Source organism: Streptomyces sp. NPDC051310 (genome assembly GCF_044455245.1).
In the GTDB taxonomy this organism is placed as follows: Bacteria; Actinomycetota; Actinomycetes; order Streptomycetales; family Streptomycetaceae; genus Streptomyces.
In genome coordinates this window covers 1-54935 of the sequence record NZ_JBITEO010000011.1, presented here as the reverse complement: position 1 = coordinate 54935, position 54935 = coordinate 1, and the positions used below count along the sequence as shown (strand labels likewise).

Sequence of the window (54935 nt, the reverse complement as noted above, 5' to 3'; positions counted from 1 at the left end):
CGGCCGATCGTCGTCGGCGTCGAGGACGGGCCCGGACAGGAGGAGCTCGTACGGTTCGCCGCGCGGCAGGCACTGCTGCACGGCAATCCCCTGCACATCGCCCACGTCCTGCGGGAGTCCCCGGGGGAGGAGGAGCGGGGCGACGCCGCGGTCAAGGAAGCGGCGCTGCTCGTGCAGCGGTACGAGGAGATCGTGCGGTCCGAATACCCCGAGGTCATCGTGTCCGGTGAACTGCCCGTCGGCAGCCCGGCGGCCGCACTGGTGGAGCGCTCCGCGGACGCCGCGACCGTGGTGATCGGCCACCGCGGCAGCGGCGGCTTCCCGCGGCTGCCCCTGGGGTCGGTCAGCTGGCAGGTCGCCACGCACGCCGCGTGCCCGGTGATCGTCGTACGCCCGGGGGAGAGCGAGGAACCGCGCGACAACCGCGTCGTCGTCGGCGTCGCCGCGGACGAGGCGTCGCTCGCCGCGCTGGACGTGGCCTACCGCGAGGCGCAGTTGCGCGGGGCCGCGCTGGAGGTCGTCCACGGCGCCTTCCACCCCGGCATGCTGCCGTCCGGTCCGGTCGGCATGGTGCCGCCCGACTTCACGCTCATGGAGGACGGGGCCCGCGAGTACCTGAAGCAGCAGACCGGTCTGCGCCGCGACCGGTACCCCGACGTGCCGGTGGAGGTGCGCATCGAGCACACCCGGCCCGCCACGCTGCTGGTCGAGGCCGCGCTCGACGCCTCGCTGCTCGTCGTCGGCTCCCGCGGCCGCACCGGGCTGCGCCGGCTGTTCCTCGGCTCGGTCAGCGCCGAGGTCCTGCACGAGGCGCAGTGCCCGGTCCTGGTGGTGCCGGTCGTCGAGGAGGACGCCGCCGCCTGACGCGGCGGGCCGCCGGGACCGGCCCGGGGCGATACCGCTCAGCGCCGCCCGGAGCCGCCGCCCGTGCCGCCCGGCCCGCGCCGCAGCCGCCGCACCAGGCGCGGCAGACCGCGCAGCAGCCGGCGCAGCCGGCGGCGGATCCCGCCCAGCGGACGCACGGCGGACGCGGCGGGCGGCCGTCCCCCGGTCCCGAGGGGCACCAGCGGCATCAGGTAGCGGGCTCCGCCGCGCACCAGCACGCACAGCGGGACCTCGTCCACGTCCTCCACGAGCAGCGTGACCGGCTCCGGCGGGTCCCCCGGCAGCTCCGCCGCCAGCTCCGTGACGCCCCGGCCGTGGGTGTGCCGGGCGGCGACGACCTTGCCGTCGACCAGTACCTCCACGTCGTGCGCCGTGCGCCCGAGGAGCACGGTGACGGAGTGGCCGTCCTGGTCCAGGTGGAAGCGGTGGCGGTGGGGCGCGCTCATCGTCCCGAAGCTACGCGGCGCGGACCCGCCGGCCCGCCACCGGCGAGGCGTGCCCGGCCGGTTCAGCCGTGTGGCGCATCGCGGCCGGGAGGGTGAGTCCCGTGGAGCCGCTCACCACGGCGGGGACGGCGCTCCGGCCGCGGTGAGCAGCGCCACGACGTCCGGGTACGGTCCGGCGGCCGCCCACTCCAGTGCGGTGCGTCCGGTGCCGTGGTCCTCCCGCAGCTCCGGGCGGGCGCCGTGCTCCAGGAGCGCCCGCACGGTCTCGGTGTGGCCCCAGCACGCGGCGGCGCACAGGGGTGTGCCCTCGGAGCCGTACCCGCTCTCGGCGTCGGGCGGGGCTCCCGCGGCGAGCAGCACACGGGCGACGTTCGCCTCTCCCTGCACCGCGGCGGCGTAGAGGGGAGTGGTCCCGTCCGCGTCCGCCCGGCCGGGATCGGCCCCGGCGCGCAGCAGCGCCCGTACGCGCGGCAGTTCGCCGAAGGCCGCGGCGGCCACCAGCCGCCGGGTGAGCTTCTTGCTCCGTCGCAGGTTCACCCGGCGACCCTACGCGGGGAGCCGTGGCTACCTCAGGGGGCGGGAGCGCCGGGACCAGCGCACGGCGAAGACCACGATGTCGACGACCAGCACGATGATGCCGATGACCAGCAGGAACAGCAGACCTTCGGCGACCACGCCGATCAGTCCGAGGATGATGGCCACGAGGACCAGGAGCAGGAACAGCGCCATGGCGGGGACCTCCAGCGGGGCAGCGGGGGAACGGCCGGTCAGCGGCGTGCGAGCTGCCGCTCGCCCTGGGCACCGGGCCGGTAGGGCAGGCCGTAGTGCTGGAAGACCGCCTCTTCGCCGTCGGCCGGGAGGACGTCGTCCGGGCCCATGGACGGGGCCTTGCGGACGCGGCCCTTGTCGTACGGGACCTTGAGGTAGTCCGGCCCGACCGTCGCCTCGTCGAGGGGGACGAACACCAGGCGCTGCCGGGTCGGCAGCCCGGTGCGCACCGTGGCCATGGCGGGCTCGTCGGTCCTGGTGTCCACGTAGACCGCCTCCAGCACGCCGATCTTGTGGCCCTTGGTGTCGACCACGTCGTGGTTGCGCCACTCACGGATGTCTGCTGACCGAATCATGCGCGCTGCCCTCTGAGCGGGTCCGGTGTCCGGTGGACTCTTCGAGTCCAGCGTGCCCCGGTGCGCCGGGGGGTGCCACACGGGGCTCCGCGGCCGGGCGGCTGCCCTCCGGCGGTGGCGCCGGGCGGTGTCAGACCTCGTCCGCCCGCCGGGGGTCGTCGAACGAGGACTCGCTGGTCGCCAGCCAGGAGCGGGCCGGCTCCGCCGGCTGGGTGGTGTCCACCGTCAAGTGGAGGCGGGTGCCGCCGCCGGGGCCGGCGGGATAGCTGCGCTGTTCCGTCGCGGCGAAGCAGTGCCGCAGGACGTCGGCGACCCTGCGGGCGACCTCCGGTGTCGCCGCCACGACCCGGACCTCCGCGTGTCCGGCCGTGGGCATGTCCTCCTCGGCCTGCACAGCGTCACCTCCTCCGAACGCCACGGGGACCGGCCGGTCCCCGTGGCCAGTGTGCACCCCGGCGGCCCGTCAGACGCCCTCGCCGCGGGCCGGGCCGCCGACGCGGGAGCCTTCCCCGCGGCGCAGATCCTCGTTGTCCTGCAGGGCCACGCCGAGCCGGTCCTCCAGGGTGATGATGCGGCAGGCCGCCTCCACCGGGGTGCCCTGGTCGACCAGCTCGCGGGCGCGCGACGCGATGCGCAGCTGATGCCGGGAGTACCTGCGGTGACCGCCTCCGGACCGCAGCGGCGCGATGAGCCCGGCCTCGCCGAGGGCGCGCAGGAACGCGGGGGACGTGCCGATCATCTCCGCGGCGCGCCCCATCGTGTACGCCGGGTAGTGGTCGTCGTCGAGGTTGTCGGCGGCGGGGGTGGACCGGGTTTCGGACGCCATGCGGACCTTTCGTCCCTTCGGCAGCGGGCGTACCGGGGCGGTCGCCTCGCGCTGCGCCCGCGGACCGTGACCGGCGGGCGTGCGGAAAGTCTATTGCGGCCGTTGCAGATTCGTCATGGTGCTCCCCCGCCGCCGCGCCCGGGGCTTCGCCGGGACGCGTGCCGCCGGCCGGGGGACCCGGATGGCAAACCTGCGGTGGAGTCGATGCGGATTTCTCCTGTCGCGACGGAAGAATTCGAAGGCGCGCGCCCCCAGGATTTCTCGTCCCGATAATTGGTCGGCGTATTTCCCTGCCGTTCCCCGCGCTGCGTGCTACTGTCGATATCAGTTGCAGTTGTGGTTCCCAGACTTCAAGTGCCCCGCCCGGTCGTCCGTGGCGGAGCACTTTTGTTTTGCCGGTATTCCGGACGGGTCAATCATCGCGGCGACGCGCGAGACCCGCACAGTGCGGGCTCGGAAAACCCGCAAGGAGCAGAGACATGGCTACTGGCACCGTGAAGTGGTTCAACGCTGAAAAGGGCTTCGGCTTCATCGAGCAGGAGGGTGGCGGCGCGGACGTGTTCGCCCACTACTCGAACATCGCGACCTCCGGGTTCCGCGAGCTGCAGGAGGGCCAGAAGGTCTCCTTCGACGTGACGCAGGGCCAGAAGGGCCCGCAGGCCGAGAACATCGTTCCCGCCTGACGCGCACCGCTCTGACGGCGCCGGGGCCCGCACCTAGGGGTGCGGGCCCCGGCGCCGTTTTTCTTCGAGGCGGCTGTCCCGCTGCCCGGCCTCTCACGGACCGGCCGCCCGGTTCCGGCCCCGGCCCCGCGCGTCCGGCCCTTCCGCTCGGCGCCGCAATTCCGCTGTATCCGGCAGTGTCGAGGGCCGACGATTCCTCGATGTGTTCATCACGTCCATTTCGAGGAAGGCATCTCGTGAACCCTGTGTCCCGTTCCGGCCCGCCCGGACCCGCCGTCCCCCGCGGGCCGGCAGCGCACGGCCCCGGCACCCCGTCGCTCCCCCCGGTCGCCGCATTCTCCGACCTGGACCTCCCCGCCCCGCTCCTGGCCGCGCTCGCGGCCGAGGGCGTGACCGTGCCGTTCCCCATCCAGGCGGCGACCCTGCCGAACACGCTGGCGGGCCGGGACGTCCTGGGCCGCGGCCGTACCGGGTCCGGCAAGACCCTGGCGTTCGGGCTCGGCGTGGTCGCCCGCCTCGCGGGCCGGGTCGCCGAACCCCGGCGTCCCCTGGCGGTGGTGCTCGTGCCCACCCGTGAACTCGCCCAGCAGGTCGGGGACGCGCTCGCCCCGTACGCCCGCGCCCTGCGGCTCCGGCCCCTCACCGTGGTCGGCGGGCTGTCCCTCCGGCGCCAGGCCGCCGCGCTGCGCGACGGCGCCGACATCCTGGTGGCCACGCCGGGCCGGCTCGGTGACCTCGTCGAGCGCGGGGACTGTTGCCTCGACGCCGTCGTCGTCACCGTCCTGGACGAGGTCGACCGGATGACCGACCTGGGCTTCCTGCCCCAGATCACCGGACTGCTGGACCGGGTGCCGGCCACCGGCCAGAAGCTGCTCTTCTCCGCCACGCTCGACGGCGCCGCCGACATCCTGGTCCGGCGGTACCTGAACGATCCGGTCGTGCACGCGGTCGACGCCCCGACCGGCGCGGTGACCACGATGGAGCACCACCTCCTCCACGTCAGCGACACCGGGAAGACCGGCGCGACCACACGGATCGCGGCCCGCGACGGCCGCGTGATCATGTTCCTGGACACCCGGGACGCGGTGGACCGCCTCACCCGGCACCTGCTCGACAGCGGCATCCACGCCCGCGCCCTGCACAGCGGCAGGACCCAGGCGCAACGCACCCGTACCCTGGCCGAGTTCAAGGAGGGGCGCGTCCCCGTCCTGGTCGCGACGGACGTGGCGGCCCGCGGTCTTCACGTCGACGACCTCGACCTCGTCGTCAACGTCGATCCGCCCGCCGACCACAAGGCCTACCTGCACCGGGGCGGCCGTACGGCCCGCGCCGGCGGCCGGGGCAGGGTCGTCACCCTCGTCCTGCCGCACCAACGCCGTTCCGTGGGCGCCCTGTTGGCCCGTGCGGGCGTCACCGCGCAGGTCACCGCGGTGCGCCCCGACGGGCCGGAGCTCAGCCGGATCACGGGCGCGCGGACGCCCGCGGGGGCCCCGGTCCTCACCGCCGTGGCGGCGCAGCCCGACGGGCCGGCCGGTGACCCGACCGGCCGGCTGCACGCCGGAGCGGGCGGGGGCCGCCCGGCTCGCCCGTCCCTCCCGGCGCCCCACCACCCCGCCACGGGCGGAGCGGCCGCATGACGCCTTCCCCGGGCCTCGTACGCGACGCCATGGGGCCGACGGGCCCCCAGGTCGGCGACGACATGAACCTGGACCTCGCCCTGTCCGTCCTCGCCGCCGCCCGCTCCGGGCACCTCGTGGTGTGCGACGCCGACGGGCGGTGCACCGGGCTCGTCTCCCGGACCCAGCTCACCGACCACCCGGCCGGCACCTGGTACACGGACCTCACCAGCCTGCGGGACGTCGCCCACGACCGGGGGCCCTTCACCTCGGTCCTGACGGCCCTGCCCGTCGCCGAGCGCGCCATGCGCGGCCGTACGCAGCAGGCGTCCGTCGTGGTGGACGACGACGGGTACGCCGTGGGGATCCTCGCGGCCCCGCACGGCGACACCCCCGCGGAGGCGCCCCGCGGTGCGTGAGCGCCCGCGGGTCAGCTGTCGGTGTAGCTGAAGTCGCCCACCGTCCACGCGCTGACGTCCTCGATGGCCACGCGGTACATCCCGCCGGTCTCGGGGATGCCGAGCGTGCCCTGGAGGATCCGCGCCACGTGGAAGTGCAGGTGCGAGGGGACCGCCCGCCGCGGGGGCGTGTCCGCTTCCGTGCCGCCGAACACGCCGGAGAACGCGCCCAGCCGGTCGGAGTCCCGCAGGACCTCGGCGACGCGCTCCCGCCACACGGCCTCGGGAGCGAGCCGTCCTGTGATCACGGCTCCGTTGACCACGACGGTCAGGGACATCTGATTGGACTGCTCGGACTCGACCATGGACGCGACGTCCACGAGCAGGTCATCAGGCTTCGTCATGCGGTGACACTACAAGCCGCGCCCCTCCGAGGGGAGGCCGCCATGGTGAAGTCGGGGCCCGCGCCGCCCTCGCACCGGGGTCGCACCGGTCAGGCGGGTGCCTTGCGGGGGAAGGCGCGCCGGTAGTCCCCGGGCGTCACCCCGACCTGCTTGAGGAAGTGGTGGCGCAGGTTGTTCGCGGTGCCGAGGCCGCTGCGCTCCGCGACCTTCTCGATCGGCAGGTCCGTCGCCTCCAGCAGGCTCCGCGCCAGGCCCAGCCGCTGGTCGAGGAGCCACTGCAGCGGGGTCGTCCCGCTGGCGGCCCGCAGGCGCCGGTAGAAGGTCCGCGGGCTCATCGCGGCCCGCCGCGCCAGGTCCTCCACGGTGAGCGGCCGGTCCAGGCGGGCGCGGGCCCACTCCAGGGCCGGGGACAGGGCGTCGTCGTCGGCGGCGGGCACGGGCAGCTCGATGAACTGGGCCTGGCCGCCCGGCCGGTGGGCGGGCACCACCATCCGGCGGGCGAGCTGGTTGGCGATGTGCGCGCCGAGGTCGCGGCGCACCAGGTGCAGGCACAGGTCGAGTCCCGCGGTCAGCCCCGCGCTGGTGAGCACGTCACCGTCGTCCACGTACAGCACCGAGTCGTCCACGTCGACCTTCGGGTAGCGCGCGGCCAGTTGGGCGGTGTGGAGCCAGTGGGCCGTGGCGCGGCGGCCGTCGAGCAGCCCCGCCTCGGCGAGGGCGAAGGCGCCGGTGCACAGGGAGACCACGCGGGCGCCCGCGTCGTGGGCCGCGCGCAGGGCGGCGATCAGGTCGCGCGGCAGCGGGGCGCCGTCCTCGACGCAGGCGTCGGGGACCGAGGGGACGACGACCGTGTCGGCGCCGACAAGGTCGTCGAGCCCGTAGGGCGTCCGCAGCGACAGCCCGGCCGCGTCGCCGGGGGCCTCCCCGGCGGTGCCGCACAGCCTCAGCTCGTACCAGGGATCGGCGAGGTCGGGCTGCGGCTTGCCGAACACGGTGCAGGGGATGCTCAGTTCGTACAGGTCCCAGGACGGGACCGCGATCTCCCCGGTCACCACCACGGCGACGGATCCGGGCCCGGCGGCAGTACTCATGCCGTGCAGCCTATGGCAGGAATTTGGTGGGGGCCGTCACCGGTGCCACTGTTCCCGCGCGGCGGGCGCTGCGAGCGTGATGCGTACGTGATCGACCGCAATGTGCTTGACGCACCCAGGAGTTGAAGAACATGCGTACCGAATCCTCCGATCGTTCCGGGCGCCGGGCGGTGACCGTCCTCGGGCTGGGCTCGATGGGCACGGCGCTGGCGACGGCGCTGCTGGACCGCGGCCACCCGACGACCGTCTGGAACCGCTCGGCGGACCGGGCCCGTCCGCTGGCCGACCGGGGTGCCCGGGTGGCCGCGTCGGCCGCCGAGGCGGTCGCGGCCAGCCCGCTCGTGATCGTCTGTGTGCTCGACGAGGCGGCGGTGCACGCGGTCCTCGACCCGATCGCCGGCTCCCTCGCCGGCAAGGCCCTGGTCAACCTCACCACCGGCTCCCCGGAGCAGGCCCGTGAGACCGCCGGCTGGGCCGCGGCGCACGGCGCCGACTACCTCGACGGCGCGATCATGACCACCCCGCCGGGCGTCGGCAGCCCCGACATGATGTTCCTGTACAGCGGGTCGTCCACCGTCCTCGCGGAGCACCGCCCGGCCCTGGAGGCGCTCGGCGACCCGCTGCTCCTCGGGTCCGACCCCGGTCTGGCCTCCCTGCACGACGTCGCCCTGCTCGGCCTGATGTGGTCCACCATGACCGGCTGGCTGCACGGCGCCGCGCTGCTCGGTGCCGAGAAGACGCCGGCCGCGGACTTCACCCCCCTGGCGGTCCGCTGGCTGACCGCGGTGGCCGGCTTCCTGACCACGTACGCGCCGCAGGTGGACGCCGGGCGGTACCCGGGCGACGACGCCACCGTCGACGTGCAGATCGCGGCCATCGACCACCTCCTGCACGCCGCGGCCGCCCGGGGCGTGGACAACGCCCTGCCGGAGCTGCTGAAGGACGCCATGGAGCGGGCGGCCGCCGCGGGCCACGGGTCCGACAGCTTCGCGAGCGTGATCGAGGTCCTGAGGCCCCCGGCGGCCCACGGCTGACCACATTCCGCCCGGTGTCCGCACAATGGAGACACGGATGGGAAACCTGCGGAAGGGGGCGCCGGTGGCGCCGGACCGGTCGGGGGACGACAAGGCTCCCGGCCCGCTCTGGTCGGAGCCCGGAACCCTGCTGGAGCACGTACGCGTCGCGGTCTTCGGCATCGGCGGGGACGACCGGGTCTGCTTCTGGGGGCCCGGTGCCCAGGACCTGTTCGGCCACGACTCCGCCGCGGTGCTGGACCGGCCGGCCGGTGTGCTCTTCGCGGACCCGCCCGGCGGCGCCGCCCCTGGTGACGCGGGCGCCGCCGCCCCGCCCGTGCCGCTGGCCGAGCGCGGCCGCCGGCTCGGGTACTGGCGCGGCCGCCTGCGGGCCCGCCACCGGGACGGCACGCCCTTCGACTGCGGGTTCCGCGCCTTCCCGGTGACCGGCGCCGACGGGTCCTCGGTCGTCATGGCGCTGGCCAGCCGCAGCGACGAGCTCGACCGGGTGAAGACCAATCTGGCGTTCCTCGACTCGCTCTTCGAGACCTGCCCCATCGGGCTCGTCATGCTCGACGAGGAGCTGCGGTACGTGCATCTCAACCAGGCCCTCGCCGACATGGACGGGCTGTCCATCGAGGCACACCTCGGCCGCCGGACCGGCGACATCATGGTCACATCCGACGGGGGCGAGTACGAGCGGGTGCTGCGGCGCGTCACCGAGGAGGGACGGCCGGTCGTGGGCGCGCTGGTCGGAGTGCGGACCCCCGGGCACCCCGACCGCGACCAGGTGCGGTCGGTGAGCTTCTTCCCGCTCAGCGGGGCGGTCGGCAGCCGCCCCGGGGTGGGCGGGCTGCTCGTCGACGTGACCGACCGCGAGGAGGCGCTCATGGAGGCGAGCGCCCACCGCCGGCGGCTCGCCCTGCTGTACCGGGCGGCTGCGTCCATCGGCAGCACCCTCGACGTCGGCACCACCGCGCGGGAACTGGTCGGTGCAGCGGTGCCCGAGTTCTGCGACGCGTCCGTGGTGGAGACCGTGGAGTGGATGGACGAGCCCGAGGTGTTCGACCCCGGGCGGCCCCTGAACACCCGGCGTATCGCTTCCGGGACCACCCTCCCGCCGCCCGCCACCGAGCTGGTGAGCGGGCTGGAGAAGGTGACGTACCCGCCCGGATCCGCGATCCACCGCATGATCACGGCGGGGAGGGCCATCTCCGTTCCGGTGAACGACGAGTTCATGACCCGGACCGTCATCCACCGGCAGCGGGCCCAGCTGCTCAGGGAGAGCGGTCTGACCTGCCTCCTCATCGCCCCGCTGATCGCGCGCGGCACGGTGCAGGGGCTCATCATGTTCGGCCGGTCCGCGGCCCGGCTCCCCTTCACCGAGCAGGACCTCGACCTGGCCGGTGAGCTGGCCTCCCGCGCCGCGCTCTGCCTGGACAACGCGCGCCTCTACAGCCGGGTGCAGGACATCGCGGTCACCCTCCAGCGCGCCCTGCTGCCGAGCGCGCTGGCGTCCGGCCCGTACGTGGAGTTCGCCCACCGCTACGTGCCCGGCAGCCACGCCACCGAAGTCGGCGGCGACTGGTACGACGTGATCGAGCTGTCCGGCGGCCGGGTCGCCCTGGTCGTCGGCGACGTCATGGGACACGGCGTGCCGGCCGCAGCGGCCATGGGGCGGCTCCGCATCACCGCCAAGGCGCTCGCCCGGCACAACCAGGAGCCCGCCGCGCTCCTCACCGAACTGGACCTCTGCGCCCAGGAGGCGGGGATCGAGCTGGCGACCTGCCTGTACCTCCTGTACGACCCCGCCACCGGACGCGCCCGCATCGCCAACGCCGGGCACCCCCCGCCCGTGGTGCGCCGGCCGGACGGCTCGGTCGACGTGATCGGTGACGTCCTGGGCGTGCCGCTCGGGGTGGGCGGCCACCGCTTCGGGACGACCGGCGTCGACCTCCCCGACGGCGCGGTCCTCGCCCTGTACACCGACGGCCTCGTCGAGGCGCGCGGCCGGGACATCGAGGACGGCGTACGAGCGGTGTGCGGCGAACTGCGCCGGGCGGGCGAGGAGCTGGAGGTGGCGGCGGACCGCATCCTCGGCCGTCTGCTGCCCGGCACGCCGCACGACGACACGGTGCTCGTCCTCGCGCGCGTCCGCCGCCGCCCCCCGCACGGCGCCTGACCTCACCGCGGCCCCGGTGCTCCCGCCCGGTGGTGTTCCGCGGCCGCCGGGGCCCGACGCCGTCCGAGGACGCTGCCCGCCCAGCCCAGCAGGAACGCCGCGGGCAGCGAGACGAGGACGACCGTCTGGAGCGGGAACCAGTCGACGTGGCGGTCGGGGAAGAGCGCCGCGGGCGAGCCGGAGAACACCGGGCCGGAGAGCTGGAGCCCGACGGCGCAGAACAGGCCGCCGTACAGGGTCCAGAGCAGCCCGGAGCGGGTGAGGCCGCGCCAGAAGAAGGAGTACACCAGCGCCGGGAGCAGGCTGGAGGCCGCCACCGCCAGGGAGAGGACCGACAGGAACTGCACGTTCCACCCCTGCACCCCGACCGCGAGGGCGATGCTCAGGACGCCGGCCCCGGCGGACGCCCAGCGGGCGGCGGCCACCTCGCGGCCCTCGGTGGTGCGCCCCCGGCGCAGTACCTGCGTGTACAGGTCGTGCGCGATGGCCGCGGCCGCGGCGAGGGTGACGCTCGCGACCACGGCGAGGGTGGTGAGGAAGACGGCGGAGGAGACCAGCGCGACGAGCAGCGCGCCGCCCGTGCCGGTGGCCGGGCCGCCCGCGAGTGCGGCCGTGAGCAGCAGCAGGGCGCTGTTGCCGCCGGGGTCCGCCCGGACGATGGCCGGTGCGCCGACCAGCGCGGCCGCCCCGAAGCCCAGCAGGGCCGTGGTGAGGCAGAAGGCCCCGACGATGACGAGGGTGTGGCGGACGGTACGGCGGGCGGCCGCCGCGTCGGGGGCCGCGCCGAGCTGCATGGTCACGTGGGGCAGGCACGCCACGCCCAGCACGATGGTGACCATCAGGCCGATGAAGTCCAGCGTGCTCTCGGGTCCGGTGCCGGCGGCGAAGCGCAGGCCCGGGCGCAGGTACGCGTCGGGGCGGCCGCTGCCCTGCGCGGCGGCGCCGATCAGGGAGTCGGTGTCCCAGCCGAAGCGGTGCAGGAGCACGCCCGCCACCGCAGCGGCGGCGCAGAGCAGCACCACCGTCTTGATCGCCTGGATGACGATCGTGCCCCGCATGCCGCCGAAGACCGTGGCGCACACGACGAGGGCCCCGATCATCACGACGGCCGCCCGTTCGACGCCCGGGCCGGACAGTCCGAGCAGGGCCGCGGTGGTCGTCCCCGCGCCGGAGAGCTGGACGACCAGGTACGGGACGCAGGCGCTCAGGGTCACCACGGCGACCGCGATCCGCACCGCCGGCCCGGGGGCGCGCAGCGCGAGCGTGTCGCCCAGGGTGTAGCCGGCGCGTCGCCGCAGGGGCGCGGCCAGCAGCAGGAGCACCCCGAGGGACAGCACGGTGCACAGGGCGATGAACAGGCCGTCGTAGCCGTAGACCGCGACGCTGCCCGTGGTGCCGAGGACGGTGGCCGCGGAGAGGTAGACGCCGGCGAGGACGAGCGCCCCGCGCAGGGGCCGCAGCCCGCGGCCCGCCGTGTAGAAGTCGTCGACGCGGTCCCGCTCGGGTCCGCTGAGCACGCAGATGAACAGGAGGGGGACGACGAAGGCCAGGAAGCCGACGAGGACCAGGTCGCGGGCGTCCCGGTCGAGCACGCCGGACGCGGCGAGGAGGATGTCCGCATGCGGACGCGTACCGGTGCTCATCGGTCGTACCGCACCGCCGTCCACAGCAGCAGGGACACCTGGAGGAGCAGCGCCGCCACACCGACGGTGGTCCCGCCCCACAGGCCGGTGGCCATGAGGCCGGGGGCCAGGCAGGCGAGGAGTACGTGGACGGCGAAGACGCCTCCGTTGACGACGGCGAAGGACGCGCCGGTGCGGTGCGGGTGCCCCGGGGCGGGCGCGGTCGCGGACGCGGGCCGGCGCGGCCCGCCGGGCGGACGGGCGGAGGGAGGAGCGGGGAGATCGGCGGAGAGGTGGGCGGGGGGACGGGCAGGGGGGTGGTGCGGATGGGCATGGGCGTACGGGTCGGCCATGGCGTCTCCTGGCGGCGGAGGGTGCGGGCGGCACACCAGAGCAGCCGACGCGGCCCCGCCCGTCCAGGCGTGCGGCCCAGGGCGGTGCACGGTCACAACGCCGGGCGGCTCCCGCTGTGCCGACTCCCAAGCAGGGCGGCGGCCGGCCCGAGGAGCCGGTGGGCGTCGAGCGCGAGCGTCAGGCGCAGCAGGTCGCGCGGACGGGTCAGCGACAGCCCGGTGATCTGCTCGACGCGGCGCAGCCGGTTGAGCACGGTGTTGCGGTGGCAGAACATGCGCCGGGCGGCCTGGGCGGCGGAGCCGCCGTGCTCGATCCACACCCCGAGGGCGGTCAGCAGCGTCTCGCGGTCGGCGGGTTCCAGGTCGTACAGCGGGCGCAGTACCTGGTGGGCGAGTTCGGCGGCCAGGTCGGGCCGCGAGACCAGCAGGCCGTCGGGCAGCCGCGCGTCGAGGCGGACGACCTCGCCGCCGGCCCGGCAGGTGCGCAGGGCGAGCGCGGCCATGTCGCGGGCCCGGGCGAGGCCGTCCAGGCCCTGGACGACCGGGCTGATCCCGATGCGGACCCCGGCGCCGGGCCGCAGACCGGCGGCGAGCGCGTCAAGGGGCAGGCCGCCGAGGTGGGCGACGAGCACGTCCCGCTCCGCGGAGGTGTGCCGCAGGATCCGGACGCCGGGCACGTCCGGGGTGCTCCACTCCCCGCCGTACGGCGGCGCCGCCACCGCGGCCACCGCGTACCGCCCGTCGAGCGGCAGGTCGAGGACCGCCGCCGCGTCCCGCGCGAACGCAGGGTCGTCGCGGGTCTCCAGCAGCGCGGCGAGGATCAGCCGGACCCGTTCGGTGTGCCGGCTGGCGACGCCCTCGGCGGCCTGCCGGTAGGCGTCGGCGACCAGCACGGCGTCGCGGTCGTTGCTCTTCCAGACGAGTTCGGCGACGTGGACGAGCTGGCGCACGTCGCCGATCCCTTCGCCCTCCACCACGCCGATGATTCCGCTCCACACGCTTGAACCGGCCACGCGGAAGGCGTGCAGCACCTCGTCGAGGGGCCGCCCCTGCTCCGCCCGCCGGACGCCCAGCTCCCTGGTGTACCGCTCGACGTCCACGATCCGCTCCGGCTCCAGGCCGGCCTCCAGCCCGTGGCGGACGCCGGTGCCCACGGTCGTGCGCACGTCGGGCGGAGCGAGCACGGGGTCGGCGTAGTACGGCACGTCGGCGCGGATCCTCGCCACGACGGTGTCCGTGAACGCGGTGCCCCGCTCCAGCAGGCGCCGGCAGGCGCGGTGGAAGAGCTCCTGCGGGGCGGAACTGTGCTGCATGGCGCCTCCATGCCGTCCGGAGGGCCACCATGCTAAGCGGTCGCTTAAGCGCAAGCGAGATTCCGGCCGATCCGGTCCGAACCGTGACCTGCCGCGTACCCGCGCCTGTGTCCGGTGGCGCGGCGTCCCGGCGGCGCGGTGGCGCGACGGTCCGGCGTCCCGCCGGCGCGGCGTCCCGGGGGAGTGACCCCGCCGCGCGCCCGCCATGGGCTCGTTTCCGGGGCGGGCAGCAAGCTGCCGTACAGCTTGCTGCGCAGTCGGGTGCCTTCAGGGGGAATGCCCCGGCCTGGCAGCATCGGCGCACGACACGGGCCACCGGGCCCTCCCCGCCCCGCGCGAAGGGACACCGCCCCACCGATGGACATCTCGATCGACGACCTCTCCGCCTCCGACGTCGTCGCCCTCCTGGAGGAGCACCTGGCCGAACTCCGGGCCGTCACACCGCCGGAGAGCGTGCACGCCCTCGATCTCGACGCGCTGCGCCGTCCCGAGGTGACGTTCTGGACCGCCCGGGACCACGGGGTCCTCCTCGGCTGCGGTGCCGTCAGACGCCTGGACGCACACCACGGCGAGATCAAGTCGATGCGTACGTCGTCCGCGGCGCAGCGCAGGGGTGTGGCCGCCGCGCTCCTCGCCCGCATGCTGTCCGACTCCGCCCGGGCGGGGCTCCGCCGGATCAGTCTGGAAACCGGAACGGAAGAATTCTTTGCGCCCGCGCGGGCCCTCTACGAGAAATTCGGTTTCTCCCGCTGCCCTCCCTTCGGCGAATATCAGGAAGACCCCAACAGCGCCTTCATGACGAAGCTCCTCACGCCCCTTGTGTAGGGAAACGACGGATTCGCCCGGTTCACTCCACTGTGTCGCTTGCGCATCTTGCTGCCATGCAGCTTCGTGAGTCACCGGGCGCCCCACACGCGGACACACCGCGTGGCAAGGTGATGCGCACGCCGCACCGCTCGGCAGCACCGAAAGCACCGAACCGGCCGGGGACGAAAGGCAGTCGGCCGGGGACGAAAAAGAACCGGCCGGGGACGAAAAAGAACCGGCCGGGACCGGAAGGAAATCGGCCGGTAGGGAAAAGAACCGGCCGGGGCGACCGTGGCGAAAGAGATCAGGAAAACCGACGTGAAGGAACGTGCCGTGAGACGTCTGCGTCAGACCCTTCTTACTGGATGCGCCCTGGCCGTGGCGGCCCTCGGAGTGTCGGCCGGTCCCGGCCAGGACGACACCGGATGGGGCCGGAACGCCGCGAAGGCCACGACCGGTATCACGACGGCCGGCGCGGGCACGGCGAACGCCGTCACCGGTGACGACACCGGCTGGGGCTGACCGGGCCGCCGCGGCGGCCGCGCCCGCCGCCACCGCTCCGCCCTTCCGGGGCACGACCGCCCGGAACACCTCCGCCTCCCCGGCGGCCCGAGCCGGCGGAGTCGACGAGGACACCACCGGCCGGTGCCGCGCTCCCTCCGCCGCCCGGTGCGGTCATGGACGAGTCCGATCAGACACGCCTAAGGGATGAGTGAACATGACGTACTGGTCACCAGTGGCGGACGAGCCCGTGACCCGTCCCCCCGCCCGCGGGTTCCGGCAACTCGTCGCAGGGGCCGTCGGCAACGTGGTCGAGTGGTACGACTGGCACGTCTACACCTTCCTCGCCGTCTACATCGCGGCCGAGATCTTTCCCGCGCATGCCGGGAATCCGCTCGTTCCGCTCCTCGCGACGTTCGCGGTCTTCGCCGTCGGCTTCTTCGCCCGGCCCGTGGGCGGGCTCCTCCTCGGCGCCGTCGCCGACCGGCACGGCCGGCGGACCGCGCTGACCACGACGGTCCTGCTGATGGGCGCGAGCTGTCTGCTGATCGCGGTGACCCCGACCTACGCCACGGCCGGGATGCTCGGCCCCGTCCTCCTGGTCCTCGCGCGGCTGCTCCAAGGGGTCTCGGCCGGCGGGGAGTTCACCGCCAGCACCACGTTCCTCGTGGAGTCCGCCGGGCACGGCCGGCGCGGCCTGTTCTCCAGCTTCCACTACGTGTCCGCCACGATCGGACAGGTCCTCGCCTCCGGCACGGCGACCCTGATCGTGTTCACCCTCTCCGAGCAGGACATGCACGACTGGGGCTGGCGGCTGCCGTTCCTCCTCGGCGCGGTGCTCAGCCTGGCCGGCCTGTGGATCCGGCGGGGCGCCGAGGAGCCGCGCGGCCGGTGGCAGATGGAGCGGCGGCCGGGCCTGTTCCACGCGCTGCGCCACCACCCCCGCGAGTCGTTCCTGATCTGCGGCATCACGATCGGCGGCACCATCGCCTTCTACACGTGGACCGCCTACCTGCCCACGTACGCCCAGGTGAACCACGGCTTCGACAAGGGGCAGGCCCTGCTGGTGGGCACCGTCTCGCTGGTCTTCTTCGCCCTGATCCAGCCGCTCGGCGGCCTGTTGTCGGACCGGCTCGGCCGGCGGCCGCTGCTGATCGGGTTCGCGGCCGGGACGGCCGTGCTGTGCGTGCCGCTCCTCGGCCTGATCACCCCGGGGTCGTTCCTGTCGCTGCTCTTCGTCCAGTGCGCGGGCATGCTGCTGCTCACCGGCTACTCCTCGATCGCGGCGGCGGTGAACGCCGAGGTGTTCCCGGCCCGCGCTCGCGCCGCCGGGATCGGCTTCCCGTACTCGCTCACGGTGGCCCTCTTCGGAGGGACCGCCCCCTACGTGGGGACGGCCCTCGACTCCGTGGGCGCGGCCGGCGTCTTCCCCTGGTACGTGGCCGCGCTCTGCCTGGTGTCGGCGCTGGTCTACCTGCGCCTCCCGGAGACCGCGCACGAGCCCCTGGAGCAGTAGGGAGGCGCGCGGCGGCCCCGCCGCACCGGCCGGGTCAGGCGCTGACCGCTTCCTGGGTGGCGAGCATGTGCCCCGCCTGGAAGCGGCTCTGCGCGCCCAGCTCGGCCATGATCTCGGCGACGTAGCGGCGGCAGGTCCGCACCGACATGCCCAGGCGGTTGGCGATGGACGCGTCCGTCATGCCCTCGGTCAGCAGCCGGATGATGCTCTGCCGCAGGTCGTCCGCGATCTCCACCCGGGTGTCCGTGCTGCCCACGAACGGTTCGGCGGCCAGCCACAGCCGTTCGTACGTCTCGGTCACGAAGGCCACCACATGGGGCTCCCGGATCAGCGCCGCGGCGTGCGGCCTGCCCGGCACCGCGATCAGCGCCGCCTTCCGGTCGAAGATCAGCAGCCGGGTGAAGTGGTCGTCCAGCGTGCGCACATGGGCGCCGAGCTGCGTGACCCGGTCGACGTACACGGTGGTGCCGCGGCTGAACCGCGCCGTGTGCTGGTAGAGGATCTGCATCCGCACGCCCCGGTGCAGGGCCGCCTCGTCGCGCGGCATCGCCTCCTCCAGGATGCTCTCCTCGCGCCGGCCGCCGGGCTGGGCGGTGAGGATCTCCTCCCGGCAGTGCTGGGTGAGGTCGGCGATGACGGCGCGGACATCGGCGAGGTTCTCCAGCACCTGGAACGGGCTGTGCTGCTCGCCCGTGCCGGACAAGCACGCCTCGAAGTCCGGTACGAAGGACATCAGTTGCTCGCGGGTCTGCTCGATCCGGGTGCGCTGCAGCCGGATGCCCCGCTCCATCGGGCCGATGACGTCCGCCGCCGCCTCCGCCGGGGACACCGCGACGACGCGGTCGCCCGCCCCGCCGCGCAACAGCCCCATCGCCAGCAGCCGGCTCACGGCCGCCTCCGCCCGGGGCCGGTGCAGCCCGAGCGCCGCGGCCAGTTCGGTGAGTGCCACGCCGCCCGCGCCCTGGGCCAGGGCGTGGCCGTACAGGCGGTGCAGCGTTTCTCGATCAGGTGCTTCCGTGCTCATCAGGCGTAGCCCCCCTGCCCGTCGACTGCATGACCAGCCCAGCCCCTGAACTCAGGATTACCCATGGGTCACGGGATGCATATCCCTGTTCCACATCCTGAGAGACGGTTTCGAGCCGCCGTGTCCTGATGGGTTTTTGCCCGGCCCGCCCGATTCGTTCGCGCGGCACCAAGCTGTCACGCAGCAAGCTGATCCTCTTTCCCGCTGATGCGCGTCATTCCGCTGTGCCATCGTCGTTCTCGTCCCGCCCGGAGAAAACAGCTCCCGCAGAGGACTTCCTTCCCTCGTCAGTTATCTCGCTGTACTCCGCCGTTCTCGAATACGGCGGGTGGGCGGGGCGTGCCACAGGAGATGATCGAGTGAGCGGCTTGGTGGGCTGGGTCGACTTCCACCACGACCTGAGCACGGAGGAGCCCGTCGTCCACGCGATGACGGATTCCATGCGCAACCGCGGTCCGGACACCAAGGGGACGTGGGTGTCCCGGACCGCCGCACTCGGGCACCGCGACCTGCTCACCACCGCCGTGCACGGCGAGCAGCCCTTCACGGCGCGCATCGGGGAGCACCCGGTCACCGTCGCCGTCGCGGGCACCCTCTACAACCGGCGGGAAATCGCCGCCGGCATCGAAGCCGCCGGAGGAAATCCCGGGGAACGCACCGATGCCGAATTGTTCCTGCAGGCGTATCTGCTCTGGGGGAACCGATTCGTCGAGCGTGTCGACGGGGACTTCGGATTCGCCGTCTGGGACGGCCGGACGGAGCGTCTCGTACTCGGCCGCGACCGGGTCGGAATCAAGCCGCTCTACTACTACGCGTACGACGGCGGAATCGTCTTCGCGTCCGTACCGAAGGGGATCACGGCGAATCCCCGTTTCACGGCACGGCTCGACCTGCGGGCACTCCCCGTCGCCCTCCAGCCCCGGCTCGCCCTGCCCGGCGAGACCCCGCTGCTCGGTCTGTACGAGGTCCCCCCGGGCCACGTGCTGACGTACACGCGCTCCGGCCTGGCCAAGGACCGCTACTGGCAGCTGACCAGCGCACCCCACGGCGACTCCTTCGAGGCGACCGCACGCCGGGTCCGGGAACTGCTGGAGGACGCCGTCGAGCGCCGGACGGCCACGGACGGGCCCCTCGGCGCGATGCTGTCGGGCGGTGTGGACTCCACCTCCGTCGCCGCCCTGGCCGTGCGCCGGCTGCGCCGGACCGGGTCCGGGCGGGAACTGGACACGTACTGCGTGCAGTTCGCGAGCGACCCCGACCACTTCGTGGCCACCGAACTGCGGCCCGACGTGGACGCCCCGTACGCCGCGGCCGCCGCCGCCTTCATGGGCAGCCGGCACCACACGCTGACCGCCACGGTCGAGGACCTGCTGGACGTCATCCCCGACACCCGGCGCGCCCGCGACCTGCCCGGCTGGGGCCAGTTCGACGCGTCGATGTACCTGCTGTTCCGCGAGATGCGGGGCAACGGCACGGTCGCGCTGACCGGCGAGGCCGCCGACGAGGTCTTCGGCGGGTACCCGTACTTCTTCAAGCAGGACGTCGTCGGGCGCCGGCACTTCCCGTGGCTGGGAGACGGGCCCAAGCTGTCGCGGTACCTGTCCCCGGAACTGACCGCGCTCGTCGACCCGGAGGAGGACGAGCGCGCCCGGTACTCCGAGATCGTCGCGCAGGTCCCCCGGCTCGACGGCGAGGACCCGGAGAACGCCCGCATGCGGGAGGTCTTCCACCTCGGCCTCGCCGGCCCGCTGTCGGTCATCCTCGACCGCAAGGAGCGGATGAGCTCCCACAACGGCCTGGACGTGCGGGTGCCGTTCTGCGACCACCGCCTGCTGGAGTACGTCTGGAACGTGCCCTGGTCCCTCAAGTCACGCGGCGGGGTGAAGGGACTGCTCAAGGCGGCCATGGCCGACGTCCTGCCCCCGGACACGGTCCACCGCAGGAAGAGCGCCTACCCGCACGTGCAGAACCCGGAGTACGACCGGACGCTCGTGCGCGCCGCGTCCTGGATCGCCAACGACGCGGCGTCGCCCCTGGCCGGCCTGTTCGACACCGCACGGCTGAACGGCCTGATCGAGCAGATCCGCAACAACGCGATCGACGCGGAGCTGCCCGGCGGATCGAACCAGGCCGCGCTCCTCATTCAACTCGTCGAGCTGCACACGTGGGTGGACGAGTACGGAGTATCGCTGCCCTGACCGGGCCGGGGCGCCGTCACATCCACAGCAATCCGCAAGGGAGCACCCATGCTTGAGCTGATACCCATCACCGAGACCATCGGCACCGAGGTCCGCGGGGTCGACGTCACGGCCGGCCTCTCCGACAGCGACTTCGAGCGCATTCACCAGGCCTGGCTGGACACCACGATCCTGCTCGTCCGCGGCCAGGACATGACGCCCGCGCAGCACATCGCGTTCACCCGGCGGTTCGGCGAGATCTACACGTACACCCGCTCCCAGTTCAACGACCAGGAGCACCCCGAGATCCTGATCCTGTCCAACAAGAAGGAGAACGGGAAGCCGATCGGCTCCGCCTACAGCGGCCGCGTCTGGCACAGCGACGGCCACTTCCTGACGGACCCGCCGGTCGGTTCCATGCTGTACGCCCGCGAGGTGCCGCCCGTGGGCGGCGACACCTGGTACGGCAACATGTACGCCGCCTACGACGCCCTGCCCGAGCGCGTCAAGGAACGGATCGAGGGCCTCCGGGTCGTCATCAGCCGCGTCCAGTCGCGCCCGTACAACTACCCGGACCGCCCCGCGCCGACCCCCGAGGAGCGGGCCGAGTGGGTGGACGTGAGCCACCCCGTCGTCCGCGTCCACGAGGAGACCGGGCGCAAGGCGCTGATGGTGGGCGGCAACGTGCCGTGGCGGATCGAGGGGATGCCCGAGGAGGAGAGCCTCCCGCTGGTCACCTTCCTCCAGGAGTTCGCGGTCCAGCCGCAGTTCACCTACTGCCACCGGTGGCAGCCCGGCGACATCCTCCTGTGGGACAACCGCAGCGCCATGCACCGGGCCACCCCCTACGACGACGCCGCACACACCCGGCTGCTGCACCGGACCACGATCACGGGGCGGCGCGCCACCGCCGCCGCGGCCTGAGCGGGCCGCCATGAAGACGTACGACTACATCATCGTGGGCGCCGGCGCCGCGGGCTGCGTGCTCGCCGGGCGGCTGACCGAGGACCCGTCCATCAGCGTCCTGCTGCTCGAATCGGGCCGCGAGCGGCACAGCCCGCTGCTGTCCGTCCCGGCGGCCGAGACGGTGCTCATGGGCAACCCGAAGTACGACTGGTGCTTCGAGACCGACGCCGACCCGACGATCGAGGGCCGCAGCGTCCGGATCCCGCGCGGGCGGCTCCTCGGCGGGTCCAACGCCATCAACGGCATGATCTACGTCCGCGGCCAGAAGGAGGACTACGACGACTGGGCGGCCCTCGGCAACGAGGACTGGTCCTGGTCCGGTGTCCTGCCCTATTTCAAGAGCCTGGAACGGGCGGACGGCATCGGCGGCGCGAACCGCGGCCGCGACGGCCTGATCTCCGTCGGCCTGCCGCGCGACCGCGACGAGCTGTGCGACGCCTTCGTGGAGGCCGGCGTGAAGGCCGGCTACCCGGAGAACCCCGACTACAACTCCGGCGACCAGGAAGGCTTCGGCTACTACCAGGTCAACCACGAGCACGGCCGCCGCTCCTCCGCCGCCGGCACCTACCTCAAGGCGGCGCGCCGCCGGCCGAATCTCACGCTGCTGACGGAGGCGCACGCCGGGCGGCTCCGGTTCGACGGCAAGCGCTGCACCGGCGTCGAGTTCCGCCACGACGGCCAGGAGCAGTGGGCCGGCAGCCGCCACGACGTCATCGTCAGCGCGGGCGCCGTGCAGTCCCCGCAGCTGCTGGAGCTCTCCGGCATCGGCTCCGCGCGTGTGCTCTCCGACAGCGGCGTGCCCCTCGTGCACCACCTGCCCGGGGTCGGCGAGAACTTCCAGGACCACTTCGCCGCCCGGCTGCGCTGGCGGGTGCGCCGCCCCATCACCTTCAACGAGCGCTCCCGCGGGCTCGGCCTGCTGCGCGAGCTCGCCGTGTACGCCCGCGAGCGGCGCGGGCTGCTCAGCCTGCCCATCGCCCTCGGGCACGGCTTCGTCCGGACCTCGGACGAGGAGACCCGCCCCGACGTGCAGTTCCACTTCGCCCCGGCCAGCTACGGGGAGGGATCGAGCCGGCGGCTCGACACCTCGCCCGGCATGACGGTGGGCGTCTACCCGCTGCGCCCGGAGTCCAAGGGCTCCATCCACATCCGCTCGCGCGACCCGCTCACCCCGCCCGCGATCCGCCCGCGCTTCCTCGAAGCGGAGTCCGACCGCACCCGGCTGGTGGCGGGCATGCGCATCGCCCGCCGGATCGTCGAGGGCGCGAGCTTCGACCCGTACCGCGAGTACGAGCTGGTGCCCGGCCGCGGTGTCACCGCCGACGACGAGCTCCTCGCCTACGCCCGGGCCCACGGCGACACCTCCTACCACCCCGTCGGCACCTGCCGCATGGGCCGCGACGAGGGCGCGGTGGTGGACCAGCGGCTGCGGGTGCACGGTGTGCGGGGGCTGCGCGTGATCGACGCCTCCGTCATGCCGGCCATGGTCTCCGGCAACACCAACGCCGCCAGCCTCATGATCGGCGAGAAGGGCGCGGCCCTGGTCCTGGCGGACCACCGCGCGGGGCGCGCCGCGTGACCGGCCGGGCGCGGGCGGATTCGCCGGGGCGGCCCGCCGCCCCGCGCTCCGCCGGGGAGACGCCCGGCCCGCCGGGGGGCCCGCCCCGGGACGGGGCGCCGGGACGCGGCATCGCGTACGTGTCGGCGTTCCTGGTCCTGGCGAACGCCAACGCGGTCTTCGCCGGGAACCTGCTCCAGAGCATGCACCCCTTCACGTTCCTGTTCTGGAGCTTCTTCGCCGGCGCCCTGTTCTTCGGCACGGTCCTGGTGGCCCGCGACGGGTGGAGGGCGCTCAGGGTCCCGCGGGCTTCGGCGGTCCCGCTGCTGGTCCTCAACGGGACGACCGCCTTCAACTGGATCGGCTACTTCTACGCCCTGCACTTCATCGAGCCCGCCATCGTGAGCGCGATGATGGGCGGACTCGGCCCGCTCGTCACCATCGCGCTGGAGCGCATCCTGCGCGGGCGGCGCTTCCCCCGGCGGGTCTACGTACCGGCCGCCGGGGTGCTGCTCGGCGCCGGGATGCTGGCCTGGGGCTCGCTGACCGGGCAGTCCGGCCTCGCCGGGATCAGCGTGGCGGCCTCCGTCACCGGGCTGGTCGCGTCGGTGGTGGCCGGGGTGTCGCAGGCCCTGAACACCGTGGCGACCAAGCAGCTGGGCGACCGCGGGTGGGGCGCCACCCGGATCATGACGCACCGCTTCCACCTGCTGCTGGCCGTGGCGGCCGTCCTGGCGCTGAGCGGCCCGGGACTGTCGGTCGGCGGGGCGTCGCAGGCCGGGCTGCTGGCGGTGGCGACCGTACTCGGCGTCATCGCGCCGCTCTGGCCGCTGCAGCGCGGAATCATCCTCTCCGAGCCGTTCACCGTCGCGGCCCTGCTGGCCCTGGCACCCCTCCTGACCTACCTGTTCCAGGGCTTCGACGCGCGCATGGAGTGGTCCGCCCTCTCGGCGGCCGGCTGCGTCGTGGTGGCGGTCTTCACCGTCCACGGAACACGCATCACCCACAAGGGAAACGTGGCATGACTATGGCATCACGAAAAGTGCTGGTCGTCGTCGACGGGTACTCGTCGGGGTCGCAGCTTCCGCGCGTGATGGCGGAACGCGGCTGGACGTGCGTCCACGTCTCGGCGCTCCGGGACGTCCCCGACTACTACCGGGAGACGTTCGACCGGGACGCGTACCTCGACCACTTCACCCACGACGGGGACACCGCCGGGCTCGCCCGGGCGCTGGCGGCGTACCGCCCGGCGGCCGTCGTCCCCGGCACGGAGAGCGGCGTCATCGTCGCGAGCCTGCTGGCGGACGCGCTCGGCCTGCCCGGCAACGACCCGGCCCGCAGCCCCGCCCACCGCGACAAGTACGAGATGCACAACCGCCTCCGGGAGGCGGGCCTGCGCAGCATGGACCACTACCTCGCCCACGACGCCGCGGGTCTGCTGGCCTGGGCCGACGAGGGCGCCTGGCCGGTGGTTCTGAAACCGCGGGCCAGCGCGGGGACCGACTCGGTGACCTTCTGCGGGGACCGGGCCGAGCTGGAGGAGGCGTTCCACCGGCTGCACGGAGCCGTCAACCGGATCGGCGAACGCAACGACGCCGTCCTCGCCCAGCGGTTCCTGTCCGGCCAGGAGTACTTCATCAACGGCGTCAGCGCCGACGGCCGGCACCTGGTCACCGAGATCTGGCGCACCGACAAGATCAACGTGCCGGGCGCCGGGGCGATCTACGACCGCAGCGTCCTGCTGGACCCCACGACGCCCGCGATGAAGGAGATCACCGGTTACGTCCACGACGTCCTCGACGCCCTCGGCATCCGCTGGGGGGCCCACCACACCGAACTGATGGCCGGGGACGACGGGCCGACGCTCATCGAGTGCGCAGCCCGCCTCTCCGGGGGCCTCAACCGGGACGCGGCCCGCCACGCCGTCGGCGTCAGCATGCCGGACCTGCTGGCCGACCTCGTGACCGAGGGACCCGCGTCCGTGCACCGGCTCCGCGCGGCCCAGCGCCCCCACCGCTTCCCGCTGTGGCAGGTGCAGTTCATCTCCGACCGGGCCGGTGTGGTGAAGGAGTCCTTCTACGCCGAGCTGCTCGCCTCCCTCAGCAGCACGACCTGGCTGCAGAAGGCGCCCTCGCCGGGCGACACGGTCAGCGTCACCACCGACCTCTTCTCCAGCCCCGGCATCGTCTTCATGACCCACGCCGACCCCGCGGTCCTGCAGCGCGACTACGAGACCGTCCGCGCGTGGGAGCGCGAACAGCGCCTCTTCACCCTCGCGTAGCCGCGCCGCCCGGCGCCCGCCGCAGCACCGAGAACAGCTTCTCCAGAAGGGCAATCCCGTGTCCGAAGAACACCCCGCCGACCGCTTCGACTACGCCCGCAACCTCCCCGCGGCCGGGACCTACCGCGCCTACCGCGGCACGTTCTGGCCGCCCGTGCCCGGCTACCGGGTCTCGTGCCTCGACCTGGCACCGCACGTCCCCGGCCTCGGACCGGACTTCCCGCGCGCCCTCGCCGCGCTGAAGGCCGCCGTGGAGGACGAGTGGCGGACCGTCAAGGACATCGGCATCCCGGCCCGGCGCCGCTTCAACGACCCCGGGACGATCGCCCGGGCCTTGCGCGCGATCGCCCCGCACCTGCCGGGCGAGGCCGACCGGCGCGCCCTCACCCTGCGCGCGGACGCGGTCGAGCACGGCTACACCGACGCGATCCTCAAGGAACTCGCGGGCCTCGACGAGGAGATCACGGTCGTCGCCGGCCAGATATCCACCTGGTACGGCAAGGAGGTCCGCGGCCTGCCGACCGCCTTCGCCTGCCGGCGCGACGACCGCAGCCAGGCGCACGTCGACCGCGCCCTGGAGCACCGGGCCGAGACCGCGGGGTACCTGCGCCGCCTCCACCCCGACCTCCGCCTGGGCGACGTGCCCGCCTTCGGGGTGACGGACCTCTTCCACATGGCCGGCGAGGGCAACCTCCACCCCAAGCACATCGCCTACTTCCTGCCGGAGGACGAGGGCGTCAAGTACTCGCCCTTCAAGAAGACGTTCTACTTCCGCAACACCCACCGGGCGCTGCTGGAGAGCATCTCCGCGCCCCTCGCCGCCCGCCACATCCGCACCGGCGACACCTTCGACCCGGCCGGCGCGCGGTTCGCGACCCTCCCCGTCCTCGGTGTCCTCAGCCATGAATTGGGCCACTTCGTGCACCGCCCGGTCACCGATTTCAAGGCGCTGAACGAAGCGGACCGCTGGGCCTCCGTCGTGCTCCAGGAGGTCGCCGCCGACGTCTTCGGCATCCTGATCCTCGCCGACGTCTGGGCGCGGCACACCGGTCTCGCGCCCGGCGACGTCGTCGCCTACTACCTGGCGGAGTGCCTGCGCTACGTCGACCGCGGACTCGGCCACTTCCCCGACAGCGACGGCATGTTCCTCCAGTTGTCCTACTTCGTCCAGCTCGGCGCGCTGACCCTCGACGAGCGCGACGGCGCCCGCCTGACGGGTGGGCCCGAGGCCGTCCTCGCCGGGCTGCGGTCCCTCGCCCGCGTGCTGGCCGACACGCTGCTCGCGGACCGGGCCGACGCCGCCGTCGCCCTCCACCGCGCCTTCGGCCCCGCCACCGGCGGCCCCCTGCGGCCGCTCGTCGACGAGCTGCGCCGCCGGCCGTCCACGTCGGTCGAGTACACGCAAGAGCACATCCACGCCACGAGCCGTTCCGCCGCTTAGGAGACAGCGATGATCCAGACCAAGCAGGACCTCGGCGCGGTGCGCGACTACTACACCGCGCAGCGCTCGGCCAGCACCGAGCAGGAGAGCATCTACGCCATCTGGGAGCGCGGCGAGGCGTTCAACGACTCCGTGACGCCGTCGACGTACGTGCCCGAGTACCGCTCCCACATGCTGCTCAAACTCGTGTCGCTGACCCGGGACGACGCCCGCGTCTTCTCGCTGGGCTGCGGCAACGGGTTCGTGGAGGGCGACCTCGCCGCCCTCGGCCGCACGGTCCGGGCGATCGACTTCAACGCGGAGGCGGTCGAACTCACCCGCAGGAAGGGGGTGGACGCCTTCACCGCCGACTACTACGAACTCGACGCGGCGGAGCTGGCGGGCGTCGACGCCGTGTACGCCGACGGCTTCCTCGGCCACCTCTTCGACGCCGAGGACGAACTGCGCCCCGCGCTGCGGAAACTGGAGGCCCTCGGCCTGGCCTCCGGCACCACCCTGGTGTTCTCCAACGACGCGCCCTTCGCCGCCGACGCCGCGTTCGAACCGCACCACCGCGTCAAGGACTTCTGGTTCCTGTCCAAGGACTACCTCCAGCGGAGCCTGGAGAGCGTGGGGTTCTCCTCCGTGGAGAGCTACTACTTCCCCTACCTGCGGCCCATCAGCGGTATGCGCAACCGCACCATCTGCGTCGTACGCGTCCCGTAGCGGACCGGAGGAGAGGGAGAGCAGTGCCCATATCGGACGAGTTCGCCGGCAGGCTGCTGCCGCTGCTCGAGGACATCGTCGCGGCGTACGGAACGCCGTTCCACATCTACGACGCGCGCGGTATCACCGGGACGTACCGCGCGATGACGGAGGCGTTCGCGGGCGAGCCGTACCGGCAGTACTTCGCGGTGAAGGCCCTGCCGAACCCGGCGGTGCTGTCCCTCCTCCTGGCGCGGGGCAGCGGCCTGGACTGCGCCTCGCCCGTCGAACTGGACCTGGCCGCCCGGCTCGGCGCGACGGGGGACGACATCGTCTTCACGTCGAACAACACCTCGCCGGCCGAGTACCGCCAGGCACGCGCCGCGGGCGCCCTGATCACCTTCGACGACCGGGCCTTCTTCGACCGCGTGGACACCCTGCCCGCCACCGTGGCGTTCCGGGTCGCGCCGCACGGCCTCGCGGCGGGATCGAAACTCATGGGCGACGCCGCGCACACCAAGTTCGGCGTCCCGGCGGAGGAACTCGCCGGCGTCTACCGCGAGGCCCGCCGCAGGGGCGCCGTCCGCTTCGGCATCCACGGCATGATCTGCGCCAACGAGCTGGACATCGAACGCGCCTCCCGGGCCGCGGCCGACGTCATCGAGCTGGGAGCCCGCGTGGCCGCCGACGCCGGCATCGAGCTGGAGTACGTGAACATCGGCGGCGGTCTCGGCATCCCGTACCGCCCCGAGGACAAGCCCCTGGACTTCGCGGCCTACGCGGACGCCGTCATCGGCGCCCGCGACCGCGCCTTCGGCGGCAGCACCCCGCGCATCCTCATGGAGTGCGGGCGCTACGTCACCGGACCGCACGGCGTCCTCGTCACCCGCGTGATCAACCGGATGCGCAAGGCCCGGGAGATGGCCGGCGTGGACGCCTCGATGTCGGCGCTCATGCGGCCCGGGTTCTACGGCGCCTACCACCACGTCAGCCTGCCCTTCGCCGAGGGGCGGCCGGACGCCGATGTCGACGTGGTGGGCGCGCTGTGCGAAAACATGGACAAGTTCGCCGTCGGCCGCACGATGCCCGACCCGGCGGTCGGCGACATCGCGCTGATCCACGACACGGGCGCCCACGGCCACGCCATGGGCTTCACCTACAACGGACGGCTCCGGCCGGCGGAGCTCCTGCTGACCGAGAGCGGGGACGTCGTGGAGATCCGGCGCGCCGAGACCTTCGACGACTGGACGGCCACCGCGCGGTGGAAGCCGCGGCCCGTGCCGATGGCCCACGGCACCCACCCCGGACAGGAAGCATGAGAAGCGACGTGACCAGCGAGACCACGAGAACCCTGATCGAGGACGCCTTCGAGCGGCGCTCGGAGCTGACCGAGGACGACCTGCGCGTCCTCGCCCCGCACATCGAGACCGGACTGGGCGCGCTGGACCGCGGCGAGCTGCGCGCGGCGCGCCCCGCCGGCGGCACCTGGCAGGTCGACACCCACGTCAAGAAGCTGATCCTGCTGTCCTTCCTCACCCGGCGGAACACCGCCGCGGAGCGGAACGCCGGCCGGCCGCAGAGCTACGACAAGGTGCCCCTGAAGTTCGAGGACTGGCAGGACAGCGACTTCGAGAAGGCGCGGGTGCGCGTCGTCCCCGGCGCCGTCGTCCGGTACGGCGCCCACGTGGCGCCCGGCGCCGTGCTGATGCCCAGCTTCGTGAACATCGGCGCGTACGTCGGCGCGGGCACGATGATCGACACCTGGGCCACGGTCGGCTCCTGCGCACAGGTCGGCGAGCGCTGCCACATCTCGGGCGGCGCCGGCCTGGGCGGCGTCCTGGAACCCATCGGCGACGACCCCGTGGTGATCGAGGACGAGGTGTTCGTCGGAGCCCGCAGCGAGATCGCCGAGGGCGTCCGGGTCCGGCGCGGCGCGGTGATCGCCATGGGCGTGTACCTGGGGCGCGCGACCCCGATCGTCGACCGCGCCAGCGGCGAGGTGTTCTACGGCGAGGTGCCGGAGAACGCCGTGGTCGTCCCGGGCGCGCGCAGCGTCGGGGACCGGCCCGGCCTGTCCGTGTACGCGGCCGTGATCGTCAAGTACGCCGACGAGCGCACCCGCGGCAAGACGGCCCTGAACGACCTGGTGCGGGACTGACGCATGAGCGACCCCGCGCGCAGCGCCTTCGCCCGGCTGCGGGAACTCCTCGACGGCGTTCCCGCACCGGCCGGGGCCGACCCCGTCCAGCTCCACCTGGGGGAGTCCCGGCTGGCCCGCCCCGCGACGGTGGCGCAGCCGTCCCCCGACGCCGAGGGCTGGACCCGCTACCCGCGGCCCGGCGGCCCGGCCGCCCTCCGCGCCGCCTACGCCGGCTGGCTGGAGCGCCGGTTCGGCGTGCGGGCGGCCGGCCCGGACGGCGTGCGCTGCGAGCCGACGCCGGGCACGAAGCAGGCGGTCGCCGTGGCGATCGCGCTGGCGGTCGCCCGCCACCGCGGCGGTGACGCCGCCCCCGTGGCCCTCCTGCCCAACCCGTACTACCCGACCTACCGCGCGGCCACCGAGGCGGCGGGTGCGCGGCCCGCCTACTACACGCTGGACGACCCCGGTGACATGGCGCCCGTGGAGGCCGCTCTGCGCGCGGCGGGCGGCCGCGCCGCGGCCCTGGTGGTGTGCAACCCCGGCAACCCGCGCGGTGAGATCCTGCCCGTCCGCTCCCTCGCCCGGCTGAGTGAGCTCGCCGCGGCGGCGGGGGCCTGGCTGCTGGTCGACGAGTGCTACACGGACGTGTGGCTGGAGGCGCCCCCGCCGGGCTACCTCGCACTCGCCGCCTCGGGCGCCGCGGAGCCCGTGCCCCACCTCGTCCTGCACAGCCTGTCGAAGAGGTCGGGAGCGCCCGGCCTGCGCAGCGGGTTCGTCGCCGGGGACGCCGCGAGCGTGGCCGCGTACGCCGGGTACAACCGTGCCTGCGGGGTGTCGACGGCCGACCCGGTCGCCGCCGTCGCGGCCGCCCTGTGGGCGGACGACGCCCATGTGGACGCGGCGCGGCGGGCACTGGCCGCCAACTGGGACCTCGCGGACGAACTGCTGCGGGACCTGCCCGGGTACCGCCGTGCGGAGGCCGGGTTCTTCCTGTGGCTTCCGGTGGCGGACGGCGAGGAGGCGGCCCGGCGCGCCTGGCGGGAAGCGGGCGTCTCCGTCATGCCGGGCCGGTACCTCGCCGCCGGAGACCCGGACGGGGTGAACCCGGGCACCGGGTTCGTACGCATCGCGCTCGTCCACGACGGGACGGTCATGCGTGAGGCGCTGACGAGGCTGCGGGCCGCGTGGGCGCTCACCGCGACGGCATGACACGGACGCCGACCAGGACCGCCGAGGAGAAGAGACGTATGGAGACGATGGAATCCGCGCCGAGGCCCACGGCGCAGGGGCAGTCACCCGTGTGGCTGGCGCAGCGGCTGATCCGGTTCGACACGGTGAACCCGCCCGGTGACGAAGCCGAATGCGTCCAGTGGATACGGGGCGTGCTCGACGGCGCCGGCATCGAGACGCGGATCGTCGCCGCCGACCCCCGCCGCCCCAACCTCATCGCCCGCTACCCGGGGCGCGGCCTCGAACCGCCGCTGCTCCTCCACGCGCACGTCGACGTGGTGCCGGTGGAGGGCCAGACGTGGACCCGGCCGCCGTTCGCGGGCGAGGTGGCCGACGGGGAGCTGTGGGGCCGCGGCGCCGTCGACATGAAGGGGCAGCTCGCCATGATGCTGGCGGCGCTGCTGCGGATGCGGGCCCGCGGCGACGTGCCGCCGGGCGACATCATCCTGGCCGTCGTCCCCGACGAGGAGACCGGCAGCGACGTCGGGTCCCGCTTCCTGGTCGAGCGGCACCCGGAGCTCTTCGCCGGGGTGCGGTACGCGATCGGGGAGGACGGCGGGGCGGAGCTCGGGCTCGGCCGCCACGCGCGGCTCCACCCCATCGTGGTCGCGGAGAAGCGCACCTGCTGGGTCCGGCTGACCGTGCGCGGACCGGGCGGACACGCCTCGCGCGTCGCGCCGGACACCGGCACCGTCCACCGGCTGCGGCGGGTGCTCGAATCGATCTCCGGCGGTGGGCTCGGCATCGAACAGACCCCCGTCGTCGACCGCATGCTCCAGGAGCTCGCCGCCGCCCTGCCCGCCGAGGTCGGCGCACGCATCGAGGCCTTCCGCCGCGACCCCGCGGACCCGGCCGTCCTCGACGGCCTGGACGGCTCGACCGTCCGCTATCTGCGCTCCCTCGTGCAGCACACCGTCAGCGCCACGGTGCTGCACGGCGGCACCGGGACCAACGTGCACCCCACCGAGATCGTGCTGGAGCTCGACGGCCGTGTCCTGCCGGGCGGTTACACCACCGAGGAGTTCCTCACGCTGCTGCGCCGGCAGGTGGGCGCCGACCTGGACCTGGAGCTGTTCGTGGAGGGCGAGATCAGCCCGCCGCCCCGGCTCGACGCCTTCTACGACCGGCTCGCCGCGGTGCTGCGCTCCCGGGACCCCGGCGGGATCCCTCTGCCCGTCGTGACCACGGCGTCCACCGACGCGCGGCTCTTCAGCAGCCGGCTGGGGATCCAGTGCTTCGGCTGGATGCCGCTGCGCCACGGCCCCGACGTCGTCTACCGCGATCGTCTGCACTGCCCCGACGAGCGCATCGGCACCGAGGCCCTGGAGTTCGGCGCGGAGTGCTTCCACGCCCTGCTGTCCGGCAGTCCCTGACGCGGCGGCCGGTGCCGGGGCACGCCGTGACCGGCGGGTCCGTGGACCCGCGGCCCCCGGCCGGGGGCCGCGCCGGCCGGACCGCGGCGTACGGCCGTCCATTGATCCGAGAAGATGTCATCAAGGATTGTCCGACTGGATATCAACCGCCGAGAAGGCAGGCTTTTCAGCCATCATTGGAGAGGCTTGCAGAACCGATAAAACCCTGGCGGGTCCCCCGTGCGGCCCAACACGCTCACTCGAATGCCGCGCACCCGGGGGACCTGTCGGAGCGTTAAGTGGAATATGACGCCCACATGTCCAGCAGTCGCATCTGAAGGGCACGTGCTGACGAATGGCCGACGCCTTCCGGTCCGCGTACCCATGGGTGAATTCACCTATACCCCCGCGCCCGCAGCACTCCTTTTCTGCGGTCCCGGCAGCCGTTCCTGGAGTCCGGCCGAGCGGATCGCCCTCACGTGGTCCACCCCGGCACTGGAGGAATTCATCGAGGCCATGGACCGGATCGAAGAGAACTTCGAGCAGTCCTGGGGCCGCTCCGAGTCCCTGAAAGATCAAGGACCATCGGACGGATCGGCCTGACTCCCGTGCATGAATTCCACCGAGGATATCCGACCGGCAGTTACGACTTCGACCCCCGCGCCGATCTCGGTACGGGAACGGCGGATCCGTACCAGGACGCCTTCCGCATTCCCGAACCCCGGCCGCCCTACGGGCCGGTGGAACCCCCCTGGGACCCCACGGAGGAGCTCGCCTTCCTGCTCCAGGACGCGATCGCGGCGGAGGACCGGGCACCGCGTCCCGCACCGGCCCCCGCTCCGGCACCGCACGAGACCGCGCCGGGCCACAGCCCGCTGGCGAACCTCGACCGGATCACCGCCACCCTGCCCCCGATCCGGCCGGCCGGCGCCGGCCACCGCAAGACGCGCGCGTGGTCGCTGACCTGGCTGCGGGCCGCGAGCTTCTGCCTCGCGGCCCTGGCGGGCGCCATCGTCTCCATGGTCAGCGTCTTCGGCGGAATAGTCACCTACGACCCCCTCCGGCACATCGCCGCGGCCCACAACAGCAGTGCGGTGGTCGGCTGGTGGCCCCTGCTGATCTACGGGCCGTGGCTGGTCGCCTCCCTCTCGGTGCTGCGCGCCGCTCTCCACCAGCGCAGGGCCGCCCACTCCTGGTCGGTCGTCCTGCTGTTCTCCGCGATGGCCATGCTCCTGTGCGTCGCCCAGGCGCCCAGGACCGTCACCGCCGCGGCGGCCGCCGCGCTGCCCGCCCTGGCGTCGCTGGCCTGTTTCCAGCAACTGGTGCGCCAGATCACGCTGGTCAGGCCACCCCGCCAGGCCAACCCCCGGCACCGCAGCGCCTCGCCACCCGCAGGGCCGGCCCCCGCTCCCGGCCCCGACCGGTCCACCGCCCCGGCGGCCCGGCAGCCGGCCGTGTCCCTGGCCGAGGAAGCCGTACGGTGACCGGCCGGCCGGGCGGCGGCCCCGGGAGCCCGCGCACGGCCGTCACGGGCTCACCGAGCGCCAGATGCGGTCCGGCAGGATGCGGGCTGCCTCCGCCAGGTCGACGTCCCCGACGGAGAGCCAGCGGCGGGCCACGCCGACCACCGGGCCGAGGACGAGGGACTCCACCAACGGCTCGGGCAGCGGCACCAGTTCCCCGGCGTCGACGCGATCGCGGATCCAGTCCGCGACCGGTGACAGCCGTGCCTCCTGGGACTCCCTGATCCCCGCCGCGTGGGCCATGGTGTGCCGGTCCGCGGTGACGGAATGCATGAGCCTGGCCGCGTCGGGATGATCCCGGACGAACTCCAGATAGGCCCGGACGACGGCCCGGATCCCCGAGCGCGCGGTGCGGGTCCGCCCCAGGGCCGCGACCAGTTCGTCCAGCAGCCGGCCCATCCAGCGCAGGGCGAGCGCGGTGACGAGCCCGTCGAGGCTGCCGAAGTGGTGGTACAGGCTGCCCGGGCTGACCCCGCTCGCCCCGCTGATCGCACTGACGGTGAGGCCCTGCTCGCCGGACGCGGCGTACACGCCCAGCGCGGCGTCCAGGACCTGTTCGACGGTGGCTTCCCCACGCTGCTGCTTCGGGCTCATCGGGCGGACGTCCTCGGTTCTCGTGCCGGCGTCCCTCCATGATCTTATGGGGCCCGGTTCGGCGGGCGCTTTTCCTCTGGGGCTCGGTTCGGCTCCGGGGCGCCTGTTGTCGGTGTCGACGGTCGATCGTGCTCGGTTCCTCGTTCCTCGGAACCTCCGCGCGTTCTCCCTTTCGACACCGCCGCGCCCCTTCACCTCACTCGCCGCGGGCACAGGGGGCCGAGCCTGGAGGCCCACCGGCCCGAGCCCCACGACCACACCGCCGCGCCCCTTCACCTCACTCGCCGCGGGCACCGGGGTGCCGGGCCGCGGACGGCGACGGATGGCGGCGCGACGGCAACCTTTCCCGCGGCGGCTGCGACCAGGGGGTGACCGATCCACCCCCACAGCCGAAACGGACGCACCTCGTGAGTGACCACCGCAGCAAGCCCCGGCACCGACGGCGGAAGACGGCCCTGATCGCCGGAGTCCCGCTGGCCCTCATCGCCGCCGGGGCGCTGGCCTATGGCACCAGCTTCGGCCTGTTCGGCGAGGACGCGCAGCCCCACGCGTCGGCCGCCGGCGCCGCACCGGCCTGGGCCACCGAAGCCGCCGACGGCTTCGCGTCGGTCCACGCGCTGGGGCAGAAGGGCACGTACGGCGGGCGCGGCGGGCGGACCGTCACCGTCCGGACCCTCGCCGACCTCGAGAAGTACGCGACCGCGGCGGAGCCGTACGTCATCGTCGTCGCCGGCACCATCCGGATGGACCCGGTGGGCAAGGAGATCAGGGTCGCCTCCGACAAGACGATCGTCGGTTCCGGGACCTCGGGGCACATCGTCGGCGGCGGCTTCTTCCTCGGCACCGGCGTGCACAACGTCATTATCCGGAACCTGACGATCCGGGACGCGTACCAGGGCATCTGGAACGACAAGGAACACGACTTCGACGCCGTCCAGATGGACGGCGCGCACCACGTGTGGATCGACCACAACGACCTGCGGCACATGGCCGACGGGCTCATCGACATCCGCAAGGACAGCACGTACGTGACGGTGTCCTGGAACAAGCTGAGCAACAACAACAAGACCTTCGGCATCGGCTGGACCGGGAACGTCACCACCGACCTGACGGTCCACCACAACTGGTTCCGCGAGACCGAGCAGCGCAACCCGTCCACGGACAACGCCGCCCACGCCCACCTGTACAACAACTACCTGCAGGACGAGCCGGGGACCGCCATCACCGCCGCGTACGGCAACTACGCCCGCGGCAGGACCAAGATGGTGCTGGAGAACTCCTACTTCGACGGCCTGCGCAACCCCGTCACCCGGGACGCCACCGCCGCCCTCGTCCAGCGCGGCAACGTCTTCTCCCGCACCAGCGGCCGCAACGAGAGCGGGGGCGGCCAGGCGTTCGACCCGAAGGCGTACTACCGCTACACCCTCGACCGCGCCGCCGACGTCCCGGCACTGCTCAGGTCCGGTGCCGGCCCGCGCCCCGCCATCGGTGCGGCGGCCACGACCACGACCGGCGCCGCCGCTGCCGCGGCCCCGGCCGTGATCACCGTGGCCAAGGACGGCAGCGGCCGCTACAGCAGCATCCAGAAGGCCGTCGACGCGGTCCCCGCGAACAACGCCTCGCGGGTGGTGATCTCGGTGAAGCCGGGCACGTACCGCGAGACCGTGAAGGTCCCGTCGAACAAGCCGCACATCACCCTCCAGGGCTCGGGGCCGAGCCGCAAGGACACCGTCATCGTGTACGGCAACGCCTCGGGCACCCCCAAGCCCGGCGGCTCCGGCACGTACGGCACCGGCGGCAGCGCCACCGTCGCCGTCGAGGCCGACGACTTCCAGGCCCGCAACCTCACCATCGCCAACGACTTCGACGAGGCCCGCAACCAGCACCTCAAGGACCACCAGGCGGTGGCGCTGCGGACCGCGGCCGACAAGGTCCTGCTCGACGGCGTCATCGTCGACGGCGACCAGGACACCCTGCTGCTGGACACCGCGGCCAAGGACCGGCAGGGCCGTGTGTACGTGACCGGCTCCTACATCGCCGGCAACGTCGACTTCGTCTTCGGCCGGGCCACCGCGGTGATCGACCGGTCCGTGCTGACGCTGAAGAAGCGCTGGAACGGAACGGCCGCCGGTTGGATCACCGCGCCGAGCACCCCGGCGGGCCGCAAGGGCTTCCTGATCAACCGGTCCGTCGTCAACGGCGACGTGCCGGCGAAGACCTTCCACCTGGGCCGCCCCTGGCACGCGGGCGGCGACGCCTCCCTCGACCCGCAGGCCACCTTCCGCGACACCACCCTGAGCGCTGCCATCCGGCCCGCCCCCTGGACCGACATGGGCGGCTTCTCCTGGAAGGCCGACCGGTTCGCCGAGTACCGGAACACCGGTCCGGGCGCCGGCCCCAAGTCCGCCGACCGCCCGCACCTGAGCGACGCCGCCGCCACCACCCAGGAGGTCGCCGACTGGCTGGGCGACTGGACCCCCTCGGCGTCCTGATCCCCGCCCGACGGCGTCCGCCCCCATCGGCGGGCGCCGTCTGAGGGCCCGGCCCGGCAGCGGCACGGCCGGCCAGGCGTGGTGGACGCGCCTCAGACCGCCAGAGGAACCTGCTCGCCCTCCACCGGGTTCCGGTAGTGCTCCCAGATCTGGTTCAGCTCGTGCTGGTAGTACAGCGAGTGGAGACTGAACAGGAACACCAGGATCAGCCCGATCCACGGGTTGCAGGTGGGCTGCATCCCGGCCGACCTCTGCATGCGGGCGATGCGCTGACCGGTGTTGAAGACCGACACGAACGGCGGCACGATCACCAGCACGCCGATCGTGATGGCCACGACGGCCAGGGCCGCACTGACCTCGATGCGCCGATCGAAGTCGCGGGCCTCGCGGTTCACCTTGTAATACCAGACAAGGTGGTAGATGCCCAGCGTGATGAGCGGCCAGACGAGCCAGACGAGAAAGACGTTGCGGGGTTTGCCAGCGTGACCGGACACGGCGTACCTCCTCTTCCTCCAGTCCAGCACGACGAGCCGGATGGCGCGCGTCAGTGGTACGCGTGGACGACGGCGTGGCCCCTGCCGCGGCTGATCATCCGTTTGTTGACCGGGGTGGTGACCAGGAAGGCGATGGCGAAGCCGCCCAGGAGGGCCGCCCAGAAGAGGCCGTCGGAGAGGTGGGCGTCCAGGGCGCCGGGGGTCAGTGCGATGACGAGGTTGTCCACCAGTTCCATGATCGCGATGGACACGGTGTCGGCGGCCAGGGCGACGCGGACGGCGGCCCTCAGACTCAGGCCCGTCCGGCGCACCGCGTACAGGGTGAAGGAGTAGCCGAGGACGAAGGCCAGCGCGATCGCCAGGGCCATGGTGGGGACGTTGCCCCAGCGCAGGGCCGTGCCGATGACCATGCCCAGGATCTCGCCCAGCGCGCAGCCGGTGAGGCAGTGCGCGGTCGCGCGGGCGGCGGTGCCCCACGACGCGCCGGCGGCGTGGCCCTGGTGGCCGGCGTCCTGCGCCGTATGCCCGTGGGCTGCGGAGGTGCCGGCTCGATGCGCGGTGCGGTCCCTGGAGTCCCTGCGGTCCATGACGTCCTCCCTCACACCTCCAGTGTGTGCCCGGGGCCGACAACCCGGCTCGGCAGCCTGTACGGGGTGAGGCAGCGGCAGCCCCCGTGGTGGGGAGGCAGCGGGGACGGCCGGGTGGCCGCCCCCGCTGTGCCGCTCACCGGGCCCGCCGGTCCGCCGGTCGGCCCCTGCCGGTCAGTCCTTGCCGAGCAGCTCGTTCATGCGCGTGATCTCGGCGCTCTGCGAGGTGACGATGGCGCCGGCCATGTCCTTGGCGGGCTGGTACGCGCCCTCCGCCTGCTCGGTCTTCGCCATCGCGACCGCGCCCTCGTGGTGCTCGACCATCATCTCCAGGAACGCGGTGTCGAACGCCTTGCCCGAGGATTTCTCCAGCTTGTCCATCTCGTCGGGCGTCATCATGCCGGCCGGCGAGTGACCGGCGTGCTCCCCGCTCCCGTCGTCCGCGGGGACCTCCTCGCCCCAGGAGGTGAGCCAGCCGGACAGGGTCCTGATCTCCGGGTCCTGCGCCTTCCTGATCTCCTCGGCGAGCTTCTTGACCTCGGCGGACGCGGCTCGGGTCTCCGCCAGCGCGGCCATCTCCACCGCCTGGCGGTGGTGCGGGATCATCCCCTCGGCGAAGGAGACGTCGGCGGCGTTGTGCGCGCCCTGCCCGGCGGGGGCGGAGGCGCTCGGCGAGGCGCTCCGGTGGCCCTCGTGGCCGGCCGGGCTGTCCGCTCCGCCGCCGCAGGCGGCGAGTACGACAGCGGCGGTGGCCGCGGCCGCCACGGCGGCGGCGCGGCGGATCACGGAACGACGTGTGGTCATGGTGATGCAACTCCTGTGTGCGCTGAGTGGGCATGGCTCTCGACGGCGACGCCGAGCACAGGCGCTCGGGCGCGCCGGGGCGCCCCTATATGCGCAGGAGTTGCAGTTCGCTCAGTGACGGCGGAGCGCGCAGGCCGGGCGTGGCACCGGTGGCGAGCGCGAGCGGGCCCGCGTTCGCGCCCGTGTCCGCTCCGGCCGCCGGGGCCGGGAGGGGCAGCACGGGCGCCGTGCTCGTACCCGCTGCGGCGCAGGTGGTGTCGGCGTGCTCGGCGTGCCCGCCGCCCGTGCCGGAGTCACCGTGACCGGCGTGTACGCAGTCCTCGCGCGCGGTCGCGGCCGGGTGGGGCAGGGACGAGGCCGTGCCGCCGTGGTGCGCACCGGACGCGGCCACGGCGTGCGGCGCGGCCGGGGGCGCGAGCGCGGGACCCAGGCCGTGCATGGCGAGGATGCCGGCCAGAACGGCCAGCACGAGCAGCGTGTACGCCCGCGCCCCGTGGGGCCCGGCCGCCGCCGCGTGCCATCCCTGCCGACTCATGGCTGCATCGTAATCCGGGGGCCGTACGACTCCTTCGGGCGCGTTCCGGTACCTGTCGGCAGCTTCCGCCCCCTCCGCCGCCCGCCGGCACTTCCGGGCGCCTTCCGGCACCCTCGGGCACCCGCCGGCACCCGCTTGCACCCTCGGGCACCCGCCGGCGCCCTTGGGTGCCTTCCGGCGCTTTCCGCACCGCCGTGTCCCTCCGCGCCTCGGCCGCAGCAGCCGCCGCCAGCAGCCTCGCCGCCCCGGCCACCGCCGCGGCCAACGGCCGCGCCGTGGTGGCGCCCGCTACGGGCCGGGCCGGGTGGCGCGTACGGGCACCCGCGCCACCGATGACTGTCCTTTATGTCCCGATATGATGGCTTCATGATCACGCTCGGTCGGCTGCGCCGCCGCCGCTTCCCCCACAGCGGCGGATGGGAAGCCGCCCTGCTGTCCCCCGTGATCCTCACGGTCCTCATCACCGCCCTGGCGTTCGCCACGCCGAGGGAGATCGCGTTCAGCCGTCTGCTGCCCGCCGCGCCCGCCCTCGCCGCGGCGATGTGGCCGGTGATCCCCACGCTCCTGCTGGGGGCGTTCTGCCTGGTGGCCATGATCGTCCTCAGCTTCTTCCACACCGACCTGGGGACGCCGTACACGGGGGCCGCGATCGTCGCGGTCACCTTGGCCGCCGCGTACGCGAGCCACCTCCGCATCCGCCGGGAGGAGATGCTCTTCCACATCAGGCTGGTCGCGGACGCGGCCCAGAAGGTGCTGCTGCGGCCCCTGCCGCGCCGCATCGACGACGTCGAGATCGAGTCCCTGTACCTGGCGGCCCAGGAGCAGGCCCGCATCGGCGGCGACTTCTACGAGGCGGCCGACACCCCGTACGGGGTACGGCTGCTCATCGGCGACGTACGGGGCAAGGGGCTGTCCGCGGTGGGGGCGGCGGCAGCGGTGATCAGCTCGTTCAGGGAGGCGGCGCACGACGAGCCGGATCTGCGCGGCATCACCCGGCGCCTGGAGACCAGCATCACCCGCTACATCGCCGGGCATCCCGGGCCCGACCTGCCGGAGCGCTTCGCCACCGCTCTCATCGCGGAGGTCCCGCCCGGCGGCGGCCACGTCCGGCTCCTCAACTGCGGGCACCCCCCGCCACTGCTCGTGCACCAGGGACGGACCCGCGTCCTGGACCCCTCGGCGCCCTCGCCGCCCCTGAACCTCGCGACGCTCATCGGGGATCCCTACTGCGTCGACACCGTGGCCTTCACACCCGGCGACCAGCTGCTGCTCTACACCGACGGCGTCACGGAGACCCGGGACCGCGCGGGCGAGTTCTTCCCGCTCCCGGACTGGATGGGGCGGCAGGGCCTGATGTCGCCCCGCGAGATGCTCGACCGCCTCCACCACGCCCTGCTCCAGTACAGCGGAGGCAGGCTGGACGACGACATCGCCGCCCTCGCCCTCCAGCACTCCGAGAACTCCCTCCCGCGCCCGGTCCCGGAGGCCTGACCTCCGCGCGGAGGGCCGTCCGGGTCCGGCATGGGCGAACGTTCAGGAGCGTGGTCCAGGAGACAGGAGCCTCACACATCCATCCAGGCGTCCAGGAAGGCCTTCCTCCCACCGAAGTCGGCCGATTTCTGGTCCGCGTGCAGGACACGCCAGGCCGTGAGCTCGAGGTCGCGCAGCCATAGTTCGCCGATGACCTGTGTCTTGAGGTCGGGTAGATGGTCGGACTCGGAGAGTGTCTGTCCGATCACCTCCCCGGCTGCCGTGCGCTGGGAAGGGGTCATCTCGTCCACGGCCGAGAGGATCTGCCGGGCCAGACCGGCTCCCTCTCCGGCCAGCGAACGCAGGACCGGCGTCTTGATGTTGGCCGGTAGCAGGTAGGCGGTGCCCGAGGACCTCCACAGATCGGACCAGAAGCGTTCGCCTGCCCCGGTGGGGGCGGGGAGCGCGGCCAGCAGTCCGAGGAGGTGCGCGGTGGCGGCGTAGCCGTCGGAATGGGCCGCTGCGACCACCGCGATATCGGCGATGCGCTCGACGTCCAGACGGCCTGCTTCCAGGTGCGGAGGCAGGCCCAGACCATGTTCCAGTTGATGTGCGAGGGGGGCGGATGCGTGGGAGCGGGACTCGGGAAGCATCGGCGGTCCTTGGCGTAGGCGAGCGGAGGAGCCCGCTCGGGAGCCTTGATCGTGCCCATGGTCAGGCGGCGTCACACGACGTATCCGGCCCGATTGGTGGCGGATCACGTGGCCCGGCCCGCGGGGCGGCGGGACCGGCCACGTCCGGTGGTGCCGCCGATGGCCCTGCGCGCGTCCCCCCGGAGTGCTGCCGACCGCCGGTTCACTAGCATGATCACATGGGTCCCAGTGATGCGCAGCGGTCCGGGGCAGGAGGGTAAGCCGTGTCCCGCGACGACACCGAAGCAGGCAGCGACTCCCCTGCACCGACGAGGGGGGAGCATGTGGCAGACCCCGCTCCCCGTGGAGGGGACCAGGACGACGCCGGGCAGGGCTTTCGCTTGGCCGGGGCCCTGGCGGACGGGGCGGCCGACCTTGTCGCGCCGGTCAAACCCAAGCTGCGCGGCTGGCTCCATGCCGCGATGGTCCCCGCATCGTTGATCGCGGGCATCACCCTCATCTGCCTGGCGCGCACCCCGCAGGCGGCAATGGCCTGCGCCCTTTACTCCGTCACGGCCTGGCTGCTGTTCGGGACGAGCGCGATATACCACCTGGGTACGTGGGGGCCGCTCGGGGAGGCGATACTGCGTCGCCTCGACCACGCCAACATCTTTCTGATCATCGCCGGCACGTGCACCCCGTTGACCGTGCTGCTCGTCCCGGCCGGCCAGCGGTCGGTCCTGCTGTGGACCGTGTGGACGGGCGCGCTGGCCGGTATCGCCTTCCGGGTCCTGTGGGTCGCAGCTCCCCGCTGGCTGTACACCCCGTGCTATCTGGCTCTCGGCTGGGCACCGGTGAGCTACCTGCCCGACTTCCTGCGCAACGGCGGGGCGGCCGTACTGGTTCTGGTCGTGACCGGCGGTGTCCTCTACAGCGCGGGCGCGGTGGTCTACGCCCTCCAGCGGCCCGACCCCGCCCCTCGCTGGTTCGGCTTCCACGAGGTCTTCCACGCCTTGACGGTGGCAGGCTTCACCACGCACTACACGGCCATCTCCCTCGCCGCCTACTGACCACCGCCGGATGTGCCGGCGGCTCACGACTCGTTCACCTTTGTCCGATGGGTCACCGAGGAGGGGCAGCCCGGCGGGGGCCCGGGCCGGGCGGGTATGTGGTGCCCACCGCCTCCGGTGGGCACGCGCGTCTCAGGTCGTGGTCGGCGGTTCCCCTTCGGCCGCCGTCCGGCGGTACTCGGCGTTGATGCGCTGGGCTTCCTCGAGCTGGTCCTCGAGGATGATGATGCGGCAGGCGGCCTCGATGGGGGTGCCCTGATCGACGAGTTCCCGGGCGCGGGCGGCGATGCGCAACTGGTACCGCGAAAAGCGCCGGTGGCCGCCCTCGGACCGGAGGGGCGTGATCAGTCGTGCTTCGCTGATGGCGCGGAGGAAGCCGGGGGTGGTGCCGAGCAGCTCAGCTGCCCGCCCCATCGTGTAGGCGGGGTAGTCGTCGTCTTCGAGACGGCCGATCGGATCGTCTGCTGTCATCGCACCTCTCTGCGGAACGCGTGGAGGGGCCCTGGTGCCGTACGACACCAGGGCCCCGAAGGAACTACACCATCTGTCGGCCTCAGTACTGCGCCGACCCATTGTGTCCGCACGGGCCGCCCGATACGGGACGGGGGTGCGGGGATCGCGGATGTGTGACCGGAGACCACCTACCTATCGATGTCCTGCGGTACCCGGAGGGAAGCACGCCTTCCGCCCGGGCGATCCCGATGGTGCTGACTCCTCCGTTCTTCCTCTGCAGCAGCTCACTCACTTGCCGCGAACTGCACCTGCGGAACTACTCGTACTGCTTGTGGCAGCCCCTGATCACTGCGGGCCACCCGGTCCGGTCGTCAGTCCCGTCGCCGTCATGCAACACCGTGGCTTCGGAACTCCACCACCGGACCGTCCTGCAACTGCGTCTATTACGGCCTGCAGTTCATCTCTGCCGGGCCTTGCTCGATCTCGGCTACGACAGAAACCATACCCACATGGCAGTCGAATGTCTACTGTGGTCACAGTAGATTTTCTGTCCGGGTGATCAGATGGTTCTCGTGTCCGCTGAGTGACGCAGCGGGGCCTATGTGTCCGGCCGGAGCACCCCCGTAGGCCGGCCCGGTGCGGAGCGGGCCGTTGCTCCGGAAGCCTGACGTCGCGGTTCGGCCGTGTCCGAGCCGGTCAGCACGTCATGCGGCCGTGGGGGTGGCGCCCGCGCGCGATCCGGCGTGCCACCGGCGGGACGGTCAGCGCCGATCTCGGCTGCCGATGCCACCGCTTGAGGTGGCCGGACGACCGGCGAATACAATCGGCTCTTATGTCCAAGCCTGATGAGTTGCTCGTCGCCATCGCTGCCAAGGTCGAGTCCGGACAGAGCAACCAGATGTCCTTGACCGTGGTCGCAGGTGGGGCTGTCATCACCGGTCGGCTGGCTCCCGAAGCCGTGTGGCGGCAGCGCGTGTCAGAGGTACTGGCGGACTCGGCCCGCCTCGGCGAGTTCGCCGGCGCCTTCGCCACGGCGGCACCGAAGGAAGGTCCCCCGACCCATCTGCACTTCCACGTCGCCCGGATCCTGCAGGGCACGGTGGGGATCCCGGAGACGGGTGGGATGTACCGCGTCTCGATCGAGGATGTCAGCGCCTGGACCGCGGGCGACTTCACCTATTCCGACCACTGAACCGCCCCCCACCGCGGTCAGCGGAGCCGAGGGCATACGTCGGGCCCGACCGAAAGGCACCGGTCGGGCCCTGCTTGCTGTTCAAATGTGGCTTGCGCCTGCGTGCCGGCCAGGCCGACGTGGGGGTGCCGAGCAGGGCGGAGCCTGCTGGATCAGGCCGGCGGCGGTATGCCGAGCAGGGCGGATGCCCGCCGGTCAGGCCGGCGCAGCTCCGCCGTGGCTCCCTCCTCCGCCGTGCGAGGCACGGCGCCGGACGCCACTCCCTGACCCGGCCTGATCCGAACGAAAGACCTACGCGGCCGGGCCCGAGGCGGACCGCCGCTGGCCGGTTCCGCGCTTCGCCTGCGCCGACCGGCTGCGCCGCCCGCGGGAGGCGGCGTCGCGCTTGGGGCGTTCGGCCACGGGCGCTGTGATGACGACCGGGATGCCCGAAGGAGCCTGGGCACCGGTGATACGGCTCAGTTCGGCCTCGCCGGAGCGGACTTGGGTGATCCGCGGGCGGATACCGGCATCCGACATCAGGCGCATCATGCCGCCTCGCTGGTTCGGGGTGACGAGGGTGACGACGCTGCCGGACTCGCCGGCGCGGGCGGTACGGCCGCCGCGGTGGAGGTAGTCCTTGTGGTCGGTCGGCGGGTCGACGTTGACGACGAGGTCGAGGTTGTCGACGTGAATACCGCGAGCGGCGACGTTCGTGGCGACCAGCACGGTGACGTGCCCGGTCTTGAAGTGCTCCAAGGTACGCGTGCGCTGGGGCTGCGACTTGCCGCCGTGCAGCGCGGCCGCCCGTACGCCGTGGCCCAGCAGGTCCTGGGTGAGCCGGTCGACGGCGTGCTTGGTGTCCAGGAACATGATCACGCGGCCTTCGCGGGCGGCGATCTCGGTCGTGGTGGCGTGCTTGTCGGCGCCCTGGACATGCAGCACGTGGTGCTCCATCGTCGTGACCGCACCGGCCGAGGGGTCCACGGAGTGCACGACGGGGTCGGACAGGTAGCGGCGGACCAGCAGGTCGACGTTGCGGTCCAGGGTGGCGGAGAACAGCATCCGCTGCCCCCCGGGACGCACCTGGTCGAGCAGCGTCGTGACCTGCGGCAGGAAGCCCATGTCCGCCATCTGGTCGGCCTCGTCCAGCACGGTGATGCCCACCTGGTCCAGCCGGCAGTGGCCGCGGTCGACGAGGTCCTTGAGCCGGCCCGGGGTCGCGACGACGACCTCGGCGCCGCCTCGCAGCGCGCCCGCCTGCCTGCCGATCGACATGCCGCCGACGACCGTGGTCAGCCGCAGTTTCAGCGACCGGGCGTAGGGAGTGAGCGCGTCGGTCACCTGCTGCGCCAGCTCACGGGTGGGGACGAGGACGAGGGCGAGCGGCTGCCTGGGCTCGGCGCGCCGACCGGCGGTGCGCGCCAGCAGCGCCAGCCCGAAGGCGAGCGTCTTGCCGGAGCCGGTGCGGCCGCGTCCCAGTACGTCACGGCCCGCGAGGGTGTTCGGCAAGGTCGCGCCCTGGATCGGGAACGGTGCGGTCACGCCCTCGGCTCCGAGCGCGGTGAGCAACTGCTGGGGCAGGTCGAGATCGGCGAACGCCTCGACGGCGGGCAGCGCGGGGGTGATCGTCTCGGGGAGTGCGAACTCACCCTGGACCGCGCCGTTCCGGCGGCCGTAGCCACGGGAACGGCTCGCCCCGCCCGAACTGCTGCGGGCCGACGAGCCGAAGCGGCTGCCGCCCTGTCCGGAGCCGGCACGGCCATTACGGGTGCGGGAAAAGCGGTCGTTGGTACGTGTGCGGTTCATGCGGAACCTTCCTCGATACGGCGCATATCGAGGAATTTCCGCAGCGCATGAGCAGCGCGGAGAATTGCCGAAATGAGCCGATTGGAGCGCGAACGTGAATCCGGTCGGCGGGAATATCGCACGGCCGGAGGCGCTGGAAATGGGTGACGCGTTGTGGGCCTGAAGCCCGGGCGTCGACTGCGGAATGCAGCTGTGGGCATCCGCGTGCGGTGAGGTGCGACCCTCTCGCACCTTCTTCCCGCAGGCAAGACCACTGCGGGGATGCGTGCAGCTGGGGCCCGCACCCCGAAGGATGCGGGCCCCAGCTGAGTAGTACGCGTCAGCGTCAGGCGGGAACGATGTTCTCGGCCGTCGGGCCCTTCTGGCCCTGCGCGATGTCGAAGCTGACCTTCTGGCCTTCGAGCAGCTCACGGAAGCCCTGGGCGGCGATGTTCGAGTAGTGGGCGAACACGTCGGGGCCGCCACCGTCCTGCTCGATGAAGCCGAAGCCCTTTTCCGCGTTGAACCACTTCACGGTACCAGTGCTCATGTCATATCTCCTTCTGGGGCACATCGGGATCCGCACTGTGCGGACACCGTGTCGCCGCGATGATTACCCCACCCGGAAAATGACCGGAAATACAAAAGTGCTCCCAGCGGCCTAGAAGCCGGCTGGGGGCACTTGAAGTCTGGGAACCACAACTGCAACTGACATCGACAGTAGCACGCCGCAGCGCCCTGCCGGTTGTTCATCGTTTTCGCTCTGCCGTTGCGCCAGTAATACTCACCGGGGGGCCCGTGAAATCCTCACACCGCGGGAACAGATATCGCTCCATTGCGCCTAGAGCCTCGGGAAAGTGTGCCCGCCCGGCAGCAACGGGGCGCCCGTCCCCCGCCGCCGGAGCGAGGTGTCGCCTCGCCACAGGCGTCCACCTGCATACGCCTCAGGTTTCGTCCGTCCCCGTACGGTCGTCCTCGGACGACCGACTGGTGGACAGCCAGGAGCGCGCGGGCTCTGCCGCGTGGGTGGTGTCCACGGTGAGGTGGAGGCGGGTTCCGCCGTTCACGGTGTCGACGGGGTAGCTGCGCTGTTCGGTGGCGGCGAAGCAGCGACGGAGCACCTCCGCGACCTGCCGGGCAGTCTCGGGGGACGAGGCGACGATGCGCACGTCGGCGTGCCCGTGAGCGGGCAGTTCCGGTGACTTCATAGGGGCCTCGTCCATCGGGCAGACCTGTGGGGTGGGTGTGACGTCGTCGCGCCACGCCCACCGCGTCCGGTTGGGGAGTGCCGGTGTCAACCGCGGCCCCCGGCACCTTGCTCGCGGTCAGCGGCAGTGGGTGATCCGGCGGGTTCTTCCGGCCGTCGGTTCTTGCCGCGCAGCCGGCCGATTCCCGGCAGGGCCTCGCTGTAGCGGAAGGCCGCGATCCTTGCCTCGTGCTGTGCGTTGAGCCGGTGGATGAGGATCATTCCCGCGCCGATCATGGCGATGATCAGGACCACGGTGATGATGGTTCCCACGTCCTCACCTCCCTCCGGCGGAGTCGAGGAGCCCGACCGGGCTCCCGCCCGCCGAGCCCGCGCCGCCGTCGGTCTCCCAGTCTTCCTCCCGGCTTCGGGCATCCGTCCCTTCGCGGGCCGAGCCCTCGTCGGCCATGAGCTTGCTGGCGGTGAGCACGCCCCCCGGAGCGGCAGTGGCGGACATGAGCCGGGCGGCTGTGGCGGCATCGGCCTCCGGCGGGATCACCAGAAGGTCCATGCGGCCTTGGGCGTAGGAGAGGAGGATCAGCTTGTGCGGGTCCTGCTCGTCGGCGAACCAGCCCACGTGCACGGTGTGCCCGGTCACGGGCACCTTGCGCGGGATCACGGGCCAGTGGGAGGGGTTCACCGTGACACGGGTGACCCGGCCCCAGGCCGCGTCCAGCGCGTCCGTGAGGGCGGGGAGTTCACGGGAGAGGTCGCGGGAGCGGGGCCACCAGGCACCGTCCAGGAGACCTGGAACCGAGCCCACCGGGACCAGTGAGAGACGAACCGGTGACGAGGGCACGGGCCGCCCATTGAGGGTTGTACGTTCGATGGTCGCGGTCATCACGCGGACCTGTCTCCGGACTCGTCTGCGACGTCCCGGTGCTGTTGCTCGCCGAGAACGGCGCCGACATCGGAGCCGGCGTGCGAAGTGCTCCCGGTACCTCCACCCTACTCCGGACGACGGTCTGTGGACGGGCTTATGACCAGGCACTTTTCCTGAGGAGTGGGGCCTTGCGTGTAGCCGGTCGGAGTACCGTGAGAAGACGAGGTCACATTGTTCGGCGGAAGCGCCGAACCTCCGCAGACGGGCGGGCATCCCATGGCCGACTCCGACGACCCCCGCGTCTCCCATCTGCTGCCGGACGCGATTCACCAGGCCGTGAGGCCCGGAACGGTGCTATTGAGACTCGAGACGACTCACGCCCGCGAGGGAATCCTCGACGGCGCGTGGTGGCCGCGTTCGCGTGACATCGGCACCGAGCTTCCCGGCCTGATCAGCGCATTGACCGAGCATCTCGGCCCGGTCACGCGGGTCGGCTTGGACACCGGCGCCTGGGAGAAGTTGCCGACCCGTCTGATCATCGACGACCACATCGTGCACATCGACTCCTTCCCCGTCGGTGACGACACCGTCCTCATCACGCGCGGTGATCGGGACCACTTCTCCCTGCTCGTGGTCCCGCCGCACGCAACGCCTGACGCGGCACGCGCCGCGATGGCCAGAGCCGTACGGGCCGACAATGTCACCGAGGCCGAACAGATCCTCATCGACGCCGGAACGCACCGAGGACACGCGATTCCCGCCGAAGAGCCGCGGCCAGGCCAGGAGCGCCGCGAAAGGTAGAGGAAGCCGTCGGGCGGCACTGTGCGGCGTGTGGTGGCATCCCGTCAGCCGCCTCGTTTCACCCGGAAGCCAGCGCCACCACGCGCCGCGTCCTCGCGCGACATCGCTGTGGTCCGTGGTACTCGACAGGCATGCCAATCCCTTCCGGTTCCCCGGACCATGCCTCCCTGTACAGGCGGCTGCGCCGCATGATCCGCCGTTCGCCGGCAGGGCGCGGGTGGAGACGGGGCACCGATCTGGAACTGTTCCAGCATGCACTGGGCTTCGCGGCGCTTGGCTTCCTCACGCTGGTGCCACTGTTGCTCATCGTCTCCTCCGCTGATCCGCAGCACGGCCGGGGCTTCGCGCAGTGGCTGAGCGAAGGGCTTGGCGTCTCGGCGGCCTCCAGGGGACAGGTCGAGCGGCTGTTCACGCCCGCCGGCCAGGCGCTGCGGACGACGACCGCGTTCGGCATCGTCGCCCTCGCCGCTTTCGGGCTGAGTTTCTCCGCGGCTGTGCAGTCGGGCTTCGAGAAGGTCTGGGGTCTGCCCCCGGCCCGTTGGTGGGCCAGGTGGCGGCATGTGGTGTGGCTCGCCGTGCTCACCGGCTACCTCTTCGCCTCGGCCACGACGTTGCGGAGCCACACCCCGACGGGCGCGCTCATCGCAGTGGCCGGCGCCATCCTCTTCTTCTGGTGGTCGCAGCGGATGCTGCTTGGTGGGCGAGTCCGCTGGCGTGCCCTGTTGCCCGGCGCGGTGGCGACGGTGCTCGGGCTGCTGGGCCTCAGGGTCTTCTCCCAGCTTGTCTTCTCGCCCCTGATCGCCTCCAACACTGTCAGCTACGGCCCGTTCGGCACCGTCCTGGTCGTCCAGTCCTGGCTGATCGGTGTGGGCGTCGTCGTCTTCGGCGGCGTGCTCGTCGGCCGCCTGGTGCACGAGGAAATCGTGCGAGTGGCTCTGAAACGGCGCCATTGAACCGATCCCGCAAGGCCAGGCATCCGCAGATGGCCGCCATCCCATCGGAATAGGCCCTGCCGACCGGCTGGTGCTGGCAGGCATCCAATTCGCAAGTGACGGCGCGGACCTCAAGCAAGGTGCCCTGCCTTCACTGTGCCGCGCTGTACTCCGCTCGCCCGACGAGCTCCGGAACGGCAACCACGAGCTGGCGAGTGGCCTGCATCGGCTTGCGCGGCCCCGCTTGCCCGAAACGATGCCGAACAGCCATCTGGTGCGGACCTGGTGCGCGACGCCTAGCGCGGCCGGGCAGCAAGAAAGGGCCGTGGTTTCTGACCAGGACCTTTGTCATGGAGCGGGTGACGGGAATCGAACCCGCGCTCTGAGCTTGGGAAGCTCATGTTCTACCATTAAACTACACCCGCGAGGACGGGCCGGAGGACCGGTACCGCATCGTCGCTCACTGTACCTTATCGGCAGGCCCCCGGTGTATCGCGCCGCGGGGTCTTCGTGTTGTTCCCGGCCGGATCCGGGTACGGGCGGGGCGAGTTGAGGCGTACCGTGGGGGTGCGGAGTGCCGCCTGGAGCGGTGTCCCGTTGATCCCCTAATGTGGCTTTCTCGTCCACGCATTTGGGGAAGGGACTCGATGGACTCCATGGAGCGCACCGTCGTCCGCTGTGCCGAAGGGCACGTGTTCAGTACCGCTTCGTTCCCGATGCAGCAGCTCGGGGCCGGCCGGATCGGGCCCGGGCGGCTCCTGCGGTGTCCGCGCTGCGCACGGCTGCGGCACGCCGTGCCCGTGGTGCTCGAACGGCGCTAGCGAGCGAATGACGGAGGCGCGCGGAGTCCGTCCGATTGGGGCGGGCCCGCGCGCCCTGCGTATCCTCGGGGCGTGCTTCTCTCAGACAAGGACATCCGGGCCGAGATCGACGCCGGGCGGGTCCGCATCGACCCGTACGACGCCTCCATGGTGCAGCCCTCGAGCATCGACGTGCGGCTGGACCGCTACTTCCGGGTGTTCGAGAACCACCGCTACCCCCACATCGACCCCGCCGTCGAGCAGGCCGATCTGACCCGGCTGGTCGAGCCGGAGGGGGACGAGGCGTTCATCCTGCACCCCGGCGAGTTCGTGCTGGCGTCGACGTACGAGGTCATCTCGCTTCCCGACGACATCGCGAGCAGGCTGGAGGGGAAGAGCTCGCTCGGGCGCCTCGGGCTGGTGACGCACTCCACGGCCGGGTTCATCGACCCCGGGTTCTCCGGGCACGTGACGCTCGAGCTGTCGAACCTGGCGACCCTGCCCATCAAGCTGTGGCCGGGCATGAAGATCGGGCAGCTGTGCATGTTCCGGCTGAGCTCGCCGGCCGAGTTCCCGTACGGCAGTGAGCGGTACGGGTCGCGCTACCAGGGGCAGCGCGGGCCGACGGCCTCGCGGTCCTTCCAGAACTTCCATCGGACGCAGGTGTGAGCATGAGTGACGTACGGGAGAACCTGACCTACGACAAGTTCGGCACCGCGATCCGCGAGCTGGCGCAGACCATCGCCGACGACGGGTACGAGCCGGACATCGTGCTGAGCATCGCGCGCGGCGGCGTCTTCGTCGCCGGCGGGCTCGCGTACGCGCTGGACTGCAAGAACATCCACCTGGTGAACGTGGAGTTCTACACCGGCGTCGGTACCACGCTGGAGATGCCGGTGATGCTCGCCCCGGTGCCGAACGTGATCGACTTCAGCGACAAGAAGGTGCTCATCGCCGACGACGTCGCCGACACCGGCAAGACGCTGAAGCTGGTGCACGACTTCTGCCTCGGCGCGGTCGCCGAGGTCCGCAGCGCGGTCATCTACGAGAAGTCGCACTCGCTCGTGAAGTGCGAGTACGTGTGGAAGAAGACCGATGAGTGGATCAACTTCCCCTGGAGCGTGGAGCCGCCCGTCGTGAAGCGCGAGGGACAGGTCCTCGACGCCTGAATGCGTCGCCGCGCGCTGATGTGAAAGGCCCCCGCCGCGGCGGGGGCCTTCGCGTATCAGGGCCGGGGTTCCGTCGAACGGAGCAGCTCGCCGTGCACATGACCGGCGGGGGGCCGAACGTGGACGCATGAGCATACGGCCCTGGGTGATCGTGGAGCCGCCGGACAGTCGCGGTCTTCGCGCCATCACCATCCACGGCGAGAAGGCCGGCAGCGCCTGGTCCCTGCGCGAGCTGCGGACGGTACTCCGTCGCCTCGGCTACCCGGACGACATGGACCTGGACGATCCCTCGTGCGTCCTGTGGCGCGGCGGCGACAGCAACACATGGCCGGGTCAAGGCCGGAGCCGGCACGTGATCATGGCCCTCATGGCCCTCGGGCTGCTCGCCTCCCTGGGGCTGCACGTCTACATCGGCTGGCCGGACGCCCTCGGGGCGCTCACCTTCGCGCAGCGTCTGATCGGCGTCCTGTTCCTGCTGGCGGCGGCGGTGGAGGGCATAGCGACGCTCGCCGTCATCGACTACTGGGGCAGACGGCAGACGAGACTGTCCGGCGCGCTGGTTCTCATCGGCGTGCTGATCGCGTTGGCCACCACGAGCCTTCTGCTCTTCCTGTGGCTCGAGGAGCAGGAATTCATACGCGCCCTTCCCTTTTTCATTGCTCTGTGGCTGTGGTCGATCTGGGCCACTTCCGCCCTCATGCACCAGAAGGTGTGGAGGGGAATTCCGTACCCGAAGAGAATCGCCGCGGGGGTCACCGTCACGGCGCTCCTGTCCGCTGTCAGCCTCGGGTACTCGACCCTTTACGCTCCGACGGCCGTCCCTATGCACTTCGCTTTGAGGGCCGATTTCGGGAAGCCGCAGTCGCGTGCAGACCTGCCTTACATGCATGTTCCCGTGACGCTGTATGCGAAGAACGACGGGAAGATTCCGGTGTACATCGTCGTGGATGACTACAGCGTCTATGGATATTCGCCCCAATTCTCCAGCGATGGCCAGGGGATCGGGGAATGGAAGCAGTTCGAGGAATACTATGACAGTGTCGAGGCGGAGAGCTATGAAAGCAGCAAGGTAGCCGAGGTGATCGGGTCCGGCCAATTCCAGGGGCCTGGCACCGTCCTCGATGAGGGAGAAGAATTCAAGATGGAGAGGGTCCTCACGCTCCCCAAGGATACCGACATCGAGACGCTCGACGCAGTTTTGACGATCGCCGTTTTGAGGCAGGATAGGGGCAGGATAAATGACTATTCCTATGTTGCCAGGCCCTCCTGGCAAAAGAACCAGGGAAGGTATTACTGCCCGCCCAAGAAATGCAGGGAACTTTTGCAGTACCACGGCAGGGTGAGCTACAACAACAACCTGGTCAATGTCACGCGTAAGCCGAGATATGTCCTGGCCAGCTGGTCGCCGGAGGTCGGTGCCGACGTCTTCGTCTCCTCGTACGACTACAAGAAGAAGGGGATGTCGCTCTACGACGCCTACAAACAGCTTGATCTTAAGGACATGGACAGGGAGAGGAAGAGATACGGCCTCTGGTGGGTCGAGGTGAATTCCGAGGTGTCGGTCCACGGCCTGCTGAAGCAGGCCGAGGAGTGATCACCCGCGCAAAGAAAGGCCCCCGCCGCGGCGGGGGCCTTTCACGTACCGCGGAGCGCTACCCGGAGCGCGTACCGCTCAGAGCGTGCCGAGCTTCAGCAGTGACAGCAGGGCGATCAGCTGGATCGCCGAGGCGCCCAGGGCCTTGGGCCACGGCAGGTCGTGGGACTTGCTCACCATCGAGGTGAACAGCGCACCCGCCGCGAGCCAGGACAGCCAGCCGATGACCTGCACGAAGGAGTTCTCGCCGCCCAGGAACAGGGCGAACAGCAGCCGCGGCGCGTCCGTCATCGACATGATCAGCATTGACAGGCCGACCGTCGGCTGCCAGGCGCCGTCGCCGCCCAGCTGGCGCGCCAGGGTGTGCGTCACGGCGCCCAGGATCGCGCCACCGACGACGAACATGAGGCCGGTGACGAGCACGTACGGGATCGCCGTGGAGATCGTGGCGTTGATCGCCTCCTCGCGGGCCTGGTCGAACCCGAAGAGGGCCAGCAGCCCGTAGAGGAAGGTGACGACCAGCGCCGGCGCCCACACGGCGTGGTCGCGCATCTGCCAGAACGTCGGGCCGGGGCGCATCACGATGCCGCTGAGCAACTGCTTCCAGTGCAGGCGCGGGCCCATGGGCGCGGGGGCGGCGCCGGCCTGATAGGTGGCGCCGTCGCCGTACGCGTCGGGCCCGGCGGCGTACGCCTCGTCGTGGATGCTGAAGGCCCGCGTGTGGCCCGGTTGATTCGCCGCGTACGGGTCGTGCGCCGGCGGCGGGGCGGACTGCTGCGCGTACGGGTCGCCGAAGTACTCCGGCTCCCCGTGCTGCTGCCGGCCGTACTGCTGCGCCTGCTGCTGCTGCGCCTGCGACCACTGCTGCTGGGCGTACGGCGGGGGCGCCGCGCTGCCGTACGGCGCCTGATGGGGCGCCTGCTGCTGCGGTGCCTGCGGGTGTTGTTGCGGTGTGCGGTTGTCCCGGCCGCGTCCGATCCTGAATCCAGCCACCCCTTGAACGTACCGGCTCGCGCTGTGGGCGGCGTCCGGGGTGGGGCAACGGGCTTCCTTTGCTGCTGACCTGTGACATCCCCTAGGGGCCTTCTCCCGCCCGCGGCCGACGTGCTCCGGAGCCGGTCCCCCGCCGGTCAGACACGCCGTGGGGGCGGTCCTCCGCGGGGTGGTCCCCCGCGGGACGGACGTGTTCGGGGACCGGGCGCCGGCCGGGCGGAGACGTCGTACCCGCGCCGGGCGTACGGAAGCGGCCGGGCCCGCCCGCGTCGTACCCGCGCCGGGCATACGACAGCGGCCGGGCCCGCCCCCGAGGCAGGTCCGGCCGCTCGCGTCCGCTGGTACCGCTCCGCGCGTACCGCGTGGGGTCACTTCACCGGTTCGGGCTCCGGTTCCGTTTCGGAGGTGGTCTCGCCCGTGGGGTCGACCGGGGTCTTGACGGATTCCAGCAGGAGCTGGGCGACGTCGACGACCTGGACGGATTCCCTGGCGGTGCCGTCGTTCTTCTTGCCGTTGACGGAGTCGGTGAGCATGACCAGGCAGAAGGGGCAGGCGGTGGAGACGATGTCCGGGTTCAGGGACAGTGCCTCGTCGACGCGCTCGGTGTTGATGCGCTTGCCGATGCGCTCCTCCATCCACATCCGCGCGCCGCCCGCGCCGCAGCAGAAGCCGCGTTCCTTGTGGCGGTGCATCTCCTGCTGCCGCAGGCCCGGGACGGCCGTCATGATCTCCCGCGGAGGCGTGTAGATCTTGTTGTGGCGGCCCAGGTAGCACGGGTCGTGGTAGGTGATCAGGCCCTCGACGGGGGTGACCGGGATCAGCCGGCCCTCGTCGATCAGGTGCTGCAGCAGCTGGGTGTGGTGGATGACCTCGTAGTCACCGCCCAGCTGCGGGTACTCGTTGCCCAGGGTGTTCAGGCAGTGCGGGCAGGTCGCGACGATCTTCTTCGCCGACTTCGGTTTCGCCGACTCGGCGACCACCTTGCCCTCGTCGTCCGTCTCCTCGCCGAAGGCCATGTTCAGCGCGGCGACGTTCTCCATGCCCAGTTCCTGGAACAGCGGCTCGTTGCCCAGCCGGCGCGCGGAGTCACCCGTGCACTTCTCGTCCCCGCCCATGATCGCGAACTTCACGCCCGCCATGTGCAGCAGCTCGGCGAACGCCTTGGTGGTCTTCTTCGCCCGGTCCTCCAGCGCACCGGCGCAGCCCACCCAGTACAGGTAGTCGACCTCGGACAGGTCCTCGATGTCCCTGCCGACCACCGGCACCTCGAAGTCGACCTCCTTGGTCCACTCCAGGCGCTGCTTCTTCGCCAGGCCCCAGGGATTGCCCTT

General features: G+C 72.2%; 58 protein-coding genes and 1 tRNA gene (1 of these 59 running past the window's edge). 32 read left to right on the top strand and 27 right to left on the bottom strand.

The features are described 5' to 3' along the window. Positions 1 to 864: the 3' portion of a universal stress protein gene (locus ACIA79_RS17900; RefSeq protein ID WP_399429240.1), read on the top strand. Its footprint begins 27 nt before the window's first position; only the last 864 of its 891 coding nucleotides appear in the window; its start codon lies beyond the left edge, outside the window; its stop codon occupies positions 862 to 864. Between the two features lie 38 nt (positions 865 to 902). On the opposite strand, the gene ACIA79_RS17895 is transcribed toward ACIA79_RS17900, so the two are convergent. From ACIA79_RS17895 to ACIA79_RS17870, 6 genes are all read right to left on the bottom strand, one after another. After that, entirely contained in the window at positions 903 to 1331 is a 429-nt protein-coding gene (locus tag ACIA79_RS17895) for a hypothetical protein (RefSeq protein WP_399429239.1), read from the bottom strand. 111 nt (positions 1332 to 1442) lie between these two features. Beyond that, positions 1443 to 1868, bottom strand: coding sequence for an ankyrin repeat domain-containing protein (locus ACIA79_RS17890; protein WP_399429238.1), 426 nt, complete (start codon positions 1866 to 1868; stop codon positions 1443 to 1445). A gap of 27 nt (positions 1869 to 1895) precedes the next feature. Further along, a complete protein-coding gene (locus tag ACIA79_RS17885; RefSeq protein WP_399429237.1) occupies positions 1896 to 2060 on the bottom strand; it encodes a hypothetical protein in 165 nt (54 codons plus the stop codon). A 38-nt stretch (positions 2061 to 2098) separates the two neighbouring features. Beyond that, positions 2099 to 2455: a PRC-barrel domain-containing protein gene (locus ACIA79_RS17880; protein ID WP_399429236.1), complete on the bottom strand. Its 357-nt coding sequence runs from the start codon at positions 2453 to 2455 to the stop codon at positions 2099 to 2101. A gap of 130 nt (positions 2456 to 2585) precedes the next feature. After that, positions 2586 to 2831, bottom strand: coding sequence for a hypothetical protein (locus tag ACIA79_RS17875; RefSeq protein ID WP_399429419.1), 246 nt, complete (start codon positions 2829 to 2831; stop codon positions 2586 to 2588). 87 nt (positions 2832 to 2918) lie between these two features. Then, positions 2919 to 3281 carry a helix-turn-helix domain-containing protein gene (locus ACIA79_RS17870; RefSeq protein ID WP_399429235.1) on the bottom strand — a complete coding sequence of 121 codons (363 nt, stop codon included), beginning with the start codon at positions 3279 to 3281 and terminating at the stop codon, positions 2919 to 2921. A 479-nt stretch (positions 3282 to 3760) separates the two neighbouring features. Between ACIA79_RS17870 and ACIA79_RS17865 the strand changes: the two genes are divergently transcribed. From ACIA79_RS17865 to ACIA79_RS17855, 3 genes are all read left to right on the top strand, one after another. Then, positions 3761 to 3964, top strand: a complete 204-nt coding sequence (locus tag ACIA79_RS17865; RefSeq protein ID WP_031072229.1) for a cold-shock protein — start codon at positions 3761 to 3763, stop codon at positions 3962 to 3964. A gap of 200 nt (positions 3965 to 4164) precedes the next feature. Continuing rightward, positions 4165 to 5601: a DEAD/DEAH box helicase gene (locus tag ACIA79_RS17860; protein WP_399429234.1), complete on the top strand. Its 1437-nt coding sequence runs from the start codon at positions 4165 to 4167 to the stop codon at positions 5599 to 5601. After that, positions 5598 to 5999 (top strand): CBS domain-containing protein, encoded by a 402-nt coding sequence (locus tag ACIA79_RS17855; protein WP_399429233.1) that lies wholly within the window; start codon positions 5598 to 5600, stop codon positions 5997 to 5999. Before ACIA79_RS17860 ends, ACIA79_RS17855 begins: the two co-directional genes overlap by 4 nt. A gap of 11 nt (positions 6000 to 6010) precedes the next feature. On the opposite strand, the gene ACIA79_RS17850 is transcribed toward ACIA79_RS17855, so the two are convergent. Both ACIA79_RS17850 and ACIA79_RS17845 read right to left on the bottom strand, forming a co-directional pair. Continuing rightward, positions 6011 to 6382: a hypothetical protein gene (locus tag ACIA79_RS17850; protein ID WP_399429232.1), complete on the bottom strand. Its 372-nt coding sequence runs from the start codon at positions 6380 to 6382 to the stop codon at positions 6011 to 6013. Between the two features lie 89 nt (positions 6383 to 6471). Next, a complete protein-coding gene (locus tag ACIA79_RS17845) occupies positions 6472 to 7473 on the bottom strand; it encodes a GlxA family transcriptional regulator (protein WP_399429231.1) in 1002 nt (333 codons plus the stop codon). 131 nt (positions 7474 to 7604) lie between these two features. Between ACIA79_RS17845 and ACIA79_RS17840 the strand changes: the two genes are divergently transcribed. After that, positions 7605 to 8507, top strand: a complete 903-nt coding sequence (locus ACIA79_RS17840) for an NAD(P)-dependent oxidoreductase (protein ID WP_399429230.1) — start codon at positions 7605 to 7607, stop codon at positions 8505 to 8507. A 37-nt stretch (positions 8508 to 8544) separates the two neighbouring features. Beyond that, positions 8545 to 10668, top strand: coding sequence for a SpoIIE family protein phosphatase (locus ACIA79_RS17835; protein ID WP_399429229.1), 2124 nt, complete (start codon positions 8545 to 8547; stop codon positions 10666 to 10668). Between the two features lie 2 nt (positions 10669 to 10670). Here the strand turns inward: ACIA79_RS17835 and ACIA79_RS17830 are convergent, their stop codons facing one another. From ACIA79_RS17830 to ACIA79_RS17820, 3 genes are all read right to left on the bottom strand, one after another. Beyond that, a complete protein-coding gene (locus ACIA79_RS17830; RefSeq protein ID WP_399429228.1) occupies positions 10671 to 12311 on the bottom strand; it encodes a cation acetate symporter in 1641 nt (546 codons plus the stop codon). Continuing rightward, a complete protein-coding gene (locus ACIA79_RS17825) occupies positions 12308 to 12643 on the bottom strand; it encodes a hypothetical protein (protein ID WP_399429227.1) in 336 nt (111 codons plus the stop codon). The genes ACIA79_RS17830 and ACIA79_RS17825 overlap by 4 nt, the downstream gene beginning before the upstream one ends. 92 nt (positions 12644 to 12735) lie before the next feature. Beyond that, positions 12736 to 13956, bottom strand: a complete 1221-nt coding sequence (locus ACIA79_RS17820) for a PucR family transcriptional regulator (protein ID WP_399429226.1) — start codon at positions 13954 to 13956, stop codon at positions 12736 to 12738. 357 nt (positions 13957 to 14313) lie between these two features. On the opposite strand from ACIA79_RS17820, the gene ACIA79_RS17815 reads away from it, so the two are divergent. The 3 genes from ACIA79_RS17815 to ACIA79_RS17805 all read left to right on the top strand — a co-directional run bounded on the left by ACIA79_RS17815 (position 14314) and on the right by ACIA79_RS17805 (position 16780). Next, positions 14314 to 14781 (top strand): GNAT family N-acetyltransferase, encoded by a 468-nt coding sequence (locus ACIA79_RS17815; protein ID WP_399429224.1) that lies wholly within the window; start codon positions 14314 to 14316, stop codon positions 14779 to 14781. A 315-nt stretch (positions 14782 to 15096) separates the two neighbouring features. Further along, positions 15097 to 15285 carry a hypothetical protein gene (locus ACIA79_RS17810; RefSeq protein ID WP_399429223.1) on the top strand — a complete coding sequence of 63 codons (189 nt, stop codon included), beginning with the start codon at positions 15097 to 15099 and terminating at the stop codon, positions 15283 to 15285. Between the two features lie 196 nt (positions 15286 to 15481). Next, complete coding sequence (locus ACIA79_RS17805) at positions 15482 to 16780, top strand: MFS transporter (protein WP_399429222.1); 1299 nt, start codon at positions 15482 to 15484, stop codon at positions 16778 to 16780. Between the two features lie 34 nt (positions 16781 to 16814). On the opposite strand, the gene ACIA79_RS17800 is transcribed toward ACIA79_RS17805, so the two are convergent. Next, positions 16815 to 17804: a LuxR C-terminal-related transcriptional regulator gene (locus ACIA79_RS17800; protein ID WP_399429221.1), complete on the bottom strand. Its 990-nt coding sequence runs from the start codon at positions 17802 to 17804 to the stop codon at positions 16815 to 16817. Between the two features lie 359 nt (positions 17805 to 18163). Here ACIA79_RS17800 and asnB point away from each other — a divergent pair, with 359 nt between their 5' ends. The 13 genes from asnB to ACIA79_RS17735 all read left to right on the top strand — a co-directional run bounded on the left by asnB (position 18164) and on the right by ACIA79_RS17735 (position 33117). Continuing rightward, a complete protein-coding gene (gene asnB / locus ACIA79_RS17795) occupies positions 18164 to 20002 on the top strand; it encodes an asparagine synthase (glutamine-hydrolyzing) (protein WP_399429220.1) in 1839 nt (612 codons plus the stop codon). Between the two features lie 48 nt (positions 20003 to 20050). Further along, entirely contained in the window at positions 20051 to 20905 is an 855-nt protein-coding gene (locus tag ACIA79_RS17790; protein WP_399429219.1) for a TauD/TfdA dioxygenase family protein, read from the top strand. 10 nt (positions 20906 to 20915) lie between these two features. Then, on the top strand, positions 20916 to 22526 hold the full coding sequence (locus ACIA79_RS17785; protein WP_399429218.1) for a GMC family oxidoreductase: 1611 nt from the start codon (positions 20916 to 20918) through the stop codon (positions 22524 to 22526). 119 nt (positions 22527 to 22645) lie between these two features. After that, positions 22646 to 23530 carry an EamA family transporter gene (locus ACIA79_RS17780; RefSeq protein ID WP_399429217.1) on the top strand — a complete coding sequence of 295 codons (885 nt, stop codon included), beginning with the start codon at positions 22646 to 22648 and terminating at the stop codon, positions 23528 to 23530. After that, the gene (locus ACIA79_RS17775; RefSeq protein ID WP_399429216.1) at positions 23527 to 24786 is read left to right on the top strand and encodes an ATP-grasp domain-containing protein; all 1260 of its coding nucleotides are present in this window, start codon (positions 23527 to 23529) and stop codon (positions 24784 to 24786) included. The genes ACIA79_RS17780 and ACIA79_RS17775 overlap by 4 nt, the downstream gene beginning before the upstream one ends. A 58-nt stretch (positions 24787 to 24844) precedes the next feature. Further along, on the top strand, positions 24845 to 26227 hold the full coding sequence (locus tag ACIA79_RS17770) for a hypothetical protein (RefSeq protein ID WP_399429214.1): 1383 nt from the start codon (positions 24845 to 24847) through the stop codon (positions 26225 to 26227). Positions 26228 to 26236: 9 nt separating this feature from the next. Further along, on the top strand, positions 26237 to 26932 hold the full coding sequence (locus ACIA79_RS17765) for a class I SAM-dependent methyltransferase (protein WP_399429213.1): 696 nt from the start codon (positions 26237 to 26239) through the stop codon (positions 26930 to 26932). A gap of 23 nt (positions 26933 to 26955) precedes the next feature. Then, entirely contained in the window at positions 26956 to 28230 is a 1275-nt protein-coding gene (locus ACIA79_RS17760; RefSeq protein WP_399429212.1) for a diaminopimelate decarboxylase, read from the top strand. Then, a complete protein-coding gene (locus tag ACIA79_RS17755; protein WP_399429211.1) occupies positions 28227 to 29069 on the top strand; it encodes a 2,3,4,5-tetrahydropyridine-2,6-dicarboxylate N-succinyltransferase in 843 nt (280 codons plus the stop codon). Before ACIA79_RS17760 ends, ACIA79_RS17755 begins: the two co-directional genes overlap by 4 nt. Positions 29070 to 29072: 3 nt before the next feature. Then, complete coding sequence (locus tag ACIA79_RS17750) at positions 29073 to 30260, top strand: aminotransferase class I/II-fold pyridoxal phosphate-dependent enzyme (RefSeq protein WP_399429210.1); 1188 nt, start codon at positions 29073 to 29075, stop codon at positions 30258 to 30260. A 38-nt stretch (positions 30261 to 30298) separates the two neighbouring features. After that, entirely contained in the window at positions 30299 to 31654 is a 1356-nt protein-coding gene (locus ACIA79_RS17745; RefSeq protein ID WP_399429209.1) for a M20/M25/M40 family metallo-hydrolase, read from the top strand. A gap of 363 nt (positions 31655 to 32017) precedes the next feature. Then, complete coding sequence (locus ACIA79_RS17740) at positions 32018 to 32236, top strand: hypothetical protein (protein ID WP_399429208.1); 219 nt, start codon at positions 32018 to 32020, stop codon at positions 32234 to 32236. A gap of 5 nt (positions 32237 to 32241) precedes the next feature. Beyond that, positions 32242 to 33117, top strand: a complete 876-nt coding sequence (locus tag ACIA79_RS17735; protein ID WP_399429207.1) for a hypothetical protein — start codon at positions 32242 to 32244, stop codon at positions 33115 to 33117. 42 nt (positions 33118 to 33159) lie between these two features. Here the strand turns inward: ACIA79_RS17735 and ACIA79_RS17730 are convergent, their stop codons facing one another. Then, positions 33160 to 33750, bottom strand: a complete 591-nt coding sequence (locus tag ACIA79_RS17730; protein WP_399429206.1) for a TetR/AcrR family transcriptional regulator — start codon at positions 33748 to 33750, stop codon at positions 33160 to 33162. Positions 33751 to 34157: 407 nt separating this feature from the next. Here ACIA79_RS17730 and ACIA79_RS17725 point away from each other — a divergent pair, with 407 nt between their 5' ends. Beyond that, positions 34158 to 36242: a pectinesterase family protein gene (locus ACIA79_RS17725; protein ID WP_399429205.1), complete on the top strand. Its 2085-nt coding sequence runs from the start codon at positions 34158 to 34160 to the stop codon at positions 36240 to 36242. Positions 36243 to 36334: 92 nt separating this feature from the next. Here the strand turns inward: ACIA79_RS17725 and ACIA79_RS17720 are convergent, their stop codons facing one another. The 4 genes from ACIA79_RS17720 to ACIA79_RS17705 form a co-directional block, all read right to left on the bottom strand. Then, positions 36335 to 36736 (bottom strand): DUF4234 domain-containing protein, encoded by a 402-nt coding sequence (locus tag ACIA79_RS17720; RefSeq protein ID WP_399429204.1) that lies wholly within the window; start codon positions 36734 to 36736, stop codon positions 36335 to 36337. 50 nt (positions 36737 to 36786) lie between these two features. Further along, complete coding sequence (locus tag ACIA79_RS17715; protein ID WP_399429203.1) at positions 36787 to 37323, bottom strand: DUF4396 domain-containing protein; 537 nt, start codon at positions 37321 to 37323, stop codon at positions 36787 to 36789. A 174-nt stretch (positions 37324 to 37497) separates the two neighbouring features. After that, a complete protein-coding gene (locus ACIA79_RS17710; RefSeq protein ID WP_399429202.1) occupies positions 37498 to 38127 on the bottom strand; it encodes a DUF305 domain-containing protein in 630 nt (209 codons plus the stop codon). A gap of 85 nt (positions 38128 to 38212) precedes the next feature. Then, positions 38213 to 38662, bottom strand: coding sequence for a DUF6153 family protein (locus ACIA79_RS17705; RefSeq protein WP_399429201.1), 450 nt, complete (start codon positions 38660 to 38662; stop codon positions 38213 to 38215). 366 nt (positions 38663 to 39028) lie between these two features. On the opposite strand from ACIA79_RS17705, the gene ACIA79_RS17700 reads away from it, so the two are divergent. Continuing rightward, complete coding sequence (locus ACIA79_RS17700; RefSeq protein ID WP_399429200.1) at positions 39029 to 40153, top strand: PP2C family protein-serine/threonine phosphatase; 1125 nt, start codon at positions 39029 to 39031, stop codon at positions 40151 to 40153. Positions 40154 to 40224: 71 nt separating this feature from the next. Here the strand turns inward: ACIA79_RS17700 and ACIA79_RS17695 are convergent, their stop codons facing one another. Next, positions 40225 to 40785, bottom strand: a complete 561-nt coding sequence (locus ACIA79_RS17695) for a hypothetical protein (protein WP_399429199.1) — start codon at positions 40783 to 40785, stop codon at positions 40225 to 40227. 263 nt (positions 40786 to 41048) lie between these two features. On the opposite strand from ACIA79_RS17695, the gene ACIA79_RS17690 reads away from it, so the two are divergent. Then, entirely contained in the window at positions 41049 to 41834 is a 786-nt protein-coding gene (locus tag ACIA79_RS17690) for a hemolysin III family protein (RefSeq protein ID WP_399429198.1), read from the top strand. Positions 41835 to 41966: 132 nt separating this feature from the next. On the opposite strand, the gene ACIA79_RS17685 is transcribed toward ACIA79_RS17690, so the two are convergent. Further along, on the bottom strand, positions 41967 to 42305 hold the full coding sequence (locus ACIA79_RS17685; protein ID WP_399429197.1) for a MerR family transcriptional regulator: 339 nt from the start codon (positions 42303 to 42305) through the stop codon (positions 41967 to 41969). A gap of 814 nt (positions 42306 to 43119) precedes the next feature. On the opposite strand from ACIA79_RS17685, the gene ACIA79_RS17680 reads away from it, so the two are divergent. Beyond that, complete coding sequence (locus ACIA79_RS17680) at positions 43120 to 43479, top strand: hypothetical protein (RefSeq protein ID WP_399429196.1); 360 nt, start codon at positions 43120 to 43122, stop codon at positions 43477 to 43479. Positions 43480 to 43770: 291 nt separating this feature from the next. Here ACIA79_RS17680 and ACIA79_RS17675 read toward each other — a convergent pair whose 3' ends face one another. From ACIA79_RS17675 to ACIA79_RS17655, 5 genes are all read right to left on the bottom strand, one after another. Beyond that, positions 43771 to 45267, bottom strand: a complete 1497-nt coding sequence (locus ACIA79_RS17675; RefSeq protein WP_399429195.1) for a DEAD/DEAH box helicase — start codon at positions 45265 to 45267, stop codon at positions 43771 to 43773. Positions 45268 to 45592: 325 nt separating this feature from the next. Further along, positions 45593 to 45796 carry a cold-shock protein gene (locus tag ACIA79_RS17670; protein ID WP_010351538.1) on the bottom strand — a complete coding sequence of 68 codons (204 nt, stop codon included), beginning with the start codon at positions 45794 to 45796 and terminating at the stop codon, positions 45593 to 45595. Between the two features lie 394 nt (positions 45797 to 46190). Continuing rightward, positions 46191 to 46454, bottom strand: coding sequence for a hypothetical protein (locus ACIA79_RS17665; protein ID WP_399429194.1), 264 nt, complete (start codon positions 46452 to 46454; stop codon positions 46191 to 46193). An 86-nt stretch (positions 46455 to 46540) separates the two neighbouring features. Continuing rightward, positions 46541 to 46747: a hypothetical protein gene (locus tag ACIA79_RS17660; protein ID WP_399429192.1), complete on the bottom strand. Its 207-nt coding sequence runs from the start codon at positions 46745 to 46747 to the stop codon at positions 46541 to 46543. Between the two features lie 22 nt (positions 46748 to 46769). After that, entirely contained in the window at positions 46770 to 47333 is a 564-nt protein-coding gene (locus ACIA79_RS17655) for a DUF5994 family protein (RefSeq protein ID WP_399429191.1), read from the bottom strand. A gap of 258 nt (positions 47334 to 47591) precedes the next feature. Here ACIA79_RS17655 and ACIA79_RS17650 point away from each other — a divergent pair, with 258 nt between their 5' ends. Continuing rightward, positions 47592 to 48116, top strand: coding sequence for a DUF5994 family protein (locus tag ACIA79_RS17650; RefSeq protein ID WP_399429190.1), 525 nt, complete (start codon positions 47592 to 47594; stop codon positions 48114 to 48116). Between the two features lie 188 nt (positions 48117 to 48304). Next, positions 48305 to 49069, top strand: coding sequence for a YhjD/YihY/BrkB family envelope integrity protein (locus ACIA79_RS17645; protein WP_399429189.1), 765 nt, complete (start codon positions 48305 to 48307; stop codon positions 49067 to 49069). Positions 49070 to 49399: 330 nt separating this feature from the next. On the opposite strand, the gene ACIA79_RS17640 is transcribed toward ACIA79_RS17645, so the two are convergent. Then, positions 49400 to 49473, bottom strand: a tRNA-Gly gene (locus ACIA79_RS17640). A gap of 222 nt (positions 49474 to 49695) precedes the next feature. Between ACIA79_RS17640 and ACIA79_RS17635 the strand changes: the two genes are divergently transcribed. From ACIA79_RS17635 to ACIA79_RS17620, 4 genes are all read left to right on the top strand, one after another. Continuing rightward, entirely contained in the window at positions 49696 to 49869 is a 174-nt protein-coding gene (locus ACIA79_RS17635; protein WP_399429188.1) for a hypothetical protein, read from the top strand. A 72-nt stretch (positions 49870 to 49941) separates the two neighbouring features. Then, the gene (gene dcd / locus ACIA79_RS17630; RefSeq protein WP_399429187.1) at positions 49942 to 50517 is read left to right on the top strand and encodes a dCTP deaminase; all 576 of its coding nucleotides are present in this window, start codon (positions 49942 to 49944) and stop codon (positions 50515 to 50517) included. A gap of 2 nt (positions 50518 to 50519) precedes the next feature. Further along, positions 50520 to 51017: a phosphoribosyltransferase gene (locus tag ACIA79_RS17625; RefSeq protein WP_031072364.1), complete on the top strand. Its 498-nt coding sequence runs from the start codon at positions 50520 to 50522 to the stop codon at positions 51015 to 51017. A 127-nt stretch (positions 51018 to 51144) separates the two neighbouring features. Then, positions 51145 to 52611 carry a hypothetical protein gene (locus ACIA79_RS17620; RefSeq protein WP_399429186.1) on the top strand — a complete coding sequence of 489 codons (1467 nt, stop codon included), beginning with the start codon at positions 51145 to 51147 and terminating at the stop codon, positions 52609 to 52611. A 78-nt stretch (positions 52612 to 52689) separates the two neighbouring features. Here the strand turns inward: ACIA79_RS17620 and ACIA79_RS17615 are convergent, their stop codons facing one another. After that, positions 52690 to 53604 (bottom strand): Yip1 family protein, encoded by a 915-nt coding sequence (locus ACIA79_RS17615; protein ID WP_399429185.1) that lies wholly within the window; start codon positions 53602 to 53604, stop codon positions 52690 to 52692. 368 nt (positions 53605 to 53972) lie between these two features. After that, positions 53973 to 54935 (bottom strand): (Fe-S)-binding protein (locus tag ACIA79_RS17610; protein WP_399429184.1); only part of this gene is annotated, 963 nt, incomplete at its 5' end.

Coding starts and splice junctions, on each gene's coding strand:
- ACIA79_RS17820 (WP_399429226.1), bottom strand. CDS start 13,956: ATGCAGCACAGTTCCGCCCCGCAGGAGCTCTTCCACCGCGCCTGCCGG.
- ACIA79_RS17885 (WP_399429237.1), bottom strand. CDS start 2,060: ATGGCGCTGTTCCTGCTCCTGGTCCTCGTGGCCATCATCCTCGGACTG.
- ACIA79_RS17860 (WP_399429234.1), top strand. CDS start 4,165: ATGTGTTCATCACGTCCATTTCGAGGAAGGCATCTCGTGAACCCTGTG.
- ACIA79_RS17645 (WP_399429189.1), top strand. CDS start 48,305: ATGATCCGCCGTTCGCCGGCAGGGCGCGGGTGGAGACGGGGCACCGAT.
- ACIA79_RS17745 (WP_399429209.1), top strand. CDS start 30,299: ATGGAGACGATGGAATCCGCGCCGAGGCCCACGGCGCAGGGGCAGTCA.
- ACIA79_RS17740 (WP_399429208.1), top strand. CDS start 32,018: ATGGGTGAATTCACCTATACCCCCGCGCCCGCAGCACTCCTTTTCTGC.
- ACIA79_RS17625 (WP_031072364.1), top strand. CDS start 50,520: ATGAGTGACGTACGGGAGAACCTGACCTACGACAAGTTCGGCACCGCG.
- ACIA79_RS17835 (WP_399429229.1), top strand. CDS start 8,545: ATGGGAAACCTGCGGAAGGGGGCGCCGGTGGCGCCGGACCGGTCGGGG.
- ACIA79_RS17730 (WP_399429206.1), bottom strand. CDS start 33,750: ATGAGCCCGAAGCAGCAGCGTGGGGAAGCCACCGTCGAACAGGTCCTG.
- ACIA79_RS17880 (WP_399429236.1), bottom strand. CDS start 2,455: ATGATTCGGTCAGCAGACATCCGTGAGTGGCGCAACCACGACGTGGTC.
- ACIA79_RS17750 (WP_399429210.1), top strand. CDS start 29,073: ATGAGCGACCCCGCGCGCAGCGCCTTCGCCCGGCTGCGGGAACTCCTC.
- ACIA79_RS17895 (WP_399429239.1), bottom strand. CDS start 1,331: ATGAGCGCGCCCCACCGCCACCGCTTCCACCTGGACCAGGACGGCCAC.
- ACIA79_RS17850 (WP_399429232.1), bottom strand. CDS start 6,382: ATGACGAAGCCTGATGACCTGCTCGTGGACGTCGCGTCCATGGTCGAG.
- ACIA79_RS17670 (WP_010351538.1), bottom strand. CDS start 45,796: ATGAGCACTGGTACCGTGAAGTGGTTCAACGCGGAAAAGGGCTTCGGC.
- ACIA79_RS17870 (WP_399429235.1), bottom strand. CDS start 3,281: ATGGCGTCCGAAACCCGGTCCACCCCCGCCGCCGACAACCTCGACGAC.
- ACIA79_RS17830 (WP_399429228.1), bottom strand. CDS start 12,311: ATGAGCACCGGTACGCGTCCGCATGCGGACATCCTCCTCGCCGCGTCC.
- ACIA79_RS17790 (WP_399429219.1), top strand. CDS start 20,051: ATGCTTGAGCTGATACCCATCACCGAGACCATCGGCACCGAGGTCCGC.
- ACIA79_RS17680 (WP_399429196.1), top strand. CDS start 43,120: ATGTCCAAGCCTGATGAGTTGCTCGTCGCCATCGCTGCCAAGGTCGAG.
- ACIA79_RS17840 (WP_399429230.1), top strand. CDS start 7,605: ATGCGTACCGAATCCTCCGATCGTTCCGGGCGCCGGGCGGTGACCGTC.
- ACIA79_RS17825 (WP_399429227.1), bottom strand. CDS start 12,643: ATGGCCGACCCGTACGCCCATGCCCATCCGCACCACCCCCCTGCCCGT.
- ACIA79_RS17715 (WP_399429203.1), bottom strand. CDS start 37,323: ATGGACCGCAGGGACTCCAGGGACCGCACCGCGCATCGAGCCGGCACC.
- ACIA79_RS17675 (WP_399429195.1), bottom strand. CDS start 45,267: ATGAACCGCACACGTACCAACGACCGCTTTTCCCGCACCCGTAATGGC.
- ACIA79_RS17845 (WP_399429231.1), bottom strand. CDS start 7,473: ATGAGTACTGCCGCCGGGCCCGGATCCGTCGCCGTGGTGGTGACCGGG.
- ACIA79_RS17700 (WP_399429200.1), top strand. CDS start 39,029: ATGATCACGCTCGGTCGGCTGCGCCGCCGCCGCTTCCCCCACAGCGGC.
- ACIA79_RS17775 (WP_399429216.1), top strand. CDS start 23,527: ATGACTATGGCATCACGAAAAGTGCTGGTCGTCGTCGACGGGTACTCG.
- ACIA79_RS17765 (WP_399429213.1), top strand. CDS start 26,237: ATGATCCAGACCAAGCAGGACCTCGGCGCGGTGCGCGACTACTACACC.
- ACIA79_RS17685 (WP_399429197.1), bottom strand. CDS start 42,305: ATGACAGCAGACGATCCGATCGGCCGTCTCGAAGACGACGACTACCCC.
- ACIA79_RS17620 (WP_399429186.1), top strand. CDS start 51,145: ATGAGCATACGGCCCTGGGTGATCGTGGAGCCGCCGGACAGTCGCGGT.
- ACIA79_RS17755 (WP_399429211.1), top strand. CDS start 28,227: ATGAGAAGCGACGTGACCAGCGAGACCACGAGAACCCTGATCGAGGAC.
- ACIA79_RS17800 (WP_399429221.1), bottom strand. CDS start 17,804: ATGAGCACGGAAGCACCTGATCGAGAAACGCTGCACCGCCTGTACGGC.
- ACIA79_RS17710 (WP_399429202.1), bottom strand. CDS start 38,127: ATGACCACACGTCGTTCCGTGATCCGCCGCGCCGCCGCCGTGGCGGCC.
- ACIA79_RS17815 (WP_399429224.1), top strand. CDS start 14,314: ATGGACATCTCGATCGACGACCTCTCCGCCTCCGACGTCGTCGCCCTC.
- ACIA79_RS17785 (WP_399429218.1), top strand. CDS start 20,916: ATGAAGACGTACGACTACATCATCGTGGGCGCCGGCGCCGCGGGCTGC.
- ACIA79_RS17705 (WP_399429201.1), bottom strand. CDS start 38,662: ATGAGTCGGCAGGGATGGCACGCGGCGGCGGCCGGGCCCCACGGGGCG.
- ACIA79_RS17805 (WP_399429222.1), top strand. CDS start 15,482: ATGACGTACTGGTCACCAGTGGCGGACGAGCCCGTGACCCGTCCCCCC.
- ACIA79_RS17695 (WP_399429199.1), bottom strand. CDS start 40,785: ATGCTTCCCGAGTCCCGCTCCCACGCATCCGCCCCCCTCGCACATCAA.
- ACIA79_RS17865 (WP_031072229.1), top strand. CDS start 3,761: ATGGCTACTGGCACCGTGAAGTGGTTCAACGCTGAAAAGGGCTTCGGC.
- ACIA79_RS17875 (WP_399429419.1), bottom strand. CDS start 2,831: ATGCCCACGGCCGGACACGCGGAGGTCCGGGTCGTGGCGGCGACACCG.
- ACIA79_RS17665 (WP_399429194.1), bottom strand. CDS start 46,454: ATGAAGTCACCGGAACTGCCCGCTCACGGGCACGCCGACGTGCGCATC.
- ACIA79_RS17635 (WP_399429188.1), top strand. CDS start 49,696: ATGGACTCCATGGAGCGCACCGTCGTCCGCTGTGCCGAAGGGCACGTG.
- ACIA79_RS17855 (WP_399429233.1), top strand. CDS start 5,598: ATGACGCCTTCCCCGGGCCTCGTACGCGACGCCATGGGGCCGACGGGC.
- ACIA79_RS17655 (WP_399429191.1), bottom strand. CDS start 47,333: ATGACCGCGACCATCGAACGTACAACCCTCAATGGGCGGCCCGTGCCC.
- ACIA79_RS17650 (WP_399429190.1), top strand. CDS start 47,592: ATGGCCGACTCCGACGACCCCCGCGTCTCCCATCTGCTGCCGGACGCG.